The 57671-nt window shown below is 54.5% G+C and carries 48 protein-coding genes (1 of these 48 running past the window's edge); 23 read left to right on the top strand and 25 right to left on the bottom strand.

The window, feature by feature from the left end; all coding sequences use genetic code 11:
* Together hutI and hutG are read left to right on the top strand one after the other, a co-directional pair.
* Positions 1–565: the final stretch of an imidazolonepropionase gene (gene hutI, locus LC431_RS15920; RefSeq protein ID WP_223510076.1), read on the top strand. It extends 698 nt beyond the left edge of the window; only the last 565 of its 1263 coding nucleotides appear in the window; its start codon lies off the left edge, out of view; it ends in the stop codon at positions 563–565.
* A complete protein-coding gene (gene hutG / locus LC431_RS15915; protein ID WP_013575467.1) occupies positions 562–1398 on the top strand; it encodes an N-formylglutamate deformylase in 837 nt (278 codons plus the stop codon). The genes hutI and hutG overlap by 4 nt, the downstream gene beginning before the upstream one ends.
* Positions 1399–2021: 623 nt before the next feature.
* On the opposite strand, the gene LC431_RS15910 is transcribed toward hutG, so the two are convergent.
* The 5 genes from LC431_RS15910 to bcsR are packed head-to-tail and all read right to left on the bottom strand — an operon-like array spanning position 2022 to position 11210.
* On the bottom strand, positions 2022–5312 hold the full coding sequence (locus LC431_RS15910; RefSeq protein ID WP_223510075.1) for a cellulose biosynthesis protein BcsC: 3291 nt from the start codon (positions 5310–5312) through the stop codon (positions 2022–2024).
* Between the two features lie 4 nt (positions 5313–5316).
* Positions 5317–7656 (bottom strand): cellulose biosynthesis cyclic di-GMP-binding regulatory protein BcsB, encoded by a 2340-nt coding sequence (bcsB, locus tag LC431_RS15905; protein ID WP_223510074.1) that lies wholly within the window; start codon positions 7654–7656, stop codon positions 5317–5319.
* On the bottom strand, positions 7653–10268 hold the full coding sequence (gene bcsA / locus LC431_RS15900) for a UDP-forming cellulose synthase catalytic subunit (RefSeq protein WP_013575464.1): 2616 nt from the start codon (positions 10266–10268) through the stop codon (positions 7653–7655). Before bcsA ends, bcsB begins: the two co-directional genes overlap by 4 nt.
* Positions 10265–11008, bottom strand: a complete 744-nt coding sequence (gene bcsQ / locus LC431_RS15895; RefSeq protein ID WP_013575463.1) for a cellulose biosynthesis protein BcsQ — start codon at positions 11006–11008, stop codon at positions 10265–10267. The genes bcsA and bcsQ overlap by 4 nt, the downstream gene beginning before the upstream one ends.
* Before the next feature lies 1 nt (position 11009).
* A complete protein-coding gene (gene bcsR, locus LC431_RS15890; protein ID WP_013575462.1) occupies positions 11010–11210 on the bottom strand; it encodes a cellulose biosynthesis protein BcsR in 201 nt (66 codons plus the stop codon).
* A gap of 202 nt (positions 11211–11412) precedes the next feature.
* Here bcsR and bcsE point away from each other — a divergent pair, with 202 nt between their 5' ends.
* The 3 genes from bcsE to bcsG are packed head-to-tail and all read left to right on the top strand — an operon-like array spanning position 11413 to position 14893.
* Positions 11413–13011: a cellulose biosynthesis protein BcsE gene (gene bcsE / locus LC431_RS15885; protein WP_121019360.1), complete on the top strand. Its 1599-nt coding sequence runs from the start codon at positions 11413–11415 to the stop codon at positions 13009–13011.
* A 5-nt stretch (positions 13012–13016) separates the two neighbouring features.
* Entirely contained in the window at positions 13017–13250 is a 234-nt protein-coding gene (gene bcsF, locus LC431_RS15880; RefSeq protein WP_013575460.1) for a cellulose biosynthesis protein BcsF, read from the top strand.
* Positions 13247–14893 (top strand): cellulose biosynthesis protein BcsG, encoded by a 1647-nt coding sequence (bcsG, locus tag LC431_RS15875; RefSeq protein WP_013575459.1) that lies wholly within the window; start codon positions 13247–13249, stop codon positions 14891–14893. The genes bcsF and bcsG overlap by 4 nt, the downstream gene beginning before the upstream one ends.
* A gap of 174 nt (positions 14894–15067) precedes the next feature.
* On the opposite strand, the gene LC431_RS15870 is transcribed toward bcsG, so the two are convergent.
* Positions 15068–15766 (bottom strand): FadR/GntR family transcriptional regulator, encoded by a 699-nt coding sequence (locus LC431_RS15870; RefSeq protein WP_013575458.1) that lies wholly within the window; start codon positions 15764–15766, stop codon positions 15068–15070.
* Between the two features lie 197 nt (positions 15767–15963).
* Here LC431_RS15870 and uxuA point away from each other — a divergent pair, with 197 nt between their 5' ends.
* Positions 15964–17148, top strand: coding sequence for a mannonate dehydratase (uxuA, locus tag LC431_RS15865; RefSeq protein WP_013575457.1), 1185 nt, complete (start codon positions 15964–15966; stop codon positions 17146–17148).
* A 185-nt stretch (positions 17149–17333) separates the two neighbouring features.
* On the opposite strand, the gene araC is transcribed toward uxuA, so the two are convergent.
* The 4 genes from araC to LC431_RS15845 form a co-directional block, all read right to left on the bottom strand.
* A complete protein-coding gene (gene araC / locus LC431_RS15860; RefSeq protein WP_013575456.1) occupies positions 17334–18269 on the bottom strand; it encodes an arabinose operon transcriptional regulator AraC in 936 nt (311 codons plus the stop codon).
* A 176-nt stretch (positions 18270–18445) separates the two neighbouring features.
* The gene (araH, locus tag LC431_RS15855; RefSeq protein ID WP_013575455.1) at positions 18446–19450 is read right to left on the bottom strand and encodes an L-arabinose ABC transporter permease AraH; all 1005 of its coding nucleotides are present in this window, start codon (positions 19448–19450) and stop codon (positions 18446–18448) included.
* Positions 19451–19468: 18 nt separating this feature from the next.
* Positions 19469–21055 (bottom strand): L-arabinose ABC transporter ATP-binding protein AraG, encoded by a 1587-nt coding sequence (gene araG, locus LC431_RS15850; RefSeq protein ID WP_223510073.1) that lies wholly within the window; start codon positions 21053–21055, stop codon positions 19469–19471.
* A gap of 251 nt (positions 21056–21306) precedes the next feature.
* Positions 21307–22293 (bottom strand): arabinose ABC transporter substrate-binding protein, encoded by a 987-nt coding sequence (locus LC431_RS15845; RefSeq protein ID WP_013575452.1) that lies wholly within the window; start codon positions 22291–22293, stop codon positions 21307–21309.
* 416 nt (positions 22294–22709) lie between these two features.
* On the opposite strand from LC431_RS15845, the gene LC431_RS15840 reads away from it, so the two are divergent.
* The 5 genes from LC431_RS15840 (at position 22710) to LC431_RS15820 (ending at position 29704) form a co-directional block, all read left to right on the top strand.
* The gene (locus LC431_RS15840; protein ID WP_013575451.1) at positions 22710–24389 is read left to right on the top strand and encodes a ribulokinase; all 1680 of its coding nucleotides are present in this window, start codon (positions 22710–22712) and stop codon (positions 24387–24389) included.
* 36 nt (positions 24390–24425) lie between these two features.
* Positions 24426–25931, top strand: a complete 1506-nt coding sequence (gene araA / locus LC431_RS15835; protein ID WP_013575450.1) for an L-arabinose isomerase — start codon at positions 24426–24428, stop codon at positions 25929–25931.
* 296 nt (positions 25932–26227) lie between these two features.
* Positions 26228–26977 carry an ABC transporter ATP-binding protein gene (locus tag LC431_RS15830; RefSeq protein WP_112152228.1) on the top strand — a complete coding sequence of 250 codons (750 nt, stop codon included), beginning with the start codon at positions 26228–26230 and terminating at the stop codon, positions 26975–26977.
* 77 nt (positions 26978–27054) lie between these two features.
* Positions 27055–27996, top strand: coding sequence for an ABC transporter substrate-binding protein (locus LC431_RS15825; protein ID WP_173362096.1), 942 nt, complete (start codon positions 27055–27057; stop codon positions 27994–27996).
* A gap of 49 nt (positions 27997–28045) precedes the next feature.
* Entirely contained in the window at positions 28046–29704 is a 1659-nt protein-coding gene (locus LC431_RS15820) for an iron ABC transporter permease (protein WP_153375409.1), read from the top strand.
* Here LC431_RS15820 and LC431_RS15815 read toward each other — a convergent pair.
* The 5 genes from LC431_RS15815 to LC431_RS15795 form a co-directional block, all read right to left on the bottom strand.
* Positions 29701–31194, bottom strand: a complete 1494-nt coding sequence (locus LC431_RS15815; RefSeq protein WP_013575446.1) for an MDR family MFS transporter — start codon at positions 31192–31194, stop codon at positions 29701–29703. The two genes, LC431_RS15820 and LC431_RS15815, sit on opposite strands and share 4 nt — an antisense overlap.
* A 169-nt stretch (positions 31195–31363) precedes the next feature.
* The gene (locus LC431_RS15810) at positions 31364–31867 is read right to left on the bottom strand and encodes a hypothetical protein (protein ID WP_041673134.1); all 504 of its coding nucleotides are present in this window, start codon (positions 31865–31867) and stop codon (positions 31364–31366) included.
* A 39-nt stretch (positions 31868–31906) separates the two neighbouring features.
* Positions 31907–32593: a dethiobiotin synthase gene (bioD, locus tag LC431_RS15805; protein ID WP_013575444.1), complete on the bottom strand. Its 687-nt coding sequence runs from the start codon at positions 32591–32593 to the stop codon at positions 31907–31909.
* Positions 32594–32916: 323 nt separating this feature from the next.
* Positions 32917–34140 carry an ROK family transcriptional regulator gene (locus LC431_RS15800; RefSeq protein ID WP_223510072.1) on the bottom strand — a complete coding sequence of 408 codons (1224 nt, stop codon included), beginning with the start codon at positions 34138–34140 and terminating at the stop codon, positions 32917–32919.
* A 167-nt stretch (positions 34141–34307) separates the two neighbouring features.
* On the bottom strand, positions 34308–35207 hold the full coding sequence (locus LC431_RS15795) for a LysR family transcriptional regulator (RefSeq protein ID WP_223510071.1): 900 nt from the start codon (positions 35205–35207) through the stop codon (positions 34308–34310).
* Between the two features lie 140 nt (positions 35208–35347).
* On the opposite strand from LC431_RS15795, the gene LC431_RS15790 reads away from it, so the two are divergent.
* Positions 35348–36640, top strand: coding sequence for an MFS transporter (locus tag LC431_RS15790; RefSeq protein WP_013575441.1), 1293 nt, complete (start codon positions 35348–35350; stop codon positions 36638–36640).
* A gap of 46 nt (positions 36641–36686) precedes the next feature.
* On the opposite strand, the gene LC431_RS15785 is transcribed toward LC431_RS15790, so the two are convergent.
* The 6 genes from LC431_RS15785 to LC431_RS15760 all read right to left on the bottom strand — a co-directional run bounded on the left by LC431_RS15785 (position 36687) and on the right by LC431_RS15760 (position 42845).
* Entirely contained in the window at positions 36687–37781 is a 1095-nt protein-coding gene (locus LC431_RS15785) for an ABC transporter ATP-binding protein (protein ID WP_013575440.1), read from the bottom strand.
* A gap of 4 nt (positions 37782–37785) precedes the next feature.
* Positions 37786–38628: a carbohydrate ABC transporter permease gene (locus tag LC431_RS15780; RefSeq protein ID WP_013575439.1), complete on the bottom strand. Its 843-nt coding sequence runs from the start codon at positions 38626–38628 to the stop codon at positions 37786–37788.
* Positions 38629–38638: 10 nt separating this feature from the next.
* Positions 38639–39562: a carbohydrate ABC transporter permease gene (locus tag LC431_RS15775; RefSeq protein WP_013575438.1), complete on the bottom strand. Its 924-nt coding sequence runs from the start codon at positions 39560–39562 to the stop codon at positions 38639–38641.
* Positions 39563–39625: 63 nt separating this feature from the next.
* Positions 39626–40906 carry a sugar ABC transporter substrate-binding protein gene (locus LC431_RS15770; protein ID WP_013575437.1) on the bottom strand — a complete coding sequence of 427 codons (1281 nt, stop codon included), beginning with the start codon at positions 40904–40906 and terminating at the stop codon, positions 39626–39628.
* 60 nt (positions 40907–40966) lie between these two features.
* Positions 40967–42145 carry an aminotransferase class I/II-fold pyridoxal phosphate-dependent enzyme gene (locus tag LC431_RS15765; protein WP_013575436.1) on the bottom strand — a complete coding sequence of 393 codons (1179 nt, stop codon included), beginning with the start codon at positions 42143–42145 and terminating at the stop codon, positions 40967–40969.
* Positions 42132–42845, bottom strand: coding sequence for a FadR/GntR family transcriptional regulator (locus tag LC431_RS15760; RefSeq protein ID WP_223510070.1), 714 nt, complete (start codon positions 42843–42845; stop codon positions 42132–42134). Before LC431_RS15760 ends, LC431_RS15765 begins: the two co-directional genes overlap by 14 nt.
* 307 nt (positions 42846–43152) lie before the next feature.
* Here LC431_RS15760 and LC431_RS15755 point away from each other — a divergent pair, with 307 nt between their 5' ends.
* From LC431_RS15755 to nth, 10 genes are all read left to right on the top strand, one after another.
* Entirely contained in the window at positions 43153–44361 is a 1209-nt protein-coding gene (locus LC431_RS15755; RefSeq protein WP_223510069.1) for an FAD-dependent oxidoreductase, read from the top strand.
* 316 nt (positions 44362–44677) lie between these two features.
* On the top strand, positions 44678–46045 hold the full coding sequence (gene dcuC / locus LC431_RS15750) for an anaerobic C4-dicarboxylate transporter DcuC (RefSeq protein WP_223510068.1): 1368 nt from the start codon (positions 44678–44680) through the stop codon (positions 46043–46045).
* Between the two features lie 159 nt (positions 46046–46204).
* Positions 46205–46645: a DUF2569 domain-containing protein gene (locus tag LC431_RS15745; protein ID WP_013575432.1), complete on the top strand. Its 441-nt coding sequence runs from the start codon at positions 46205–46207 to the stop codon at positions 46643–46645.
* 40 nt (positions 46646–46685) lie between these two features.
* Positions 46686–47267 carry an electron transport complex subunit RsxA gene (rsxA, locus tag LC431_RS15740; protein ID WP_013575431.1) on the top strand — a complete coding sequence of 194 codons (582 nt, stop codon included), beginning with the start codon at positions 46686–46688 and terminating at the stop codon, positions 47265–47267.
* Positions 47267–47833, top strand: coding sequence for an electron transport complex subunit RsxB (rsxB, locus tag LC431_RS15735; RefSeq protein WP_013575430.1), 567 nt, complete (start codon positions 47267–47269; stop codon positions 47831–47833). Before rsxA ends, rsxB begins: the two co-directional genes overlap by 1 nt.
* Position 47834: 1 nt before the next feature.
* On the top strand, positions 47835–49940 hold the full coding sequence (rsxC, locus tag LC431_RS15730; protein WP_223510067.1) for an electron transport complex subunit RsxC: 2106 nt from the start codon (positions 47835–47837) through the stop codon (positions 49938–49940).
* Complete coding sequence (gene rsxD, locus LC431_RS15725; RefSeq protein WP_013575428.1) at positions 49941–50993, top strand: electron transport complex subunit RsxD; 1053 nt, start codon at positions 49941–49943, stop codon at positions 50991–50993.
* A 9-nt stretch (positions 50994–51002) separates the two neighbouring features.
* On the top strand, positions 51003–51635 hold the full coding sequence (gene rsxG, locus LC431_RS15720) for an electron transport complex subunit RsxG (RefSeq protein WP_013575427.1): 633 nt from the start codon (positions 51003–51005) through the stop codon (positions 51633–51635).
* On the top strand, positions 51628–52326 hold the full coding sequence (locus LC431_RS15715) for an electron transport complex subunit E (protein ID WP_013575426.1): 699 nt from the start codon (positions 51628–51630) through the stop codon (positions 52324–52326). The genes rsxG and LC431_RS15715 overlap by 8 nt, the downstream gene beginning before the upstream one ends.
* The gene (nth, locus tag LC431_RS15710; protein ID WP_013575425.1) at positions 52319–52957 is read left to right on the top strand and encodes an endonuclease III; all 639 of its coding nucleotides are present in this window, start codon (positions 52319–52321) and stop codon (positions 52955–52957) included. Before LC431_RS15715 ends, nth begins: the two co-directional genes overlap by 8 nt.
* Before the next feature lie 621 nt (positions 52958–53578).
* On the opposite strand, the gene LC431_RS15705 is transcribed toward nth, so the two are convergent.
* The 4 genes from LC431_RS15705 to LC431_RS15690 all read right to left on the bottom strand — a co-directional run bounded on the left by LC431_RS15705 (position 53579) and on the right by LC431_RS15690 (position 57105).
* Positions 53579–54076 carry a DUF2501 domain-containing protein gene (locus LC431_RS15705; protein WP_112152218.1) on the bottom strand — a complete coding sequence of 166 codons (498 nt, stop codon included), beginning with the start codon at positions 54074–54076 and terminating at the stop codon, positions 53579–53581.
* A gap of 89 nt (positions 54077–54165) precedes the next feature.
* Positions 54166–55095, bottom strand: a complete 930-nt coding sequence (locus LC431_RS15700) for a LysR family transcriptional regulator (protein WP_013575423.1) — start codon at positions 55093–55095, stop codon at positions 54166–54168.
* Positions 55096–55143: 48 nt separating this feature from the next.
* On the bottom strand, positions 55144–56124 hold the full coding sequence (locus LC431_RS15695; protein WP_223510066.1) for an alpha/beta hydrolase: 981 nt from the start codon (positions 56122–56124) through the stop codon (positions 55144–55146).
* Positions 56125–56229: 105 nt separating this feature from the next.
* Complete coding sequence (locus LC431_RS15690) at positions 56230–57105, bottom strand: nickel/cobalt efflux protein RcnA (protein ID WP_013575421.1); 876 nt, start codon at positions 57103–57105, stop codon at positions 56230–56232.
* A gap of 120 nt (positions 57106–57225) precedes the next feature.
* Here LC431_RS15690 and rcnR point away from each other — a divergent pair, with 120 nt between their 5' ends.
* Positions 57226–57498 (top strand): Ni(II)/Co(II)-binding transcriptional repressor RcnR, encoded by a 273-nt coding sequence (gene rcnR / locus LC431_RS15685; RefSeq protein WP_013575420.1) that lies wholly within the window; start codon positions 57226–57228, stop codon positions 57496–57498.
* The last annotated feature ends 173 nt before the right edge of the window (positions 57499–57671 follow it).

Raw genomic sequence — 57671 nt, 5'->3', positions numbered from 1 at the left:
ACAGGTTGAACGGGTGTTTAATGCCGCAAAAACCTTAGGTTTACCGGTTAAATTACACGCCGAACAACTGTCTTCCCTGCATGGTAGCGCCCTGGCTGCACGACATCATGCGCTGTCAGCCGACCATCTGGAATACGCCACAGCAGAAGATGCTCAGGCAATGGCCGCCAGCGGCACCGTCGCCGTATTACTGCCGGGGGCCTATTATTTGCTGCGCGAAACACAATGCCCGCCGGTGGATGAGTTCCGCAAACATCGGGTGCCGATGGCGCTGGCCAGTGATGCCAATCCGGGCACATCGCCTGCGCTTTCATTGCGTCTGATGCTGAACATGGGATGTACCTTGTTCCGCCTGACGCCTGAAGAAGCGCTGGCCGGGATCACCTGCCATGGTGCACGTGCGCTGGGTTTACAGGACACGCACGGCACGCTGGAAGCGGGCAAAGTCGCTGACTTTATACACTGGCCACTGTCGCGTCCTGCTGGGCTGGTTTACTGGCTGGGCGGTCAGTTGCCCTGCACTGTTGTTTTTCGTGGAGAAGTACGAGGAGAGTTCCGTTCATGAGCCTTTCAACTGCCAATGTTATCGCTGAACCGTACCATTTTATCCAGGGGACAGCGCCGTTACTGATCAGTATCCCTCACGCAGGTACACATCTGACGCCAGAAGTCGCCAGCAGTCTGAGCGAAGCCGCCCTGCCGCTTTCCGATACCGACTGGCATATCCCGCAACTGTACGATTTTGCGCGCTCATTGGGTGCCAGCATTCTGGTTGGCCAGTATTCACGATTCGTTATCGATCTCAACCGGCCTTCCGACGATAAACCGCTGTATACCACTGCCACCACGGGTTTGTATCCCGAGACGTTATTTGATGGTCGCGCGACCTTCAAACCAGGCATGACGCCGACAAATACCCAACGCCAGCAATATTTGGATCAAATCTGGCAACCGTATCACCAGAAAATCCAGTCAGAACTGGCGCGCATGAAACAGGAATTCGGTTATGCACTGCTGTTTGATGCGCATTCCATTGCATCGGTGATCCCGCGTCTTTTCGACGGCCAGTTACCGGATCTCAACCTCGGCACCAACAGCGGCGCAAGCTGTTCACCGGCGCTGAGTGAAATCCTTGAGAGAACCTGCCAGCAACAAACCCGCTTCAGCCATGTGCTTAATGGCCGTTTTAAGGGTGGATATATCACGAGGGCTTACGGCCAGCCTGATGTGGATATTCACGCTGTTCAGCTTGAGCTGGCGCAGGTGAATTACATGGAGGAGATGGAGCCATTTGCTTACTCGCCTGATAAGGCGGCTGAATTGCAGGTGTTATTGAAACAGTTGCTGGAAGGAATGGTGAGATGGGGGACGGACAGGTATAAACAAAGCGCTGTTTAATTTCGCTTTTCGCTGGCCGCTAAGGGTAAAACCTGGGTTGCCACCCAGACTAGGCTTAAGGTCAAGACCGTGGGCGTCGGCCCACACCGACCAGAGACCCGGTAACGCGCGGGCCTCTGGACTCCGCGCTTTTTCACTGCGCGCTATCGCTAGTAAATCATGTTTCAGGTATCACAGTGACAGGCTGGAAATCTTGCCGCTACGCGGTGCCTTCATTTCGGGATTGCAGCCTCAGGTCTGCAACCTCTCATTCAGCAAGCTTTCTGAAACGCCCGCACGATCTTAAATTCAAAGACAGCCTGTTTTTCGTCTTTTTAATAAGTTGATTGGCGTGCTCAAAAATGGCACCGAGTGAATGGTTCGAGACCCGAGGCTCGAAACCTGAAACTCGGGAATCGCGCAGCGATGACATTTTACGCCACTCACTGTTGCTAATGAACATGTCCGTCGTGCCCGCGATAGCGCGCAGTTTAAGACGTGGGAGATCCAAGAGGGGCCCGTCATGGCCCCTTTTGGTCGGTTTCGGCGATCAAAGCAGAGTGATAGCCGTTATTAATAAACCGAAATTGTCTCGATCAAGCCCTCGCTGCAAGCGAAAAACCGCCCTAATGCCCGGTCTGGCATTATTTAAAGTCCGCATACGGCACTAACGGTTCCGGCGGCATATCCAGATCCCCTTGCCAGCCGCTCATCGAATATCTCGCGTAGAGCAGAAAGTGGCTTGGCGTGTAATCCTTCGCCTGCTGAATATCAATCCCCCCGCCGACGGTCCAGTGAGAACTGACGCGCCGTTCGAGCAGTGCCTGCAATGTATAGCCAAAACCGGATCCACTGCTGCCGGTTTCGATAGCATTTTTATCCGGTAATGAATCCGGGATCAGATTCTGGATCGGATAGCGTTTCTGATCGCTGGTTGAGGAGCGCGACCAGGAGACCGAACCGCCAAGCTGCCATGACCAGTTCTCCGTGCGCTGGCGATAACTGACCGGTACGGAGAGTGAGAAGTATTGCTGCGGGCTGTAGTAACCGCCCTGTCCCAGAGTGTAACCGCTGAGATCTTTCTGGTAATGCCAGAGCATGGAGCTGAGCCCCACCGTGGCGCGGCGGTTATCTTCGTTAATGACTTTGTAGTAATAGCCCCCCATCAGGCGTTCGCGGGTGTTGTCTTCGACATTTTCACCGGTCAGCTGATGCGCGCTGAGATCAGCCCACACGCCGTTAGCCTGCCCCTGATCGTAACTTAATCCCAGGCTGGCACCGGTCGCGCGAACGCCGCCCCAGGTGGTGCCGGTACCCGGATCTTTTGCGCCCGCGAAAGAAAGTAACGAACTGGAAACCGGACGGCGCGACACCGTGGTCGTCCAGCCGATATCGCCCCAGTCACCGCTGTAAGCCAGCCCGCCGACCCAGTCTACAACCGGGAAACCCAGTGGCGTGGTGCCTAAATCGCCTTTCCACTTGTCATTTTCCCATCCTGCGCCAAGGCTGACGCCATTGGCGTTCTGGCTGCGGTAACGGCGGCAGTTTTGATCGCTACAGGTCCCGAAACTGGCTTCGTAATTACCGTCTTCGTTATCAAAGGTTCCGGCATCCATCCGCACCCAGTCGGCCCGCAGGAATCCGCGCCCCTGATAAACCGGCATATCCGCCTGCAACATGGTGGTGTTGGCCGTGAGATCAGATTTCCCCGGCGTGCCGCTTGATGTCCACGAATCGGTGTCCAGCGTGAAATTCACATCCTGCTGACGGTACAGATCATGCGCGTCTGAACGGATACCGCGTTTCAGCCAGTCATCCGTGGCATTGTTGCGGGTCAGGCGCGTATAGCTGTCGTTATCTTCTGGGACTTGACCGGTGATGCCGCTGGCGACCATCGCCTGTGCGTAATCCTGACGCGCCGTTTGTGGCTGTCCGAGTTGCTGCTCAAGGTTGGCGGCGTTGCGATAAATCAGCGCCTTGTCTTGTCCGTCCGGCTGCGAACGCGCAGCCGTTTTCAAGGGTTGTAACAGCGCCGCCGCTTTGGTGGTTTCACCGACATCACGCCAGGCCATGGCGACCTGTCGTTGCTGATTCAGGCTGAGTTCATGCAGATCAGCCTGCTGCAACTGCTGTTTCGCCTGCGAGGTATTACCGGCAGCAAGGGAAGTATCAATGGCGGTCAGGGTTTTACCGAGCTGAATGCGCTGCGCCATTTCGCGCATGTTGTCGTCCCATTTCGCCTGCGGCAAGGTATTAAGATGGCGCAGTGCGGCGTCGTCACGATCGGAACCGGACAGATACAACGCATAAGCGTAAACCTGTTGCGGATCCACCGGACGCTTCGCCGCAAGCTGTGCAAAAGTCGCATCCGCCTGCGCCGTTTCACCCGCCTCACGCAGGGCACTGGCATAATGGTAGGTCGTCCAGACATCGTCCGGATTGAGTTTCAGTACCTCGCCATAGCGGTTCGCAGCCTGATTCCAGTTGTGTTCGGCGGCATATTTTTGCGCCTGCGCAGTGACAACGTCACTTTGCAGTCCACGCTGTTTATCGCTGAGTTTCGCCTGCGATGCACCAGGCAATGAATTAATGTAATCCAGCGCTTTTTGCGGTGACTGACGCTGATAGAAATTCGCCAGCCCGCGCTGGGCGCTACTGTTATCGCGCTCCAGCTTCAGTGCGCGGCGGTAAGCCTGCTCCGCCTGCGTGTCATTTTTACGCTCAACCGCCACATCCCCAAGCCCGATCTGCGCCCACGGGTCGCGGGAGTCCAGACGTTGCGCCTGGTTGTAAGCCGCTTCGGCCTGATCAAGCAGCCCGGTTTTCAATGCCTTATCGCCCTGTTCGATTTTCAGCCAGTAGCTGTTGGACCGGATCAGGCTGTTCCATTTACCCGCGTTATAGCCATCTGTTTCGGCGGCTTTCGCCCGCTGAAACAAAGTCAGCGCCTGCTGGCGGTTACCGGCGCGGGAATAAGCCAGCCCCATCGCACCGAGGACTTCAGCATCGTCAGGTTGCGCCTGCAATGCCTGCTTCAGCGGTGCAATCGCGCCGGTGGAGCCACCATTATTAATCTGCGCCAGACCACGGAGTCGCGCCTGATAACGCGGATCGGCCAGTAACGCCTGCTGGCGCTGAAGCTCCTGCTGCGCGGCAATCACCTGCGGACCGGTGTCGAACGTGGCGATAAACTGTTGCAAGGCATCGACGCTCGGGTTGCCCACAGGCTGGTCTTTAATCTTCTGCAGCCATAAATCAGCGGCCGGAGAACGCCCTTCATTGGTGGCGGCGATTTGCTTAATCAGCCCGACAGCTTTGGCGTTATCCCCTTCGTCAAACGCCATCTGCGCCAGTTGCAGACGTAACTGCACATCACCCGGATACTGATTATTCAGCGCCTGAAGCTGTGCCTGCGCACGGGCTTTTTGCCCCGGCAGCCGCGCAATAAGTTGCCAGTATTCTACTGCCAGATCCAGCGTTGGCGGCTGGCCACCAAACAACTCATCATATTGCGCTTTGGCTTCATCGAGCCGCCCTGCCGTTGCCAGTAACCGCGTCTGCTGGAGTTTTTGCTGCATTTCCGGGGAGGCGATTTTCAGGCTCAGCTGCGCCTGCCGGTATTCATCCGAACCAGGCGAAACCTGTTTAATTTTTTCCAGTTGCTGCTGTGCCTTGGCCTGATCGCCTTCGCGGAGAAGCAAACGTAAACGGGCGGACATGACTTTCGGGTTTTGCGGATCCATTAATTCCAGGCGAAACAGGGACTGACGCACCAGATCGTCCTGATGACTGGCTTCACCGACCCGCACCTGTTCCAGTAACCATTGTTCCGGTGAAACAACGGGGGCTGCAACCGCAGGCGCAGCCAGCAAGGCCAGCCCTATCGTCAGGGCCAGTCTGCCGCGCAAAAACAGGTTTGTGCGCTGTGTGTTCACGGACTTATTCCTGGTCATCATCAGACAGACGACGACGGGCCAGAGAACGCAAACCGGTCCACAACAGGATTGCTGCCAGAATCACCACGATCACCGCCATAACCGCCAGCAATACCGGATGGTTCGCCAGGGCGTTCCATACCCGCTCCCACCACGGCAAATGGCCAGTATAATAGGTATCACCGACTTTCAGACTGCTGACGCCGGAATCACGCACCACCGCCACCGAGCCAAAGACCTGCGCCCTCTGTTTGCTATCCTGCATCGACTTGTTCAGCATTTCGAAGCCCTGCTGACCGTTTGCCATCAGCGCGACCACGCTGCGCTGATCAAAGTACGGCGACTGTAACCCGACAACCGCCGCAATCGGGCCTTGCGCACTGATTTGCGCGCTGGCATCCACCCGCGCATCGCTGGCCGGTGCCGTGTTATCCGGTAACGACGTCTGGCGGACTGGCGTATTCACCGCATCGCGCGCTGCCTCGATCAGTAAGCTGGCCTTTTTCTCATCGCGCATGCTGTCGTCACGCAAATCCGCAGGCAGATTGCCGATCACCAGCAGATCGGCGTCGGTGGATTTTGCTTTTGCCGCATCTTCGGTCAGCCCCACGCCAAGCGCCGGATAACCGGTGAGTGCGCCAATATTGCCCATCGTATCAAGCAGCGTAGTTAACTGAACCGGTTGCGGTTGCGGCTGAACCACAAGCAGCGTCTGGGATAAATCCGCCAGGCGGCTGAACGGGAAACCGGCGTTGGCGAAGGCGCGCAAGTCAGGCATCGCCATGAAATGGCGGTAACCGGAGAAGTCGATAGTGGAGCTGTCATCTATCACCACATGATTTGGCACGGTGTTATAGGTTTCACAGCGCCCTTCGGTGCCGCTCGCCAGCAGCGAGGTGTAGTCAAAATCGAAGCGCATCTGGTTAACCGCACCCAGTTTCAGCGCGGGAATATTCAGGTCTTTGCTGCCATCCAGCAGCCCCTGTAACAGGGACAGATGCAGTAATTGTGAATCTTCATCGTGTCCGGTTTTCAGGGTCAGATCCTGCACAAACTGGTTATTCAGGCTGATGCTCAGGCGAGAAGTGTTTTTCAGCTGTGGCGAGGTATAACGGTACTTCAGCCGCATATCGATACCGGAGCTGTTAATCAGGAACAGATCCGGCGGCAGATTAATGTTGAGCGTGATCGGATTCGGCTGGATGCCGTCAGACTGTAACTGTTCCGCATACTGTTTCAGTTCGCCAAAATTCATCGGGCGATCGGTACGCACCCAGTTTGGCGCGTCATACGGCTGGCGTGGCTGGATCCTGTCCACTTTATCGACGCCGATCGTTTCGCCACGAAACAGGATATTCCCCTGCGCAATGCCTTTTACTGCCGTCAGTAAGTCCTGATCATCACGACCGAGGATCAGCAGCATTTTGATGTACGGATTATCCGGGCGGCTGATCATCTGCACCACCGGCCCTTTCACCGGCGGCAATTCGTTGAGGAAATCAGGGCGTTTGCCATTGGTTGCAAACACCACCGCGTGGCTGTCCGGCAACTGGTTATACAACGTCGGGAAGGATTGCCCGCGCCACTGGGCTTTGGTGCCGAACCAGGAGGCCAGAATCGCCGCTGCCTGTTGCTGGCCGGCATCCGGAGACGTGGCAAAGACCATCGGCAGGCTCAGCGGACGACTGTCGCGCGCATCAAAGAACGGTACCGGGAAATGTGCCAGATCGTTGCTCAGCGGCAGTTTCTGATATTGCAGGCTAAGCGAACTGCCCTTGCCGATTTCCAGCCACAGGGTGGTGTTCGCCGGGTTTTCACAGACGTTCTGGTAGTGACCAATAAACTCCAGACGGATGCGGTTGAAGTCGGTGACATAGCGCGGGTCAATGGTCATCTGCAGGTGATTTTTCTTGCCGAGCTGGTCTTTATCAATCACTTCAACGCCCATCAGCTGGTCGTTGAGATACACCTTAAGATGCGACTGAACCGGGATCAGCGATGGCGACGGCGTGAACTCGAGATTCAGTGTGGCCTGTGTCACGACTTCGTCACTGCGCACACCGAACTCAATCTGTCCGTTCGGCTGAATACCGCGCAAGGTGATGGCACCCGGCCGCGGTGCCACATCGGCAAACGGTAATGTCACGCTGCGCACCGGCGCACCCGGAATAATCATCGGGTTTACCGCAGGCGCCACCATCGGCAGGGTCACTTCAGGCGCAGGCGTGGCGTTGCCCGGTACAACCGGTGCAGGCGTCTGTTCACTGAAGGCCGGAGCCACAGAACCCAACGCCAATGTCATCAAGGCAGATGCCATAAAAGTGGTTAACGGAAGTCTTTTCATTGTTTTGTCATCATCAGGTTGTATTCATCAGGCTGAACGGCAAGCGGCGGATTACGCGGAGCGAAAGACAGCAGCCAGCGGCCAAACGTTCGGGTTCCGGACGCCAGCGGACGGTAGCGTTGCGGGGCGATGTCCAGCATCCGCAGATAGCCACGGATCCCCAACCCCAGCACCTCACGCAGGCTTTCCATCGGTTTGTCTTCAGGGAAGTTGTCTTCGCGTAATACCCAACTGTCGGCCCGGGCAAACGTACATTGGATGAAATCGATATGTTGTTGGGTGGTTAATGGCAGTAACTGCATGCCGATGTTTTCACCAAACACGCGGCTTATCTGCATCGGGAAGGTATATTCCTGTTGTCCACGGTGAAGCAGTAACGTGACGTTGTCACCGGCATGAAACTGGCTTGCGCTCGGGGTTTCCAGTCCGACACCGTTGTCGGAGTAGTCCTGAATGGTGCAGACATAAATGTGTCCGTCGGGTTTTAACAGTGACGCGGGCATTCTGGCTTCTACACGATGTGCCTGACGCACCTGTTTGGATTCGAACGCCACGGCAATCGCCCCGCCCAGAATAATCATGTTGTAAATCACCCACGCCATACTCACCAGCACCGTCAGGATTTCATCCGGGCGGCCATAAACAATGCGGTAAGCACCGAAGAATAAACCGGCCAGATTGAGCAACATCAGGATCTGATACGGGCGGCTGATTTTCCAGTCAACGTAAGCGTGCTTATTCAGGCCGCCTTTGGCCGTGACGTTGAAAGCCCCGGCATGCGGATTAAACAACGCCACGGTGGTCGGCCTGGCGATATACCAGGCCAGCACGGTTTCGTAGATTTCATTCCAGAACGAATGGCGGTATTTGCCCTGTACGCGGGAGTTAGTCAGGCTGGCATGGATCATGTGCGGCAAGACATACAGTGCGATGGCAACGGCCGGTGCATAAATGATGTAAGCATGCAGCAGCAGAAACGCCAGGGGCGCTGTGAGGAAGATCAGGCGCGGAATACCGGCCAGAAAATGCAACATGGCGTTGGCGTAACACAACCGTTGCGCCAGCTTCAGCCCTTTACCAAACATCGGATTGTCGAGGCGGAATATCTGTACCATGCCGCGCGCCCAGCGGATCCGCTGGCTGATGTGAGCAGACAGGCTTTCTGTCGCCAGCCCCGCCGCCTGCGGAATACGAATATACGCCGACGTGTAACCGTGGCGGTGCATCCGCAGAGACGTGTGCGCATCTTCAGTGACCGTTTCTACGGCGATACCGCCGATTTCATCAAGCACATCGCGGCGCAATACGGCGCAGGATCCACAGAAGAAACTGGCATCCCACAGGTCGTTGCCGTCCTGCACCAGTCCGTAAAACAGTTCGCCTTCGTTTGGCGTGCGGCGCATACGGCCCAGATTACGTTCGAACGGATCGGGCGAGAAAAAGTGGTGCGGCGTTTGCAACATGCTGAGTTTTTTATCTTTAAAGAACCAGCCGACCGTCAGTTGCAGGAAAGAACGGGTCGGCACGTGGTCGCAGTCAAAAATCGCCACAAGCTGGCTTTTCGCCTGTTTCAGTGCGTTATTGATGTTGCCCGCTTTGGCATTTTCACGCGTTTCACGGGCGATGTATTTCACACCAATTTCATGGGCAAAATCGGCGAATTCCTGCCGGTTGCCGTCATCAAGCAGATAAATGGTCAGTTTGTCCCGGGGCCAGTCGAGACCCAGCGCGGCGTACAGCGTCGGTTTCACGACGCTGAGATCTTCGTTATACGTCGGGATCAGCAGATCCACCGTCGGCCACGTCGAGACATCCGCAGGCATCGGCACCGGTTTACGGTTGAGCGGCCAGAGGGTCTGGATATAGCCCAGCACCAGCACCGTCCAGGAATAGGTTTCGGCACCTAACAGAAGCAGGCCGCAAATCAGACTCAGCGGATCTTCCCAGTTCAGCGTTGAGGTGTAGCGCCACCATAAATAACGGCAGGAAATGGTCAGCGACAACACGATCATCATCAGCGCCGGGAAGCGGCCCGGAATACGGCGAATAATCATCGCAATGCTCCACAGCAGCACCACGAAGACGAACTGTGCGATGTAACTAAAAGGCTGAGAAATACAGAACATCGCCAGGGTGAGCGCCACCAGTGCGGTCATCCAGACCAGAATACGTTTACCGAGACGGCTCATTTTGCCGATACGGCGCGTGACCTTAATTTCCAGCGGACTGTGTGTGACCTGTTCAGGTAATAATTCGAGCCACAAATGGACTTTTTTGCGCAACTGCTGTGGCCAGCGGGTGTGAATCACACGCCCGCGCCGGCTTTCAGCAGGCAGGATGATCAGCAACCACAGGCTTTGCACGATATAGCGCAGCGGATCGGCCAGACGCGGGCGCGACGGCGAAATTTGCGGATACCAGCGGGTGCGTTGTGCTTTAACACGCTGCCAGACTGGGGATTCAAAACGCAAAAACAGCCAGCTAAGCGCCACGCAGAAAATCATTACGCCAGCGGCGGTCCGTGAGGAGTGGCTGGCGCGATAGTACCGGTAGCGGTTTTGTAATTCGAAAACTACCGGCGGCACCAGAAACAGGTTGAGCACGCGGTTCATTTTTCCGGACTCCGCCCCATTGTCTGGCTATGCACATCCCCTGAATGGCGCAAATGCAGCAGGAACCAGTTCGCCAGCGTGTTAATTTCGCGACTGATTTTACTGTTACTATTCCATTCCCCTGCCGGTTGTTTCGCCGCCAGTGACTCCGCCATGGCTTCGTCGCGGTGCAGAATTACCGGAATCAAAACGGGCAAAGTTTCCTGCCATAACAGCAAAATATCCTGCTGTAACTGACTGGAAGGAATGAACTGATTGAGCAGATAGCGCCCGTTGGCTGGCAGCACATACTGATGTAAACGGGTGTGTGACTGGGTATCGGCGTGGAGAAGCACTACCGTACTGTCGGCAATTTTTTGCGCGGTCAGCGGATCGGCTGCCGGAGAGTCGATCAGGATCCAGTCATATACGCCGGTATTTTTAAGCTGAGTGATCGCCTTTTGCCAGTCAAAATCCGGCTGACTGGCGTCGCCGGTCGTGGCATGCCCGTAAGGCAGGAAATCAAGATGAGAGTGGTAACGCAGTGCGGAGTTTTGCCACGGCTCTCCTGTATTGTGCGCATAGCGCCATCCGCGAGCCTGAGCGAAAGGCATACCAAAGTGCAATCGCAGTAAGTTTTCCGGTGAAAAGTCGATGACCAGAACCTTTTCATTTAATTGCGCAAGACCCCAGGCCAGCGCAGCCGTGACTGAAGTGGTGCCCGTACCGCCACGAATTCCCTGTAAGGCAATGACAGCCATATTATTTTTTCTCCGCGCCGCGTTCACCGTATTGCGCCAGCTCAGCCAGTAGCGGCCAGCGGGACATTAGTTGCGGAATCTTTTCTTTACGGGCTATATCGACATAATTTAATTCTGACAAAGAAAAAAGGTGACTCAGTGCAAAGAAATCATCATCTTTCGTCGGTTCGGATTCCTCCGGGTCTACAATATTGGCTCCCACCGATTCTTTCTCCCTGCTTCAATCTAAATACTGATACCACGACAGCCAAAATGCGCTTACCTGTCTGGGCTTTTTAGTATCAAACATTATTGTGAAGTATTATGATTATTTAATGTAGCAATGATAGAATTTATTATACTCACATTTCTCAGTGTGTCCCAAGCAGACTTTTAATCAAAAACGATACAAGCAGATTAACTATATGGCACTCTCCTTTTCATTGGGCATGAAGCAATTCTGGAATGGATTAGCCCGGATGCAGGCTCAGGGGCTTTACTGGGTTAACACCGAAAGTCAGGAAGCCGCTTATCATCTTTGCGGACAAACGGTTGAGGCTCAGCAAGGTGAAGTTCCGGTCAACGTTTTTTTCCCACAGCACAATTTAATTTGCACTGCACAAGAAAACAGGCTATCTGACGATGATATCCTTCTCACTTATTTAAAAAAATATCAGAAAAAAACGTTTTATTACCTGTTAGCGAATGGGAAGAAAGCATTTCTCTCTCTTGCAGCGGATATTAATCGTTTGCCTGCTCACTCAGCCTCATTAATGATTCTATTACTTCCGGTCAGTACCTGGCAGGCAGTAAATGATAAACAATGGGTCCGCTGGCTGAGTGAAATGAGCGCATGTGTCAATAATAAAGGTGCAACAATCCTTATTATCTGCTATGGAGCCGGTATTAATGCGGTTAAAACTCAGCTTCATTTATACCATCGCAATATATGCGGTCTTGCGGATTTGAAAACAGATGTTGAACCGAACCAGTGGGGCGTTTCCTGGTGGCATGACAATTTGGGGGCAGAAGCCAATACACTTTATCCACTGACGCGCCGCCTGACCGGCTGGGAAATTCAAAAGAACGCCTCTGCCGCTGTTTCCGAACAAACCGGCGATGATCAGTGGATGCTGCTGGCCGAACGCTCAGTGCTTGAAGGCGCTCCTGCGCTTTCAGAACGCTGGTTCCTGTTCGATGATAATGAGGCGCTGAGCGAGCGCGCGGCACATGCGCGATCGGCGACGGTCATTTTCGCCCTCACCGGTAATGACGAAGTGGAAGTGCTGGCCCGTCAGGTTCATCGTTTACGCATGCAGCGTGGCAATGGTTTAAAAATTGTCGTGCGCGAAATGAATTCTTCTTTGCGCTATGTCGATCAGCGTCTGCTCCAGGCCTGTGGTGCGAATCTGGTTGTGCCACAAGCAGCGCGCCTCTCCAACTTTCTGACCTTGCTCGATGACCTGCAAAATCTCACTTATACCCGCCATGTGCCGGATGATATCGGGCTGCTGCTCGACAGCCGCCTGCCCACGCATCATAAGGGTTATCTGCCACTGCCGGTTTTCTGCGAAGTCATGCACGATATCTGGAATCACGCCGCGCTGGCGACGGAATCCCGGGGCATTTTAATTTCGCTGCGCCCTGCCGCCGGGATCAGCCCGCAGCAGGCGATGTCTTTGTGTTCGCTGCGCCGCGACGGCGATATTCTGACCGTTACCGGACGTCATCTGTATCTTTTCCTGTCGAACTGTCAGGTCAGCGACGTCGAAAATGTGCTGGCGTTTCTGTTTAATCTGCCGGTCAAAGAAGTGTTCACCAGCCAGACGTTCTGGAGTCAGGAGCTGGATATCCGCACGGAAGTTTTGCGTCTGGCCGCCAGGCCGCCGATGGCAAATCCGGTGTCTGAAGCGCAGCCTTTTGTGGCGCATAAAACTGAACCTTTAAAACGTGCCCAGGTTCATCAGCCCGTTCCCATCACGCTGGCCGTGAGCGATACGCCAGTTATTCAGGCGCGGGAGTAAAAGAGATGGATATTCAGGATATTATCGAAATCTTTATTCTGGCGGCGGTGATTTTTATCCCGCTGGGATATGCCCTGCGTAGCCGTTTGCCGCGCTGGAAAAACCGCTTTGCGACGCGATTTCTGTCGCCGCGTTATTTAACCCCCATGACCATCAGCAGCATCAATAAGAACCGCAAACGCTCCGCTACTTTGCCTGAAACTTCTGCGGCTACAGGAAAATCCAAAACTTCACTATGAACGAATCGCAATCTTCTTCGCCGCGTTTGCGGATCTGGCAATCCTGGCGCGGCCTCGGTGCCTGGAACTATTATTTTTTACTCAAATTTGTTCTGCTTTCACAGGGTTATCTGAATTTTGATGCCCTGAGCAATGTCGTCTTTGCCGCCGTGTTGCTATTCCCGTTACGTTCGCTGCGCCTGCACCGCTGGAGACAGTGGATTGCCCTGCCTTTCGGGCTGGCGTTGCTGTATCACGATACCTGGCTGCCCGGCTGGCGTTCAATTGTCAATCAGGGGGCGGATGTAGCAGGCTTCAGTTTCAGTTATCTGCTCGAACTGGCCGATCGCTTTATCAACTGGCAGTGGATTGCCATCGGTTTCGCTTTGCTGGTCGGTTATCTGTTTATATCCCAGTGGATCCGGCTGACCACGTTTACCGTCATTGCGCTGCTGTGGCTTAACCTCAGCGGGCTGATCACACCGTTTTTCGCACATTCGCCGCCACCGGCTATCGCCCAAAATGCCGTAACGACACCAGTGACCGTTGCGCCATCAGCCACTGATAACACCGTGAACGGCCCGCCAACCAATGCCAACCTGAACGCTTATTTAGAGCAGTTCTACCAAAACGAACGGCGTAAGGCGACGAAGTTCCCCGACGCACTTCCTGCCGATGCACAGCCGTTTGACCTGCTGGTGATCAACATCTGTTCGCTGGCCTGGTCAGATCTGGACGCCGTGAATCTTTCGAATTCACCGCTGTGGTCGCGTTTTGATTTTGTGTTCAGCAATTTCAATTCAGCCACAGCCTACAGCGGCCCGGCATCCATCCGCCTGCTGCGCGCCAGTTGCGGTCAGACATCTCATCATGATTTGTATCAGCCAGCCGGTCAGCAGTGTTATCTGTTTGACGATCTCGCGCGTCTGGGCTTCACGCCTCAGCTGGCAATGGACCATACGGGTGTGTTCGGTAATTACATCGGTAACCTGCGTGATGATGCTGACATGAAAGTTCCGCTGATGTCCCAGGCCGGTCTGGGTTATGAGCTGACGTCCTTTGATGGCTCACCGATTTTCAACGACGGACAACTGTTCTCCCGCTGGCTGGAGAATCAGGAGAAAGCCGGTACCGCACGCACCGCAACCTTCTTTAACCTGATTCCGCTGCATGACGGCAACCGTTACGTGGGCAGCAATAAGGGCGCGGATTATCATAACCGTGCGCAAACTCTGCTGAATCAGCTGAATATCTTTATGGATCAGCTGGATAAATCCGGCCGCAAAGTGATGCTGGTGGTGGTGCCTGAACACGGCGCCGCGCTGGTGGGCGACAAGATGCAAATCTCGGGTCTGCGTGATATCCCGAGTCCGGGCATTACCCACATTCCTGTCGGGGTGAAATTCTTTGGGATGCAGGCACCGCACGCGCCATCACCAATGAAAATTGACGGCCAGAGCAGCTATCAGGCGATTTCAGAAATGGTCGCCCGCGCAGTCGATGGCAAAGTGTTTACCAGCCCGACGATGGACTGGAAAACCTTCGGTTCGAACCTGCCACAAACGCCGCTGGTATCTGAAAATGAGAACTCAGTGGTGATGGAATATCAGGGGAAAATCTATATTCGCCTGAATGGCGGGGGATGGGTGCCGTATCCGAGCTGAATGAAACCGGTAAGCAAGGTTTTGGTTTGCTCCTCCCCCTGCGAAGGGGGAGGACGGGAGGGGGTTTTAAGGGCTAGAACCGGGTAAGAGTAAACCTCAGGTTTAGATTTTGACCTTAATACCCCACCCCAACCCTCCCCTTCGCAGGGGAGGGAGTTGTCCGTCTTTCTGCATTTATTCCGCAAATAACTGGTCATACACATGCTGTAAATGCCGGCTCATTCTTGCCTTCGCCCCTGCGCCATCCTGCGCCAGAATCGCGTCTAAAATCCCCTGATGATCGGCATTCATTTCACGGGCAAAATCCACTTCGGTGTAATGACTCTCCAGACGCATAAACCGACGTGAACGACGTTTATCCCACAAATATCCCATCATATCGTGCAGCACTTCGTTGCCGGTCATTTCGCTGATCATCATATGGAAACGGCGGTCAGCTTCGAGAAAAGCGTCGTTATTGGCATTCAGTTCGTTTAATTCCCTGGCGATAGCTCTCAGTTTTTCACGCTGTTCGTCGGTGCCGTTAATCGCCGCCAGTTCTGCTGTCATCGATTCATAAACCTGACGCGCTTTCACCAGCGATTGCAGGCTGAATTCCTCTTCGGTACTTACTGTTTGCACCGCAGGTGTGGCCTGCGGCAACGGGTCGCTGACGTACACGCCGTTGCCGGTACGGATTTCCACCCAGCCGGTGATCTCCAGCGCAATCAATGCCTCACGGATAGATGAACGACTGACGCCAAGTTGTTTAGACAAATCCCGTTCAGACGGGATCATCGCGCCCGGGGCAAACTGTCCGGTATTAATGCAGTTAATCAATACATTAGAAATCTGGCGATACAGCCGTTCAACTTTAAGGGTGGGTAATGCCATTATTTTCTCCGTGTTCATGCTGAATCCCAGATCTGTTATCCCGGTCACATTAATGTTCGGTTTGATGCTGAATCATATGTCGGTCTGATGGCCTGACCAGCAGACCACCTGACCAGACCGCGCATTAAGATTGAACTTATCACCGGCCCTGCGTCAACTACATTCAGACAGTCAGTTAACAATTTTAAGGAAAACACATGGAACAGACATGGCGTTGGTACGGCCCGAACGATCCGGTTTCACTTGATGATGTGCGTCAGGCTGGCGCAACCGGCGTGGTTACCGCCCTGCACCATATTCCTAACGGTGAAGTCTGGCCGGTAGAAGAGATAAAGAAACGTAAGGCGATAATTGAAGCCAAAGGTCTGGTGTGGTCCGTAGTGGAAAGCATTCCGGTGCATGAGGAAATCAAAACCCGCAGCGGAGATGTTGAAAAGCACATTGCTAACTATCAGCAATCTATCCGTAATCTGGCGGAATGCGGCATCTATACGGTCTGCTATAACTTCATGCCGGTTCTCGACTGGACACGCACGGACCTCGGCTATCTGCTGCCGGACGGTTCACGCGCCCTGCGCTTTGACCATATCGCATTTGCGGCCTTTGAATTGCATCTGCTGAAACGCGAAGGCGCGACGTCTTATTACAGCGCGGATGAGCAAAAACAGGCAGCCGAATACTTTGCGGCGATGACGCAGGCGGAGAAAGATCAGCTGGTGTCTAACATCATTGCCGGTTTACCGGGTGCGGAAGAAGGCTACACGCTGGACCAGTTCCGTGCGCGTCTGGCGACTTACGACGGTATCGACAAAGCCAAACTGCGCGAAAACATGGCGCATTTCCTGCGCAGCATTGTGCCGGTTGCCGAGCAATGCGGTTTAAGTCTGGCAGTTCACCCGGACGATCCACCGCGCCCTATTCTCGGCCTGCCGCGTATTATCTCCACCATTGAAGATATGCAGTGGTTGAAAGAAACGGTCGACAGTATCCACAACGGTTTTTGCTTCTGCACCGGTTCTTACGGCGTGCGTGAAGATAATGACCTGGTGAAAATGATGACCACTTACGCCGACCGCGTGCACTTCATCCATCTGCGCGCCACCCAGCGCGAAGACGTGCCGGAAAGCTTCCATGAAGCCGATCATTTAGATGGTGATGTGGATATGGTGGCGGTTATCAAAGCGATTCTGACGGAAGAACAAACACGTCGCCGCGCTGGCAATCTGCGCGCTATCCCGATGCGTCCGGATCACGGCCATCAGATGCTGGATGATTTGCATAAGAAAACCAATCCGGGGTATTCGGCGATTGGACGTCTGCGGGGACTGGCAGAACTGCGGGGTGTGGAGCGGGCTTTGAAACAGAGTTTTTTTAATCAATAATTTTGCACCTCCCCCTGCGAAGGGGGAGGACGGGAGGGGGTTTTAAAGGCTAACACCTATACCAAAGCAAACTTCAACTTATTTATTTGACCTTAATACCCCACCCCAACCCTCCCCTTCGCAGGGGAGGGAGCAGTTCAGTGCTTTGACTTTCCCCTGCTATGGGAGAAGAGCAAGGCAAAAACTCAAAAATGATACGCCACGGCATTTTCATGCTCAGGCCACGGATGTGATTTATACGGCTTGGCCGGATAGTTAATCTCCACACTCCGGCGGCGGAAATCACTCGGGCTGACCCCCACCCGTTTACGGAAGACCCGCGAGAAATACAACTGATCGTCATATCCCACCACGCGGCCAATCGTCGCGATGGATTCCTGCGTCGTCTGTAATAAAAGTTTGGCGCGGATCACCCGCTGATCTTCGCGCCAGCGCAGGATGTTGATCCCGACCTGTTCGCGGAATAAATGCGCCAGCCGCGATGGTGAGAGGCAAACATGGCGCGCGACTTCATCGATACGCAGCTCACCCGCCAGATTGCCGGTAATAAACTGGCAGGCTTCGATGACACGTGGGTCCATGATTTTCTGCGGACTCTGCGGATCTTCTTCCATGGCTCGCAGCAACAGACGTTCCAGCAGATTCATCCCCAGCTCTTCGCAAAAACGTCGCCCCGATTTTTGCGTTTGTTCGATGTTGGCAAACAGACGGTCAAATTCCAGCAACAAGGTATTATTCGGTAAAGAAAGACGCCCGACATCGCGGGTTTTGGTGTGCCATTCCAGCCAGTCTGCCCAGTAGGCGCGCGGGCGGAAATACACCCAGCGATGATACCAGGAGTCGGCGTTGGCAGAACGACTGTAAAGATGGCGGGCTTTCGGTGGGAATAACAGCAGATCACCGGGATTGCAGTAGAACGTGTCTTCGCCGTCGAAGACTTTACCCTGCCCCTTCACCGTCAAATTAAGAATGTAGCCTTTCATTCCACCCGGACGGTCGATGGCGAAATCCAGTGGCCCGTCAGCAAGGATAGGTGTCATACCGGCGACCAGATAGGCATTGAAACTGTAACCCGGTAACAGCGGATTTTGCTGCTGATCCTGAATCATACGGTGATACATCGAACCTCCTGAAACTTCACTGGACTATGGACTTTTCATCTATTCTAATCGGCAGTGAAAACGCTGCCAGTAAAGGTTGCTAAATTGTGAACAACCACGCGTTTTTTCGGCATTTAACCCGTAATAGCGTTAAATGCCGCGTGATGATTGCGTGAAAGCGTTATCACAAAACCAGATTAAACGGTCTTTTTCGCTTTCTGTTTGTAGCGGTCGAAGATAACTGCCGCCAGCAGGATCAAGCCACGAACCACATATTGCGAGAACGGAGAAATGTTCAGCAGGTTCATGGCATTTTCCACGGTACCCAGAATGAGGATCCCGGACACCACATAGGAAATTTTACCGATACCGCCTTTCAGGGAAACGCCACCCAGTACGCAGGCAGAGATAACGATCAGCTCGAAGCCCAGTGAGGTCATCGGCTGGCCGCTGGTCATACGTGACGCCAGAATGATCCCCGCCGCCGCTGATACCAGCCCGGACAGCACGAAGATGATGATTTTCGTTCGCACCACCGGCACACCGGCCAGACGCGCCGCATCTTCATTACCGCCAATCGCCAGCGTGTTACGCCCGAAGGTAGTTTTGTTCAGCAACAGACCAAAGATGATCAGACAGCCGACCGTCAGCCAGATAGGTGCAGGCAGCCCCAGCCAGTTGGCATAACCGAGGGTGAAGAAACGTTCGTCTTCGATGCCCACCGCTTTACCGTCAGAAATGATGTACGCAAGACCGCGCACAATCTGCATAGTGGCAAGCGTGGTGATCAGCGCATTGATTTTCAGACGGGCGATAACAAAACCGTTGAGCAAACCGGTCAGCATCCCGAGCAGTAAACCGGCAGCAACGCCGATCCACAGGCTTTCGGTCATGTTGATCACCACGGCGGTGGTGACGCCCGCACAGGCAATCACCGATGCAACAGACAGATCGAAGTCACCGGAAGCCAGACAGAACAGCATCCCGCAGGCCACCATGCCGGACATCGAAATCGCCAGCCCCAACCCTTTCATGTTGATGAAAGAACTGAAGTTTGGCACGAAAATGGTACAGGCGATAAACAGCACGGCGAACACCACTAACATGCCGTAACTGTCCCAGATACGCATCAGACCCTGGCCGCCGCGTGAGGCTGCTGAAGGTTGATCCGGTTTGGCTGAATTGGTTGTCATACTCGACATAATATTTTTGCTCCTCAGTCAGGCAGCGTCATGGGCAGAATCAAGAACTGGCGTGCGCAACATAGCGAGCCCCAGCGCTTTTTCTTCGGTGGCGTCGTCATGCAACAGTTCGCCGGAGATTGCGCCTTCGCGCATCACCACCACCCTGTCGGCCAGACCCAGCACTTCCGGTAAATCACTGGACGCAAACAGCACCGCAATGCCTTGTTTTGCCAGTGAATAAATCACATTATAAATTTCATGCTTGGCGCCAACGTCGATACCCCGCGTTGGTTCATCCAGCAAAATGACTTTCATTTCTTCCGACAACCAGCGGCCCAGAATGGCTTTTTGCTGATTACCCCCTGAAAGGTTCATGATCAGTTGCTGGTCGCTGGGGGTTTTGATATTCAGCGCATCGATATGTTTACGCGCATTTTTCGCTTCCCAGGCGTTGTTGATCAGGCACCCTGCTTTCACCGTTTTGCGACGGGCGCTGATGTTGATGTTGTCGCGCACCGAGTGCACAGGAATAATGCCGTCAGCTTTGCGGTCTTCCGGGCACAACATGATGCCCTGGCGGATCGCATCTGCCGGTTTACGAATATTCAGCGCTACACCGTCCAGCCGGACGGTACCGCCGGTAATACGCGTACCACCAAATAATCCTTTCATCAGCTCACTGCGCCCTGCACCCACCAGCCCGAACAGGCCGACGATTTCGCCCTGACGTACCGTCAGGCTGACCGGCGTTCTCACGCCCGGTGCTTTCACCTCATCCAGTTCAAGGCGAATTTTGCCGTGCGGACGTGGCGCGTAACCGTAAATGTCATCGAGATTACGGCCAACCATCGCCTGCACCAGCTTGCTGTTATCCACCTGCGTCATGTCGTCAAAGGTGCGAACGTAACGTCCGTCTTTGAAAACGGTGACGGCGTCACTTAATGCAAAGATCTCTTCCATACGATGTGAGACATATAAAATCACACGCCCTTCCGCCCGTAACTCACGGATAACACGGAACAATTGTTCAATTTCGCGTGCAGAAAGCGAACTGGTAGGTTCATCGAATGCAATAATTTTGGCATTCCGCGCCAGCGCCTTGGCAATTTCCACCATCTGCCACTGGCCGATGGAGAGATATTTCAGCGGTGTATCGGGGTCGATATCCAGCCCGAGATGTTCAAGCTGAAGTTTGGCTTCGTAACGCAGCAATTTACGGTTTACAAAACCGTGTTTGCTCGGCAACTGCCCGAGATAAATGTTCTCTGCTACCGTCATTTCCGGCACCAGATGGAGTTCCTGATAAATGATCGCCACACCGGCATCGAGCGCATCCGTGGTATGGCTGAACGCGACCGGCTGGCCTTTGATATGAATATTGCCCTGGGAAGGCTGATAGTTCCCGCTGAGGATCTTCAGCAGGGTGGATTTCCCCGCTCCGTTTTCGCCCATCAGCGCATGAATTTGTCCGGCGTAACAATTGAATGAAATACCGTCCAGCGCTTTCACGCCCGGAAAAGTTTTGCCAATGTCATGGAATTCCAGATACGGCCTGGCCGCATCAAACTCCGTCAGTGACGGTGTCAGCAAAGGCGTCTTATTATCGAAAGATTGCTGAGTCATAGTGGCTACCTGGAAGTTGAGTAAGTATGGATGCACGCCACTGCAAAGCAGAAAACAGTTCAAACTATTTAAAACTGTCGTCCGTTCTGCAGCAGCGTCTCTCCCCTTCATACTTCAAGTCGCAGATGCGTTGGCTACGCTTACTCACCCGAATCACTTACTTATGTAAGCTCATCGGGACTCGCTCACTTGCCGCCTTCCTGCAACTCGAATTATTTAGGGGTATTGCTTGTTTCAACCACATCTGAAGATCACATAAGACCTTTCTTCTTCAGCTCTTCTTTGAAGTTGTCGCGGGTAATCAGGACAACATCCGTCACTTCGGTAAATTTCGGTGGTTCAACGCCTTTGGTAACCCATTCATTCAGCATCTGGATACTTTTGTAACCGTGGATATCCGGGCTAGGTAACAGGGAACCGTAGAAGCCAGTCTGGGCGCTTTTTGACAACTCATTCACTGCATCCACACCGTTGATGCCGATGCCGATCACGTTAGCCGCTTTAAAGCCCTGACCTTCGGTTGCACGCACGCCACCCAATACGGTGTTGTCGTTCATGCCGATGATCAGCCAGTTTTTCACTTCAGGATGTTGCACCAGCAGGGAGTTACCGGCATCCAGTGCGCCCGGGATGTCGTTAGATTTAGTCGGGACTTTGTAGATTTGTTTTTCCGGGAAACCGGCAGCTTTCAGTGCCTCCATTGAACCGGAGGTGCGGCGGCGCGCCGTATCGAGTTCATCGGCAGTAATGGCCATCACGCCGGTATCAGCGACTTTCCAGCCACGTTTTTGCATTTCTTTGTACAGTTCCTGCCCCTGACGTTCGCCGATTTTGGTCGCGGCCATCATGACTAATGGCACTTCTTCCATTGGCTTGCCTTTGGCATTCACAAACTGGTCATCCACCTGGATCACTTTCATGTCATAGCTGCGCGCTTTCGCCATGATGGCAGGGCCGAGACGCGGATCCGGCGTACAGATGACAAAACCTTTCGCGCCGTTGGCCGCCAGGCTGTCGATTGCATTCAACGTTTTTTCACCATCCGGCACGGCGATTTTAATGACGTCGAAGTGGAGATCCTTACCGGCTTTATCTGCGAACCGCCATTCAGTCTGGAACCACGGCTCTTCCGGTTGTTTAACCAGGAAGCCCAGCTTCGGATTCTCGGCTGCCATAGCTGAATGTGACATAAGGGCAGCTAACCCGACCGCCGCTAATGCCTTAGTGAATTTATGCATGATGTTCTCCGACTTTTATTGTTGTTTTTCACAATCACAGTCTTAAATCTGGTGGTTTGCCGCAATCGTGAAAACGTTATCAGTAGCGTAAAGAAACAAAGTGAAAGTGCGGCGAAGTCCAGTTTATAGAGGATTTGCGTCACACTCTCTTGTAAGACGGGTTAAGTTTTAGCGGTAATTTTGCAGCGGAATGTAGAGCGCTATCACACGGCGGGAAAACAGCAGGTTTGTGCATAGATATAGCGATTTTAGCCAAACGCTAACATTTGACCAACCTCACAGAAACATCATTGGGAGCAGATTTGTGCATACTTCCAGCTAACGCCTCCTCACTCACTTTTTTGCATCCTCCTACTGTTAGAGCAATTCGATTCGCCGCCGTAATGACTACGGCAAACCTGAAGGAGTGAGAAAGAATGACGCAAGGTGCGATTGCTCTTGGTCTTGATTTTGGCAGCGATTCCGTCCGTGCCCTGGCTGTGGATTGTCAGACCGGTGCCGAGATGGAAACCGATGTGGTTTATTATCCGCGCTGGAATGAAGGTCGCTATTGTGATGCGGCAATAAATCAGTTCCGCCATCACCCGCTCGACTATATAGAGGCAATGGAACAGGCGATTAAAAACGTAGTGCAACGGCTGGGCAGCGAGCGGGCTGCGCGCGTGGTGGGTATCGGCGTCGATTCCACCGGCTCAACCCCGGCCCCTGTCGATGAGGAAGGCAACATTCTGGCGCTGAAAGCGGAATTTGCCGAAAACCCGAATGCCATGTTTGTGCTCTGGAAAGATCACACGGCAATAGAAGAAGCGGAAGAGATCAACCGTCTGTGTCGCAGCGGCGATTTCCCCGACTATTCCCGCTATATCGGCGGCGTTTATTCCTCAGAATGGTTCTGGGCGAAAATCCTGCACGTTTCCCGTGCTGATGCTGCGGTTAAACAAGCAGCCGCGTCATGGGTTGAATTGTGCGACTGGGTGCCCGCCCTGCTTTCCGGCACCACCGCGCCGGATAAAGTGGTGCGCGGACGTTGCAGCGCCGGACACAAAATGCTCTGGCATCCGTCATGGGGCGGCCTGCCACCAAAAGCGTTCTTTGCCGCCCTCGATCCGCTGCTGGTTGAACATCTGCCCTATCCGCTGTTTACCGACACCGTCACCGCCGAACAGGCTGTTGGCACACTGACACCTGAATGGGCAGAACGTCTTGGCTTACCCGCCAGTGTGGTGCTTTCGGGCGGCGCATTCGACTGCCATATGGGGGCAGTCGGCGCGGGCGCACAGCCTTATACGCTGGTCAAAGTGATCGGCACCTCTACCTGCGACATCCTGATCGCCGATAAAGAACGCGTAAACGACCGTGCTATCGCCGGGATCTGCGGACAGGTGGAAGGCAGCGTCGTGCCGGACATGATCGGGATGGAAGCCGGACAATCCGCTTTCGGCGACATGTACGCCTGGTTCAGCCGTCTGCTGAGCTGGCCGCTGATTCAGGCCGCCAAAGCCCATCCGGAAATGGCACCGCAACTGACCAGCCTGCAAAAAAATCTGCTGACCGATCTCACTGTGGCCTGGGCCGCTCATCCGAAACTGGATCATCTGCCGCTGGTGCTCGACTGGTTTAACGGCCGCCGTACACCGTTTGCCAACCAGCGCCTGAAAGGTGTCATTACCGATATCAATCTGGGCACAGAAGCACCTGAACTGTTCGGCGGCTTTATCGCAGCGACCGCTTTTGGCGCGCGCGCCATCATGGAATGTTTCGAACAGCAGGATATTCCGGTGGAAAACGTGCTGACGCTCGGGGGCATCGCGCGTAAATCGCCGGTCATCATGCAGGTTTGCGCCGATGTGATGAACCGTCCGTTGCAAATTGTCGCTTCCGATCAGTGCTGCGCCCTGGGTGCCGCGATTTTCGCCGCCGTCGCTGCCGGGGAGTTCAAAGATGTTCCTGCCGCACAGGAAAAAATGGCCTGCAGCATCGAACGTACGCTGACGCCGGATCCGCAGCGCGTCGCGCAATATCAGCGCCTGTACGAACGTTATCAGCAATGGTGTGCCACGACTGAACCGCTGTTTGCAGCGAAACCGGCGCATTAACCCGTATTTCATCTATCCGATATTCAGGAGTAATAAATGGACGCGTTTAAACATCTCGAAGTGTGGTTCGCCATTGGCAGTCAGCATCTGTACGGTCCGCAGGCATTACGTCAGGTAAAAGAGAACGCCGAGAAGGTGGTCAGTAGCCTGAACAGCGAAGCCGGTTTGCCGATAAAACTGGTGCTCAAACCGCTGGTGACCACGCCGGACGAAATCACCGCATTGTGCCGTGAAGCCAACTATGACAACGCCTGCGTGGGCATCATCACCTGGCTGCATACCTTCTCGCCGGCCAAAATGTGGATTGCCGGGCTGAGCATCCTGCATAAGCCGCTGATGCAGTTCCATACGCAATTCAATGCTGAAATCCCATGGGAAACCATGGACATGGACTTCATGAACCTGAACCAGACCGCGCACGGTGGCCGTGAATTCGGCTTCATCGGTGCCCGTATGCGTCAGCAACACACCGTGGTAGCCGGTCACTGGCAGGACGGTGAATCTCACCGCCGTATCGCCCAGTGGATGCGCGTTGCTGCCGCCAAAAACGAAAGCCAGCACCTGAAAGTGGCACGTTTTGGCGATAATATGCGTGAAGTTGCTGTCACCGAAGGCGATAAAGTTGCCGCTCAAATCCAGTTCGGCTACAGCATCAGTGCCTACGGAATTGGTGATTTGGTCAGCGTAATCAACGAAGTCAGCAAAGGCGACATCGATACGCTGGTGGAAGAATATGAAGCCACCTATCGCCTGACGGATGCGGTAAAAATTAACGGCGAACGTCGTGAAAACCTGCTGGATGCTGCCAAAATTGAACTTGGTATGACCCGTTTCCTCGAACAAGGTAAATTCGGGGCATTCACGACCAACTTTGAAGATCTGCACGGCATGAAACAACTGCCCGGGCTGGCAGTCCAGCGTCTGATGCAGAAAGGCTACGGCTTTGGTGGCGAAGGTGACTGGAAAACGTCTGCCCTGCTGCGCATCATGAAAGTCATGGCCAGCGGTCTGAAAGGCGGCACTTCTTTCATGGAGGATTACACCTACCACTTCAAACCAGGCAGTGATCTGGTTGTGGGCTCGCACATGCTGGAAGTGTGTCCGTCGATTGCCAAAGAAGAGAAGCCGCTGCTCGATGCGCAATATCTCGGCATAGGCGGTAAAGCGGATCCGGCGCGTCTGATTTTCTCCACACCGGCAGGTCCGGCGGTCAATGCCAGCGTCATCGACATGGGCGACCGCTTCCGTCTGCTGGTCAATCTGGTGGATACCATCGAACAGCCACACCCGCTGCCAAAACTGCCGGTTGCGCGCGCTATCTGGAAAGCCCAGCCATCACTAGCAACAGCGGCAGAAGCGTGGATCCTCGGCGGCGGCGCGCACCATACCGTGTTCTCTCAGGCACTGGATATTGACGCGCTGCGGTTGTATGCAGAATTTTCCGGGATTGAATTGCTGGTGATCGATAACGACACGACGTTGCCGGACTTCAAGAATCAGATCCGGTGGAATGAAGTTTATTACAAACTTTGCAGTCGCTGATTTGTTTGCTCCTCCCACTTCAAAGAGCAGTTTTTTCTTTGCTCCTCCCCCTGCGAAGGGGGAGGCCGGGAGGGGGTTTTAAAGCCAAACACGCTGTCAAAGTACACTTCAAGTCTTTGATTTTTCCTTAATACCCCACCCCAACCCTCCCCTTCGCAGGGGAGGGAGTCGCCCCAGCCAGTCTTCACATTTCTTAAGCATCCCCGACAAGAACGAACAGAAACTGTCATCCGTCCGTCACATTCCCCCTTTACCCTCACCTGCACTAATAAGTCCCAAAGAGGATAGTACCAACCATGATCATTCCAGCTACAGCCAGCGGGAATGCGCCTTCGCGCATGTCTTCTCCCCCCGCGATCTCTGTCCATCAGGTGTCCCATTTCTTTGGGAGCAACCCGGTACTCAATCACGTCAATTTATCCGTGCCGGAAGGCACGATCCTCGCCCTGCTTGGCCCTTCCGGCTGCGGAAAAAGTACTCTGCTGAAAATGCTGGCGGGATTACTCCATCCTGCGTCAGGACAAATCAGCTTTGATGGTGTCACTGTCGCCAGCGGGAAAATCAGTCTGCCACCGGAAAAACGCAATCTCGGCATGGCCTTTCAGGATTATGCCCTGTGGCCGCACATGACCGTGCGCCAGAACGTCGCGTTTCCGTTGCAGATGCGCGGCATCCGCGGTGCGATACAGCAGGAGAAAGTGATGGCGGCGCTGGAGCGCGTCGGACTGGCGGATTTTGTCTCCCGCCGCCCTGCCGAACTTTCCGGCGGTCAGCAACAGCGTGTGGCCCTCGCCCGCGCCATTGTGGCTGAGCCACGCATTTTGCTGTTCGACGAGCCGCTGTCGAATCTTGACCGCGACCTGCGGGAAAGCCTGTGCGAGGAAATGGCAACATTGTTGCGCCAGCTCGGCACCACGGCGGTGTATGTCACCCACGATCAGCACGAGGCTCACGCACTCGCTCACCGCATTGCGCGCATGGACAAAGGCGCGATCGCCAGCATTGACCAGATTGACCCTTCCGTTGTTTCACCTTTTGTTGCTTAACCTTTGATGGAATGAAAATGATGACCCGCACACACAACAAAACCTCCAAAACGTTTTCCCGTACCAAAACAGGCGTAATGACAGCAATGACTCTTTCTCTCGCAATGGCGGCAGGCAACGCTCAGGCACTGACGCTCTACACCGCCGGGCCGGGCTCGCTGGCAAAAAAACTGGCGGCAGGCTATGAAAAACAAACCGGCGTAAAAGTCGATGTGTTCCAGGCAACAACCGGCAAAGTGATGGCTCGCCTGGAAGCCGAACAGGCCAACCCGCGGGCCGATATACTTATCTCAGCATCCTGGGATACCGCAACCGATCTCGAACAACGTGGCTGGTTGCTTGAATACCAAAGCCCCAATGCGGCACAGGTTCCCGCGCAGTTTAAAACCCCCTATTACGTCGCTCAGGGTATTTCCGCACTGGGCATCGTCTGGAACACAAAAAGTGGGACGACCGAGCCTAAAGACTGGGGCGATTTAGCCAAACCGGAATTCAAAGACAAAGTGACCACGCCGGATCCGTCTCTCTCCGGGGCGTCTCTGGATTTGCTGATCGGTCTACAAAATGCCCACGCGCAACAGGCCTGGAAACTGTTTGAGGATCTGAAAGCCAACGGCATGATTATCGCCGGACCCAACGCACAGGCGCTGACGCCGGTCTTACAGGGCGCGAAAGCTGCGGTATTTGGCGCGGTTGATTATGTGTCTTACGCCAGTATGCAGGACGGTGAATCGGTCAAAGTGATTTTCCCGAGCAGCGGAACGGTTATCGCCCCGCGCCCGATGATGATCCTCAAATCCAGCCAGCAGCCCAAAGAAGCCAAAGCCTTTATCGATTACGCGCTGTCGCCTGAAGGCCAGAAACTGGTCGCCGATGCCTGGCTGATGCCGGCCCGTACGGATATCGACGCCAAACGCCCGCTGTTTAAATCGCTGAAATTATTACCGGAAGCATCACAGGCTTCCGCATCACGTAAAGACGTTCTCGACCGCTTCGCGAAACTGTTCGGACAGCAATAATCCCTTCCCGGGCTGTTTGAAAAAGCAGCCCGCTTCTGAGATTTAATCAATGAATAGAAATGCTTTCCTGCCGGGCATGACGGGCATTGCGCTGTTACTGCTGGTCGCGGTGCCGGTCAGTTTTGTGATTTTACAGGCGGTCTTTCCGCATCTGGATGCCGGCAGTTATTCGGCACCGTTCAGTGCATTTTATCGTGTTTTCCAAGAACCTCAGTTACGTGAACTGTTCGCGACAACATTAAAAGTCGGTCTGGGCGTGGCGATATGCAGCGGCCTGATTGGCATTCCATTAGGTGCCTTGCGCGGCCTGTTCGTGCTACCCGCCGCCGCGCTGTGGGACATCCTGTTTCTGGTGCCCTTCCTTTTACCGCCGTATATTGCCGCGCTGTCATGGATGATGGCGTTACAGACCCACGGTTATGTCCAGCAACTGCTGCCGTGGCTGCATCTGAATGATTTTTTGTTTTCGCTGCCGGGCATGGTGATGGTGATGACGCTGAATGTGTTTCCGGTCGTGTATTTCGCGGTATCGCGCAGCATGGCCGCCAGCGGCAGTCGTCTGGCAGATGTTGCGCGTATTCATGGTGCGGGTCCGTGGCGGGCATTTTTGCGCATCACTTTACCCATGGCGTTACCGGCAATGGCCTCCAGTTTGTTACTGGCGTTTACGCTGTCGATTGAAGAATACGGCGTGCCCGGCGCGCTGGGTTCGCGCAGCGGCATTCTGATGCTCACCACCGGCATCGAACAGCGCCTTGCCGACTGGCCGATCGACCTGCCCGGCGCGGCAGTGCTGTCGCTGATGCTGGTAGCAATTGCGCTTTGTGCGTACAGCGTTCAGCGTGCAGTGCTGGCGGGCAAGAATGTGGAAAGCGTGACCGGCAAACCGGCGGACGTGAAACAAAAAACGCCGGGAGTCTGGACAATTCCGGTGCTGATGTTGTTTACAGCGGTGGCAGTGATTGCCGTCGCACTGCCGATTGTCTCCACGCTGGCCACGGCGTTTTCCCGCACGTTGTCCGGCGGGCTGTCGTGGCAGAATCTGACCTTCCGCCACTTCAGTAATCTGTTTGCCGCGCACGGCGACGCGCTGAGTGCGCTGTCGACCAGCCTCAGTCTGGCGCTGGGTACCGCGCTGATCGCCGGGGCGACCGGCTTTCTTGCCTCGTGGCTGGTAGTGGCACGAAAAATTCGCGGTGCGGCGGTTATCGACGGTTTATCGCTGTTACCGGCAGCATTGCCGGGGATTGTGGTGGGTGTCGGTCTGATTCTGGCCTGGAACCGCAGTTTCTGGCCGGTGACGCCGTACAACACCTGGGGAATTCTGCTGCTGGCTTACTGCTGCCTGTTGCTGCCTTATCCGGTGCGTTATGTCAGCGCCGCGTTGAAGCAGATTGGCGGCAATCTGGACGCCGCCGCACGGGTGCACGGTGCCACGGCGGCGCAGACATTGCGTCTGATCCTGCTGCCGCTGGTATTTCCGAGCCTGCTGGCATCAATGATGATGGTTTTTGCCGTGGCGTCACGGGAACTGGTGACGTCCCTGCTGCTTTCACCGGCGGGCGTACAGACCGTATCGGTGTATGTCTGGCGTCAGTTTGAACAGGGTTCGGTGGGCGACGGGATGGCGATGGCGTCGGTTGCAGTGCTGCTGAGCCTGACGCTGATGTTGATTGCGGTCAGGCTGCAACAACGGCCCCCGGCTTAGCTTTCCCGCTGCGGTTCAGCGTGCGGGCGGTCACCGGAGGGGATCAGCAAACCGGCGGCGACTGCCAGTAGCGAAATCACTGCAGACACCACAAATACCCAGTGCAGCGACGCCGCCACGCTGTCGGTCAGAGCACCCAGTTGCTGGCTATCCATTGCGCTGCGGGTGGCTTTCTCCATCAACAGCTGTACCGGATCGTTTACCTGCGGCAGACGATATTGCAGATTCAGATTCAACGTTGCGCCAAGCACCGCGGTGCCAATGGCGGAACCCAGCATACGGGTAAAGAGTGTTGAGGCCGTCGCGATGCCGCGGATAGCCGGTTCAACGCTGTTTTGCACCGAGACAATAAAGGTGGTATTACACAACCCCATGCCCGCGCCAATCGAAAATGCCGCCAGACGCGCCATCCACAAACCGGACGATGGCGAAAGCAGCAACAGCGCCAGACTTCCGCCGACCAGCAATAATCCGCCAATGACCGCCGTTGCACGGTATGAAGTCGCCTGCATCAGACGGCTGCTGAACATGCTCGCCAGCGGCCAGCCAATCGACATCAGCGCCAGCGTGGTGCCCGCCTGTAACGGCGTTCCGCCGAGTACGCCCTGCACATAGGTTGGCAAAAATGCGCTGATACCCATCATGGTGGCGCCAATGATCAACCCGCCAACATTTCCGGCAATAATCACTTTGCTTTGCCACAGCGCCAGCGGGAACAAAGGCTCCGGCGTTTTACGCTCCTGGCGGATAAGCAGCCATGCGCTGCAAACGGCTAATGCCATCAGTGCCAACGCCCAGTAACCCAGCACTTCAGCCTGCAACAGCGCCAGGAGTAAGGCCGCGACAGAAAGGGTCAGATAACCGGTACCGGCCAGATCCAGCTTATGTGGTTTACGCTGTCCGTCCGGCGGCAGGTATTTCACCAGAATGATCATCGCCACCAGGCCGACAGGCACGTTCACCCAAAACACCACCGCCCACGGGAAATGGGAAACAATAAACGCTCCCATCAGCGGGCCGACAATCGCCGAAACGCCCCATACGCTGGACAAATATCCCTGCGCTTTTGCCCTTTCCTGCGGGCCGTACACATTGGCAATCAGCGTGGTGGCTATCGGCGTGATTGCCCCTGCACCCAGTCCCTGCAGGGCACGAAAGCCGATCATCCAGCCAAGCGAAGGGGCGAATCCGCACAGAACAGAGCCGATCAGAAACAGCGTGGTACCGATGAAAAACATTTTCCGGCAACCATACAAATCCGCCAGCCGCCCGTAGATGGGTACGCTGATCGCCTGCGTCAGCAGATAGACGGCGAACACCCAACCGAGCAGCGAGAACCCACCCAGATCGCCAATAATGGTTGGCATCGCCGTCGCGACAATGGTCACTTCTACGGCGGCCATAAACATCGACAACATGCAGGCGGCAAGGATTAGAGGTCGGTGAGAAGATTTAACAGCAGACTTTACTTCAGGATGATTGACGGCCATGTTCTTTGTTTTCTTTAGCATTGTTTTGATGAGTGCACGCAGGCAGATACCAAATTATAGACAAAAAAGAGGCGCCGGGTTTGCACACAGCGCCTGTTAAGGACAGTTTAATTATGACAACATCAGTTATAAGTGTTGACTAAAAAAAGATGATTTATTGAGAAAGCGATTATGCGTCCTCTGGCCTGAATAAATGGATGGGTAAAGTGAGGCGTACGGGGGCTAATAAGTTGGAAAAAGCCAATGACCGGGAGGGAGCAAAATGTCCACTACCATTAGTCCAGCGCGTCAGTCGCCCGGCACTAAATACGAGCTCACCAGCGAAATAAACTCCGCGTTCCCTTTCTATTATCACTCCCCCCTTTTTATGTTCACAGATACCCGTAAGAGAAGTATGTCCATGGACATTTTGATAATCTGCCTTGCCGCAAATAACAGCCCCCGGAGCATCATCCATGATAGCAAACACCCAGCCACCTCCATTTGGTACAAGGGTGCGTTGAGGATCCATTATATTAACAAGTTTATAATTTCCCGCCGCCTGACGGATAACTTCATAAACATATAACGGATTAGCGGGTTCCTGATCGACACATTTAGGGTCGATCACTTTCATCATTTTGCGTTTAAGCAACATGCTGTTCAATTTTGAATATTGCTGTTTTTCAGGCACTTAATTCCATCCATGATAAATTTTAAAAAACCGTCAGCCTCATACTTTAATCACCATTTCCAGGTTAAAGCTGGACAGGTCGATAAACTTCGCCATATCGCGGCTTTCCGCACGAGGTAAATACGGAATTTCACCGAGCAGCGGTGCGGAAATATTGACGCTGAGCGCATCAATCGTTTCCTGGTAGTGAGCCAGACAGGGATTAATGCGGTTCGCCACCCAACCAAGCAGTGGTAAACCATCCGCAATAATCGCCTGCGCGGTTAATAACGCATGGCTGACACAACCTTCCTGAATACCTACCACTAATACTACCGGCATATTTTGCTGGCGGACCCAGTCCGAATATAAAAGATGCGGTGTGATCAATGTTCTCCAGCCGTCGCACCCTTCCACTACAACGGAGTCAGCCTCCTTACGCATGAAATTAAGACCGTTAGTCATTATTTCAAAAACATTTTCAGGGACCTGGCTGGCATAAATATCTTCATCAGCTAATGCCAGCGGAGTTATTTTATTAAAAGGATAAGAAATTGAAGATGACTGCTGGAGCGTTACCGCATCTTTATTTCGAACCCCGTCGGCCAGCTCCTGGCTGCCTGTTGCAATAGGTTTATAGCCTAAAACGCAGCGATCCTGCGCGGCTAAAGCCTGAAGCAAGGCACGTGTGACAATGGTTTTACCTACACGGGCATCCGTACCCGTGACGAAAAAGTGCGTTAACATGGAATTCAGGCTCCGGGATCTCTCCGTCTTATTGAAAGATAGTCTCCGGTAAGAACACACCGCCAGAGACAAAGTCACGACAGAAAGTCTAGGCGATGCGGGATGAGAGCGGTTTGCGTTAGCGCAATGTTTTGTTGACTGTCCATGCAGTTAATGCCGAGGGCTTATATTTTTTTATTTACGAACACAGGTTAATGATATATCCCAATTAATGGAAATTACGACAGGGCGGCAAGGAAGAAAGTCCCGATGCGCTGACGAAGATCAAGGATTCGGGCGAACAAATGCAGCCAATGCAGAAGTAACTTCAATTTTGCAGGATATTAGCCTTGCAGTAATTTAATTAACAGGGATCCGCTATATAACGCATCTTTCACTAACGCCGCGCCGGGCATCGTTCCCTGATTATAGAATTGTGTCGATTCAAGTTTGATATTTTCGCTATAGGCGGGAAGCGATTGCTGCTGAATACAGGACATTATCGCGGGATGGAGAATATCCTGAGATAAATTCAGCGGTGAGCCGATCAGCACTTTCTCCGGATTAAACAGATTGACCATGATCGCCAGAATGCGTCCAACGCTTTGTCCGACGCTGATGATCACATCACGCGCTAGCTGATCGCCACGGTTTGCTGCATCACACACGGCCTCGATAGTCAGCGACACACCATGCAGTAAGCTGGCCGGAACCGGGACCTTTAACCGCTGACGAACCAGATCAAGAATGCTGTCAGTGCTGGCGACAGTTTCAAGGCAACCGTGATTGCCGCAATAACAGCGCTTGCCGTAAGGATCGACCTGCGTATGGCCGATTTCCGCCACACTGCTGCTGCCCGCGTGCAACACGCGCCCGCCCGTGATCACCCCGGCTCCGACGTTGTGATCAATCACCACCTGTACCACATTTTTACAGCCCCGGGAGGCACCGTATAGCAACTCGGCCAGCGTCCAGGCACCGATATCGTGCTGCACATACACCGGCAAACCGGTGTGCTCAGACAGCGTGTCGCCCAGCGGCATATCAAACACGTCATGATAAAACGGCATGCGGTGCACAATGCCACGCCGTGCGTCGATCATGCCCGGTAAGGTAATGGCGATGGCGGTGAGACGTTCGAGTTTGCGCTGATGACGGATAAAAAACTGATCGATTTCCGAAATAATACGTTTAAGCAGAGGTTGCGACGCCTGTTCCGGCAGCGGGAGGACTTCTTCTACCACCAGTTTACTGCTGAGATCACGCAGACCCAGGGTAATGGAACCGAGGCTGATACGTGCTGAAAGATAATGCCAGGCCTGCGTATCGAGCGCTAAACCAATGGCCGGACGCCCGCGGCTACCGGGATCCTGAAATTCAGTTTCCAGCACCAGATGCGCCTGGATTAACTCACGAACTATCTTGGTGATACTGGCAGGAGCCAGTTGTGCTTTTTTTGACAATTCAATGCGCGAAATAGGACCAAACTGATCTATCAGGCGGTACACAGCACCGACATTGGTTTGTTTTATCTGATCTATATGTCCTGGTTGCCCGTCGGGGATCACTCAAGGAACTCCTGTTATTTTCGCGCTTCAAAATAAAGATTAGGGCTATGTTGGAGTTTTTGTTATATGTCGTCAACTATTTGATTCGTTATGTGATTTGGTGCACAAATTGCGCGAAAACACGCTCAGAATTGACTGGAAATACAGCATCTTCTGACTTCGCCTCCTTATTCTTCGTGTAACAACAAATCCATAAATGCCCGGGCTGCGGCAGTCGCAGGACGCCGTGCGTGATTCACCAGCCAAAGCTCTGTCGTGCCCTGCAGTGTGCCAAATCGCAAATACCTCACCCCTTCAACCTGAATACGCAGATAAGAAGCGGGCAAAATTGACACCCCGAGACCGGCCGCGACCAGGCCGATAATGGTCAGCGGTTCGCCGACTTCCTGAGTGATATACGGCGTGATCCCCTGCACTTTGAGCTGGCCGAGTATATCGTCGTAAAGCGACGTGCCGACATCTTTGGAGAAAAACACAAAAGGCTGATCGGCAAGGTGCTGAAAAGTCAGTTCACCCTCTTTAAGCTCATTCAGCGGATGGTCTTTGTGCACCACAGCAATCAGCGGCTCGGACAGCACAAGATGGTGTTCCAGCTCCTCCGGTAACTCGCCATTACGCATAATGCCCAGATCCAGTTTTCCCTCCAGTAACGGTTCGATCTGCTGTTTGCTGTTGAGCTGCTCAATGCGAATATTGACATCCGGATAGGTCAGACGAAAACGGTGCAAGGTGCGGGAAACACGACGTAAAAACGGTGCCGAAGAGGTCAGCCCGAGGGTCAGATTGCCAGACTCGCCGCGATGAATGCGTGCCGCCTGAGCGGACGCCTCACCGACACGCTGCAAAATCTGCCGGGCTTCCGGCAGAAACGCCTGTCCCGCCTGCGTCAGCCGCACGCTGCGGTTGTTGCGGTAAAACAGCGCGGCGCCGAGATGGGTTTCCAGCGCCTGAATTTGCTGGCTCAGCGGCGGCTGGGACATGTGCAGACGTTCCGCTGCCCGGCCAAAATGCAGTTCCTCGGCAACAGCGATGAAATAACGTAAATGACGCAGTTCGATGTGGTTCATGATGTGGATTAATTCGCCCGATTGATACTTTAAACATATCGTTTTTGACTGATTAATATATTAGACAATAAACCTCGCAGCGTTAAAATTCTTATACATTTTAAAATTAAGTTTTACAGCCCCCGTATTAAGGACTTCCAGTGAAAACCTCCCGGCGGATTTCCGCTGCACCAGCCAGTGATTCAGTTAACGACGACGAGTTAAATCCTGAAACCCCCGTCGCCCGCTCCGGACTTAAAACTCCTTTTATCAAACGTGGTACGCCGCAATTTATCCGCGTCACCCTTGCGCTGTTTTCAGCGGGTCTGGCGACGTTTGCCCTGCTGTATTGCGTCCAGCCAATTCTGCCGGTGTTGTCGCATGATTTCGGCGTTTCACCGGCCACCAGCAGCCTGTCGTTGTCGTTGTCCACCGGTTTAATGGCGATTGGCCTGCTGTTCACCGGGCCAGTTTCTGATGCCGTCGGGCGTAAATCAGTAATGGTGGTGGCGTTATTTCTCGCTGCGGGCTGCACGCTGGTCTGTTCCTTTATGCAAAGCTGGGATGGCATTCTCATCATGCGTGCGCTGATCGGCCTGTCGCTGAGCGGCGTGGCGGCAGTCGCCATGACTTATCTCAGTGAGGAAATCCACCCGAGCGTGGTCGCTTTCTCGATGGGCTTATACATCAGCGGAAATTCTATCGGCGGCATGAGCGGACGTTTAGTCAGCGGCGTGCTGACGGATTTCTTCTCCTGGCGTATCGCCGTTGCCGTCGTTGGTTTCTTCGCTTTCGCGGCGGCAATTATGTTCTGGCGCATTCTGCCGCCGTCAAAACATTTCCGGGCAAGCTCGCTGAAACCACGCAAGCTGCTGATTAACTTCAAGCTGCACTGGCGCGACAGCGGCTTGCCGCTACTTTTCGCCGAAGGTTTCCTGCTGATGGGGAGTTTCGTGACCATGTTTAACTACATCGGTTACCGTCTGCTTTCATCGCCCTACAATCTGAGCCAGGCGATTGTCGGCATTATCTCTGTGGTCTATCTGATGGGCACCTACAGCTCGCCGAAAGCCGGTGCGCTGACCGGTGTTTATGGCCGCGGCCCGGTGCTGATCGGCGCAACAGCGCTCATGCTGCTGGGGATTTTGATCACCGCCTTCTCGCCGGTCTGGCTGATTTTCATCGGTATGATCCTGGTTACCGGCGGGTTCTTCGCCGCCCACTCCGTCGCCAGCGGCTGGATCGGGCGTCGTGCACGCCGCGCAAAAGGACAGGCTTCCTCGTTATACCTTTTCAGTTATTACGCAGGGTCGAGCGTCGCCGGGACATCAGGCGGATTCTTCTGGCACTCATTTGGCTGGTACGGGATTACCGGGTTTATCAGTTTGATGCTGATTGCCGGTGTCGGTGTCGGCTTTAAGCTGATGAGCTTATCTGAGGCGAAAGCGGTTTAACTGGTTTGCTCCTCACCCTTCGCAGGGGGAGGAGCAAACCCAAAATCTACTCCCCTAATTTCCCCATCCGCCGCTGGCTATCTCCCTCAAACAACTGCATTCGTGCAGTATCAATCTGTACCCACACGCGATCCCCTGGCGCGGCACCCGATCTCACCATGCTGTAAACACTCAGGCTTTCACGGCCAAATTTACCGTGGATCAGTTCGCTCAGACCGGTCGGTTCAATCAGCGTGATGTCCAGCGGCACGGCGCCCGGCGCACCCTCTTCGCACAGCACAATGGCTTCAGGGCGGACGCCATAAATCACCTCTGAACCACTTTGCAGATTCATGATTGAAGGATCCACCGGCAGCGTTAATTCCGGCGTAATCCGTAACTGCGGTGCAGAATCACCCAGTTCCAGTGTGCCGTTGATGAAATTCATTGAAGGCGACCCGATAAAGCTGGCAACGAATTTATTGGCCGGTGTGTCGTACAGTTCCAGCGGCGTGCCGACCTGCTGGATCAGGCCATGATTAAGCACCACGATACGGTCGGCGAGCGTCATGGCTTCGACCTGATCGTGCGTCACATAAACAATGGTGTTTTTCATTCTCTGATGCAGGCTTTTGATTTCAATCCTCATCTGCCCGCGTAACTGCGCATCCAGGTTGGAAAGCGGTTCATCGAACAAAAACACCTGCGGTTCGCGCACGATTGCCCTGCCCATTGCCACCCGCTGACGCTGCCCGCCGGAAAGCTCTTTCGGGCGGCGATGCAGCAGCGCAGTCAGCCCGAGGATATCGGCAGCTTTATTTACCGCAGCCTCAATCTCCGCTTTCGGGCGTTTTTGCACTTCGAGGCTGAAGCCCATGTTGCGCGCCACGGTCATGTGCGGATACAACGCATAACTCTGGAATACCATTGAAATGTCACGGTCTTTCGGCGCCACCTGATTCATCAGACGCGAACCAATATGAATGTCCCCCGCCGTCGCCAGTTCCAGCCCGGCGATGGTGCGCAGCAGGGTCGATTTACCGCAACCGGACGGCCCGACCAGCACCACAAACTCGCCGTCTTTAATGGTCAGGTTGATATGTCGCAACACTTCGACATTTTCGTAACGTTTTTGAAGATCGGAAATCGTAATCTGAGCCATAAAATTATCCTTTAACCGCACCCGCAGTCAGCCCCTGAACCAGGTAACGCTGAATGAACGCAAAGAACAGACAGGCAGGAATGAGCGCCAGCACGGCCGCCGCCATCATGTCGCCCCATGAAACCGCGAATTTCGACACAAAACTGAGTAAGCCAACCGGGAACGTCATCACCTCGTTTTTGTTGATGAGCATCAGCGAGAACAACAATTCGCTCCACGCGGCGGTAAACACGAAACCTAACGTTGCCGCCATGCCCGGTAACGTCAGCGGGATGATGACTTTGCGCAGCGCCATAAAGCGGCTGCACCCTTCCAGCATCGCGGACTCTTCCAGATCCTTCGGAATGCTGTCGAAAAACGACTGCATCAGGAACGTGGCAAAAGGGACGTTAAAGGCGGTGTAAATCAGCACCAGCCCCAGCAGGCTGTTGGTCAGGCCGAGCGGTGCCATTACTTTGTAAATTGGCGCGAGGATCATCACCAGCGGGAACATCTGCGTAAACAGCAGCAGCGCGGCCATCACCGTTTTGCCGCGAAAACTGAAACGGGAAAACGCAAAGCCGGCACCGGCAGCAATGATCGTGGTCAGAAATGCCGTGCCGAATGACACAATCAGACTGTTGAAGAAATACAGTGGAAACTGGCTTTCCGTAAACACCCGCTGAAAATGTGTCAGCGTCATCTCACCCGGCCACATCCGCACGCCTTCGCTGTAGAGCAGTTTGTCCGGTGTGATTGAGATTTTGATCAGCCAGTAAATCGGGAACAGCGCGAACACCAGGTAAAACAAAATCCCCAGCCGGTGTCCGCCCTTGCGCAGCCACGCGTTGAATGACAATGCGTTCATATGAGCCTCCTTATTTCAGCAACTGATGGCGGATGCGCAGTAAAACCAGCGCGTAAAGCGTCATCAGCACCAGCAGGAACACCGCCATCGCCGACGCATAACCAAAGTCGAGTTTGCGGTACGCAGTGGTGAAGATGAAACTCGACAGAATCGAGGTGGAATTCGCAGGGCCGCCGTCAGTCATCACCACAATCAGGTCGGCGAAATTCGCAATCCAGATGGTGCGCAGCATCACCGTGATGGCAATCATCGGTGCCAGAAACGGCAGTGTAACTTTGCGAAACTGCTGCCAGCCGGTCGCCCCGTCCATTGCCGCCGCTTCGTACAAATCTTTCGGAATCGACTGCAACGCCGCCAGCAACGTTATGGCGAAAAACGGAATGCCGAACCAGACGTTGGCCACCACCGGGCCGTACAGCGCCAGTTGCGGATCAGACAGAATATTGTACGGCTCGGAAATGATATGCAGATCAGCCAGCCAGTAAGGCAGTACGCCAATCACCGGATTGAGCAACCACGCCCAGGTCAGGCCGGAGAGAAACGCCGGAACCGCCCACGGCAGAAACACCAGCGCCTGCACCCAGCGGCGGCCGGGAAACTCACGGTTGAGCAATAAGGCTAACCCCAGCCCCAGCGCGAACTGCAACACCAGTGAAGTCAGTGTCCAGTTGAAGGTATGGCGCAGCGCAGCATAGAAATGCCGGTCATCAAACATGGTGCGGAAGTTATCCAGCCCGACCCAGCCGGTATCGAAAGGGTTAAGCAACTGGATGTTCTGAAAAGCATAGGAAATGCCGATGGCCATCGGAACAAAGATAAACAGGCCGATCAGCACCAGCGTCGGGCTGAGATAAACCCAGGGTTCCAGCAGCGCCCGCAAACGCGGGAAGCGCGGCACGGCAGCGGTGTCTGGCGGTGAAACTTCCAACATCATGACGCGTCTCCGTTGAGAAGAATATCGAACTCCGGCAGCAGATTCGCGCCGGAGTTATCCGGTTTACTTTTGCGCAGCCAGCCAGGCTTTCTGTTCTTTGGTCAGGTATTTCGCCCAGTCTTTCACCATGCTTTCGGTGTCGTTCTGGCCGAGCAGCGTTTCCTGCGAACTGTCTTTCACAATCACCGAGTTGAAATAGCCCCAGCCTTTGAGGTGCGTTGGCATAGTCAGCGGGATGTAATCCGGGCTGTTCAGCTCGGCAAACCAGCCTGCAAACTGAGGCGCGTGGTAATACGCATCCTGCTCTGCGCCCTTATAAATCGGTAAGGTGCCGACAAATTTCGACCAGGTGAGGTTGTTTTCTTTGTTACTGAGGAAGGAAATCAGATCCCAGCTTTGATCCTGATGTTTGCCCTGTTTGAACATCGACCAGCCGGTATAACCGATGGTCGGATAGGCTTTGCCGTTCGGCCCGAGCGGCATTGGCGCGACCGAGAAATCGTCAGGATTCATGCTGTTTTTGATGGCGATCAGCGCGTCCGGATCCTGATCGAGCATTGCGCATTTACCGGAATAGAATCCGGAGACGATTTCGTTAAAGCCCCAGTTGACGCTGTCTTTTGGCGCATAACCCTTCTGGTACATATCCACCAGGAATTGCGCACCTTTAATCGCACCAGGTTTGGTCAGCGTGCTGTTGCCCTCTTTGTCGAAGAAGTCCGGCGAGCCGTTCATCGCCGCCATAAACATCATCCAGGCATTCGTGCCGCCGACGCCGCCGCGCATGCAATAACCGCTGATGCCGTTACCCAGCGCGCTGATTTTCTTCGCATCCGCCATAAACTCGTCCATGGTTTTCGGCGCCTCGGTCAGACCCGCCTGCTGGAAGAGTTTTTTGTTCCAGAACATCGCCCGCAGATAAAAACCGTACGGGATCATGGTGGCGGTGCCGCCGGAAGAACGCGCCATGGTCAGTGTTTTGTCAGTCAGATCCGGCGTGCCCGACCAGCCTTTCAGCCGCGGTTCGAGATCAGCCAGCATGCCGTTACTGGCATACAGCCCTTGCCAGGTGTCCGGCATTTCCACCACATCCGGGTATTGTCCGCTCTGGATCATGGTGCCAAGCTTTTCAAACGCCTGTCCCCACGGCAGCGACACCACGTCGATCTCGACATCAGGGTGCTGCGTTTTGTAAGCGGTTAACATTTTTTGCAGCATTTCAGTACGCGCAGGGCTGGTGATCACTTCCACCAGCGTCAGTTTGGTGGCGGCAAAACTGGCGCAGGAAAACAGGCTGACGCTGAGCGCCAGCAGGCTGAGCACATGACGTTTCGGGTGTCGCATAATCTTGATTCTCCACGGTGAAAAAAGTCGGAACACAGGAACGGTCTTTGAACAAAGGCCTCAGGAACAGGCGCTTTCGATGGCGTTTTTCAGGTCACGCCATAAATCTTCGGTCTCTTCCAGCCCGATAGAAATGCGGATCACGCGGGGCGACACACCGAAATCTATTGCCGAGTTGAATTCGCCCGCCTGATTCAGCACAGAAATGGCTGGCATCACCAGACTTTCGAAACCGCCCCAACTGACCCCCATACGGAACAGATTCAGCGCGTTACAGAACGTCGGAATATCGATGCCTTCGCTCAGCTCAAAGGAGAACAGACCGCTGTAGCCGGTCAGCGTGGAAGTCGGCAACGGGTCAAGTCCCGGATGATTCACCTGCGTGATGCGCGAATAGCCCTGCAACCGGCGCGCCAGTTCCAGCGCACTTTCGTGATGCTGGCGCATACGCAGCGGCAGCGTGCGCAGGCCGCGCAGCAGCAGCCAGGCTTCATTGGCAGAAAGTTTGCCGCCTAAAAACGGGCTGATATAACGACTGATGGCGCTGATGCGTTCCTGGCTGGAAATCACCAGCCCGGCGACCACGTCGCTGTGCCCGCTGATGTATTTCGACGCGGAATGAATGACCAGATCGATGCCCGCAGCCAGTGGCTTCTGGAAAATCGGCGACGCCCAGCTATTGTCGATCATCGTTATTACGCCGTATTTTTTCGCCAGTTCCGCGATGGCCCGCAGATTTTGTTCGCCCATCACCCAACTGTTCGGGCTTTCGAGATACAGCAGTTTCGCGCCCTGCATCGCCTCTTCCAGCGCGGGCAGTGAACCGCCATCGACAAACTGTGATTCAATCTGAAAACGGGTGCAGAAACCGCGCAGGAAACGGTAGGTGTCCGGGTAGACGTGATTCACGCACACCACTTTATCGCCGGGACCGGCCACGCTGAGAATGGCGTTACTGATCGCCGCCATGCCGCTGCCGAACGCCAGACAAGCTTCGCCGCCTTCGAGTTGCGCCACTTTTTTCTGCAATTCGACGACGGTCGGGTTATCAACGCGGGAATACAAAGCATGGTCGCTGTCGCCGCGAAAACGGGCAATCATGCTGTCATAATCAGTGAAACTGAATAACGAAGACTGATAGATGGGCGGCGAAATCGCTCCGCGATCGTGGCGGGCGTCGTGCACTAAACGGGTGTTTTCCCCTAACTCAACAGGCTGGCTCTTATCATCTTGCTGCATTGATCACTTCCTTCATGTCACGTTCAGTTATGTTCAGAATGTCGTTGCTTAGCCTGCGCGCGTTTTCCGGTTCACGGCGCGCAATGGCTTCAAATAACATGCGATGCAGCGGAAAAGAGTCGCTGAACAGCGCCTGCTCAGGCGGCGATTCAAAAAAGGCATGCAGCAGGTCATAAATGCCGCCGACCATTTGCAGCAGCAGCGGATTGTGCGCCGCGCTGTAGATTGCCGCGTGAAACTGCCAGTCTTCTGCCCCGGCGGAACCGACGCTCAGATGGACTTTTTCCATCACATCCAGCTTCTGTTCGATAAACAGCAAATCGCTTTCCGTCGCACGTACCGCCGCCAGCGCGGAAGCCTCGCATTCAATGATCCGGCGCACTTCCAGTGCATGAAGCATGGTGGCTGAGTCATTCTTAAAGCGCAGGGACAGAAAGCTGTCGTTGGCGGTAATTTCAGACTGCAAAAACGTGCCGCTGCCTTTTTTGCGCACGATAATCCCCAGCGCTTCCCAGCGTTTCAGCGCCTCGCGTACGGTGTTACGGCTCACCGCCAGCCCTTCGGCCAGCACGCGCTCGGGCGGCAATTTCTCGCCGATACGGGTGCCGGACTGCGCCACATAGCGGGTCAGTGCATCGAGCACCAGCGTGTCGCTTTGTTGTGGCGCAATCGGATGCAATAAATTTATTTCGCCGTTCATTGGCTTCTCCGCACTTTGGCTTGTGCAAACATCGGCCCTAATTGGCCCAACAACTCAACCTGTGGACCACTTTGCAATTTGTCTGCCAGTTTTAAAAACAACCGTTAAGCGAATGATTTACAGACACAATGAGTAAACTTAATCCCAAACGGGAAAGCAGCGACAAGATCGCGGTGGTGCAAAAACATGGAGTTTTGTTACGACGCTGTGCAGGAAATGTTCTGTGATGTAGCACGGGATGAATTGACGCCCATCCGTGCAAATGATAACTGTTATCATGTAAATTCATCCCCTCAGGCAGGTTGGAATGACACCGAACACTGAATCCTCCGCAGCAGCGTCCTGCTGCATCGTCGGCGGTGGCCCCGCAGGATTAATGCTGGGATACCTTCTGGCGCGAAAGGGAATTGACGTCACCGTGCTGGAAAAGCACAGCGACTTTTTACGCGATTTTCGCGGCGATACCATTCATCCGTCTACACTGGACATCATCTGGCAACTGGGTTTTCTCGACGAGTTCCTCGCCCTGCCGCATCAGCGCGCTGAAAAGCTTTATGGCGAGATCAACGGCCAGGAAACCACGCTGGCGGATTTCAGTCATCTGCCGACGCAGTGCAAATTTATCGCTTTTATGCCGCAGTGGGATTTTCTCAACTTCATCGCCAGCAAGGCTGCGCAACTGCCCAATTTCCGGCTGATTCATAACGCGCAGGTCCTGTCATTGCTGGAGGATAAATGCCAGGTATCCGGCGTTCTTGCTGAAGTGAATGGCGAAACGCAGCATTTTGATGCGGATCTGGTCGTCGGTTGCGACGGGCGTAATTCCATCGTGCGCGAACAGGCCGGGATGGAAATCCGCCGTTATGGCGCGCCACGTGACGTGTTATGGCTGAAAATTCCCAAACGTCCGGATGATCCTCAGTGGTCGATGGGGCATCGCGGGCCAAAGAAAAACTTCATCATGATCGACCGGGGTGATTACTGGCAGTGTGGGTATTCGATCCCGAAAGACAGCCTGGATGCGCTCAAAGCACAGGGTATCGCGCCTTTTCTCGACCTGCTGGCGGAAGTGTCGCCGTTTGAGCGCCAGCGCTTAGCCGACGATATTCTCAGCTGGGAAAACGTACGCTTGCTGGTGATCCGCATCGACCGTCTCAAAGAATGGGCTAAACCGGGTCTGCTGTGCATCGGCGACGCGGCACATGCAATGTCACCGATTGGCGGCGTCGGCGTGAATCTGGCGATTCAGGATGCGGTGGCGACAGCGAATATCATCACTGAACCGCTGAAGGCCGGACGCCTGACGCTGCGACACTTAAAACGTATCCAGCGCCGCCGCGCGTTCCCGACGTGGGCGACGCAGGCATTACAGATTATGATCAGTAAAGCAGGACAGAAACAAAGGAAGCGTGCCCCTTCACGGCTGGAAGCGTGGCTGCGCGGGCGGAAATTTATACCATTCCTTTTTGGACGCCTCATCGGCGTCGGGTTTTATCGGGAAATCCCGAAGCTTTGATTTTTCAGGCAAACGTATTGATGTGCACGGTCAACTCCCTCCCCTGCGAAGGGGAGGGTTGGGGTGGGGTATTAAAGCGAAATTAATAAGTTGAAGTTTGCTCAAACGCGGTGTAAGCCCGTAAAACCCCCTCCCGCCTCCCCCTTCGCAGGGGGAGGAGCCGTACCGAATCCTCTTCTGAACAGGCATCACAAATTTAAATATTCCCCGCTTTTTCATCACCCATAATTGATAAGCGTCATAACGCCCGGTGAACTATTTCGGCAAAGTGCCCGCCTTTCACTTGGATCCAAATTTAATCTCGGGGAATACAATAATGCTGGAATTACTGATCGGGCTGGTAGTCGCCGTCTTTGTCGGCCGCTATATCATTAAAGGCTATTCACCCACCGGCGTTCTGATGGTCGGCGGCTTATTATTGCTGATTATCAGCGCCATCATGGGTCACAGCATCCTGCCGGAAGGCACCAAAAGTACCGGCTGGAATGCGACAGATATCGTTGAGTACGTCAAAATTCTGCTGATGAGCCGCGGTGGCGATCTGGGGATGATGATCATGATGCTGTGCGGTTTCGCAGCCTACATGACCCATATTGGTGCCAACGATGTGGTCGTCAAACTGGCGTCGCGCCCGTTACAGATGATCAATTCACCGTACATTCTGATGGTTGCGGCGTATATTCTGGCGTGTCTGATGTCCCTGGCCGTGTCTTCGGCGACCGGTCTGGGCGTGTTACTGATGGCAACGTTGTTCCCGATTATGGTTAACGTCGGCATCAGCCGGGGCGCGGCGGCGGCGATTTGTGCGTCTCCTGCGGCGATCATTCTTTCCCCTACCTCAGGTGATGTGGTGCTGGCGGCGCAGGCGGCGAATATGCCGCTGGTGGATTTTGCCTTTAAAGTCACCCTGCCGATTTCGATTGCTGCCATCGCGGCGATGGCGGTCGCGCACTTCTTCTGGCAACGCTATCTGGATAAACGCGATACCTCCGTACTGGCAGATGCTGTCGATTCCAATGCTGACGATGTCATTGAAACCAATGCTCCGGCTTTCTACGCTATTTTGCCTTTCACGCCGATTATCGGTGTGCTGATTTTTGACGGTAAATGGGGACCCAATCTGCATATCATCACCATTCTGGTGATTTGTATGTTACTGACCGCCCTGATTGAAACCGTGCGTAACCGTAACGGCAAAGCGGTATTCGCCGGACTGGACGTGGCTTATCGCGGCATGGCGGATGCATTCGCCAACGTGGTGATGCTGCTGGTCGCGGCGGGCGTGTTTGCTCAGGGGCTGAGCACCGTCGGGTTCATCAGCAGCCTGATAGGACTGGCGCAAAACTTTGGCTCCGGCAGCATCGTCATGATGCTGATGCTGGTGGTGATCACCGTGCTCGCCGCCATGACCACCGGCTCCGGTAATGCTTCGTTTTACGCCTTCGTCGAACTTATCCCAAAACTGGCCGCGAAAATGGGCATCAACCCGGAATATCTGGTCATCCCGATGTTGCAGGCATCGAACCTGGGTCGCACTATTTCCCCTGTTTCGGGCGTCATAGTGGCCGTGGCCGGTATGGCAAAAATATCGCCTTTCGAAGTCGTCAAACGCACGTCCGTTCCCGTGCTGGTTGGCCTGATTGTGGTAATTGTCGCCACCGAAATTCTGGTGCCGGTGCATTAAAGCCTTTCTATTTAAATCCCCTTCCTGAGCGAAGGGGATCATTGATCACATAAATACGATAACGAGAATGCCTCTCACAGGTTAAGCTACTGCGCCTTGAAGGTCGGGGAAGTTTCCCTGTGCTGATTTGATAGCAAAACCAGCGTGAGAAAAGCTTTTATGTTGAATAATCCGGGTTATAAACGTATTGGCGGGTGGCTACTGGCCCCGATGGCGTATCTGATTGTGACGCTGCTGAGCGTGGTATTAATGCTGTTTCTGTTTTCAATGGCGTTATTTATGCCGGAATCGCGCGAATATCTCATCACCAACTCCCAGGCATTTACCCTGCAATGGTATTTCTCGGTGGTGACCACGTTAGCGATGGGGTTATTTACCGTCGCGGTATTGCTGCAATTCTGTAAGCGCGCCAGCGTGTTACCCAAAATGTATATTATCTGGTTATTGTGCACAGTACTTCTGGCGGTAAAAGCCTTTGCATTCTCACCGGTTACCGATGATTTGGCCGTGCGTAACTTATTGTTACCTTTATTGGCCGCCGCCGTCTTTGTGCCTTATTTCAAGCGCTCACTGCGGGTAAAAGAAACCTTCACGGAATAACCCTGAGGTTTTTAATGTTTATTATGTCCGGGCAATTGTCATGACCTCTTATTTATTACTTTTTGTCGGCACTGTGCTGGTAAATAACTTCGTACTGGTTAAGTTTCTTGGCCTGTGCCCATTTATGGGCGTTTCCAAAAAACTGGAATCCGCTATCGGTATGGGTCTCGCCACCACATTTGTGATCACCCTGTCGAATATCTGCTCGTGGATCGTCAACACTTTCGTTCTGATGCCGCTGGGGCTGGTCTATCTGCGCACTATGGCCTTTATTCTGGTGATTGCGGTTGTTGTACAGTTCACCGAAATGGTGGTGCGCAAAACCAGCCCGTCTCTGTACCGCCTGCTGGGCATCTTCCTGCCGCTTATCACCACCAACTGCGCTGTGCTCGGCGTGGCGCTGCTGAACATCAACCAGCAATTCAACTTTATGCAATCTGCGCTGTACGGTTTCGCCGCGTCACTGGGCTTCTCGCTGGTGATGGTGCTGTTTGCCGCTATCCGTGAACGTCTGGTGGTGGCTGACGTCCCGGCACCGTTCAAAGGTTCTTCGATTGCGCTGGTCACGGCTGGCCTGATGTCATTAGCCTTTATGGGCTTCACAGGTCTGGTGAAATTCTAATGTTTGAATTATGGGTAGCGATTGGCGCGCTGACCGCTCTGGCGCTGGTTTTTGGCCTGCTGCTGGGTTACGCCTCGCGCCGCTTTGCCGTGGAAGGCAACCCGGTTGTCGATCAGATTGACGATATCCTGCCGCAAAGCCAGTGTGCGCAATGTGGCTATCCCGGCTGCAAGCCTTACGCCGAAGCGGTCGCCAATGGTGACAACATCAATAAATGCGTGCCGGGCGGCGAAGCCGTCATGCTCAAGCTGGCGACCTTGCTTAACGTTGAGCCGCAGCCGATGGGTGAAGACGCCGCGGCTGCTGTACCGGTGCGTAAAGTCGCCTATATCGACGAGAGCAATTGCATCGGCTGCACCAAGTGTATTCAGGCCTGTCCGGTGGATGCCATCGTGGGTGCCACCCGCGCCGTACACACCGTGATTACTGATTTATGTACCGGCTGTGACCTGTGCGTCGCGCCGTGCCCGACGGACTGCATCGAAATGCTGCCAGTAAAAACTACCACCGCAAACTGGAAGTGGGATTTGAAATCCATTCCGGTTCAGGTCATCCATGCGGAGTAACATGTTTAATCTGTTTGCGGCGCTCAAAAAAGACAAAGTCTGGGACTTCGACGGCGGTATTCATCCGCCGGAAATGAAGACTCAGTCGAGCCACGTTCCGCTGCGCAACGTGCCGCTGCCTGAGCGCTTTATCATCCCCCTTCAGCAACACCTTGGCCCTGAAGGCGAGCTGTGTGTGAAAGCCGGCGACCCTGTGTTAAAAGGTCAGCCGCTGACCACTGGCCGTGGCCGTACCGTGCCGGTTCACGCGCCGACGTCGGGCGTGATCACGGCCATCGAACCGCACATCACCGCGCACCCTTCCGGTCTGAAAGAACTCTGTGTGCTGATTGAAGCCGACGGCCTTGATACCTGGTGCGAACGCGAATTCATTGCCGATTACCGCCAGCTTTCTGCTGATGAACTGAATCAGCGCATCAGTCAGGCCGGTATTGCCGGGCTGGGTGGCGCAGGCTTCCCGACCGCCAGCAAATTAGCCGGTGGCCTGACATCGACCCGCACACTGATCCTCAACGCGGCCGAATGTGAGCCTTACATCACTGCCGATGACCGGCTGATGCAGGAACATGCCATGGAAATTCTCCAGGGCACGCGCATCCTCTGCCACATGTTGCATCCTGAACGGGTGCTGATCGGCATCGAAGACAACAAACCTGAAGCGATTGCCGCGCTTAAAGCCGCGATCAGCGCTGAAATCTCCGACGGAGTGCGTTTCGAACTGCGGGTCATTCCGACCAAATACCCGTCCGGCGGTGCCAAACAGCTGACCAAAATCCTGACCGGCCTCGAAGTGCCGAAAGGCCATCACTCGTCGTCCATCGGCGTACTGATGCAAAACGTCGGCACCGTGTTTGCCATTAAACGCGCAATCATTGACGGCGAACCGTTGATCGAACGCGTGGTCACGCTGACCGGCGAAGCGATGGCAAAACCGGGTAACGTCTGGGCGCGTCTGGGCACGCCGATTGAACACCTGATGCAGGAAGGCCAGTTACAACCGCAGGGCGATAAAAAGATGGTGATTATGGGCGGCCCGCTGATGGGCTTCACCCTGCCATCGCTCAATGTGCCTGTGGTCAAAATTTCCAACTGTCTGCTCGCGCCGTCTGACGCCGAACTGGGTCAGCCGGAGCCGGAAGAAGCCTGTATCCGTTGCAGCCTGTGCGCGGAATCCTGTCCGGCCGGTTTACTGCCTCAGCAACTTTACTGGTTCAGTAAAGGTGAAGAACACGAAAAAGCGCGCAAGCATAATCTGTTCGACTGCATCGAATGCGGCGCCTGTGCGTATGTCTGTCCGAGCAATATTCCGCTGGTGCAATATTACCGTCAGGAAAAGGCCGAAATCCGCGCCATCGATGCAGAGACTGCCCGGGCCACCGAAGCCAAAGCCCGTTTCGAAGCCAAACAGGCGCGTATGGAACGTGAGAAATTAGCGCGTGAAGAGAAACATCAGAAAGCGGCAGTGAAGCTGGACGACGTCGCAGCAAAAGAAGTACCTGTCGCTGAAAAGGCCACGGAACAACAGGCCGAAGCCGATCCGCGCAAAGCGGCGCTGGCCGCTGCCATTGCCCGTGCGAAAGCGAAGAAAGCCGCCGCTGAGCAGGAAATCCCGGTGGCTTCTGAGCCGGTGCCTGAAACGCCGCCATCTGCAGAAGACGATCGTAAGGCCGCCGTGGCAGCCGCTCTTGCCCGCGTGAAAGCGAAGAAAGCCGGTAATAACGGCGTTGTCGTGGAAGCCAAAGAAAGCGAACTGAACGTTGCACCACAGCCCTCCGCTGACGACGATCGCAAAGCTGCTGTCGCCGCCGCCATTGCCCGCGTGAAAGCCAAAAAGGCCGCTGCTGCGCAACCTGCGGGCACTGAAGAAAACGTGACAACGTCACCTGCACAGCCTTCCGCAGACGACAAACGCAAGGCGGCGGTGGCGGCTGCCATCGCGCGTGCCAAAGCCAAAAAAGCCGCTGCGCTGAGTGAAGCGCAGGACGCTGAACCGGAAGAAAAAGAAACATCACAACAAGAAAGCGATCCACGCAAAGCCGCTGTAGCGGCTGCGATCGCCCGAGTTAAGGCCCGTAAAGCCGCTCAGACAATGTCGAACGAGGAATAGATGGCCTTCAGGATTGCAAGTTCACCTTTTACGCATAATCGCCAGAACACCAGTACCATCATGATGATGGTGATTCTGGCGTGTATTCCCGGCCTGCTCGCTCAGGTCTGGTTCTTCGGTTACGGCACGCTGATTCAGCTGACGCTGGCTATCGTCATTGCCCTGCTGGCAGAAGGCGCGGTGTTACAGTTGCGCAAACTGCCAGTGAAAAAACGCCTGGGCGATAACAGTGCCCTGCTGACAGCCGTTTTGCTGGGTATCAGCCTGCCGCCGCTGGGCCCGTGGTGGATGGTGGTGCTCGGCACGATTTTCGCCATCATCATCGCCAAACAACTTTACGGGGGTCTTGGTCAGAATCCGTTTAACCCGGCCATGGTAGGTTATGTGGTGCTGCTGATTTCTTTCCCGGTTCAGATGACAACCTGGCTGCCGCCGGATGTTTTACAGCATCATCACGTCGGATTCACCGACACGCTGCTGACCATTTTCACCGGCCATAACAGTCAGGATCTGACCGCGTATCAGTTGAACATGAACGTGGATGGCGTGACGCAGGCGACACCACTGGATGCATTTAAAACCGGTTTGCGCTCCGGCCATACCGCCGATCAGATCCTCGGGACGCCGCTGTTTAGCGGCACACTGGCCGGTCTCGGCTGGCAGTGGATTAACCTCGGATTCCTGGCCGGTGGTCTGTTCCTGATGTGGCGCAAAATCATCAGCTGGCATATTCCGGCCGCCATGTTAGGCATGCTGGTCATTTGCGCGGGTATCGCGTGGGGTCTGGCACCGGAAAACTATCCTTCACCGCTGATCGGACTGTTCTCCGGCGCGACGATGCTGGGCGCGTTCTTTATTGCCACGGATCCGGTGACAGCATCCACCACCCCGAAAGGCCGCCTGATTTTTGGGGGACTGATTGGTTTACTGGTGTGGCTGATCCGCAGTTACGGCGGTTATCCGGATGGTGTCGCTTTTGCCGTTTTACTGGCCAATATCACCGTGCCGCTGATTGATCACTACACACAACCACGTGTTTACGGGCATCGCTGAGGAAGAATTATGTTAGCTACAATGCGACGCCACGGCCTGATTCTGGCTTTCTTTGGCGCACTGATGACCGGTATGACGGCACTGGTCAACCTGATGACCAAGCCGACCATTGAACATCAGGCGCTGTTACAGCAAAAAACGCTGTTTGATCAGGTGATCCCGGCCAGCGTGTACGACAACGACATGCAAAACGAATGTTACAACGTCACTGACGAGTCACTTGGCAGCATGGCACCGCACCGTCTGTATCTGGCGCGCAAAAATGGTCAGCCGGTGGCTGCCGTGGTTGAAACCACCGCGCCTGACGGCTATTCCGGTGCGATTCAGTTGCTGGTGGCGGCTGATTTTCATGGCAAAGTTTACGGTTCCCGCGTGCTGGAACAGCACGAAACGCCGGGGCTGGGTGACAAAATTGAAGTGCGCATTTCCGACTGGATCAAACATTTCGCCAATCAGACCGTCAATGGTGCAAGCGATGAGCGCTGGGCGGTGAAGAAAGACGGCGGTATGTTTGATCAGTTTACCGGTGCGACCATTACACCGCGCGCCGTCGTCCGCTCGGTAAAACGTACGGCGCTGTTTATCGGGACGGTACCGTCTCAGCTTTCCCACCTCACCCCTTGTGGAGCCCGTGATGAGTGAAGCCAAAAAGATAATCGTTCAGGGTCTGTGGACCAATAACTCCTCGCTGGTGCAGTTGCTGGGGCTTTGTCCGCTGCTGGCCGTGACGTCGACTGCCACCAATGCCCTCGGTTTAGGGCTGGCGACCACGCTGGTGCTGACCTGTACCAACGCCATGATTTCCGCATTCCGTAAGTGGATCCCGGATGAAATCCGCATCCCGATTTACGTGCTGATTATCGCCTCGGTGGTCAGTACCGTGCAGATGCTGATCAACGCCTACGCGTTCGGTCTGTATCAGGCGCTGGGGATTTTTATTCCGCTGATTGTGACCAACTGTATTGTGGTCGGACGTGCCGAAGCCTGTGCCGCCAGCAGCCCGATCCATCTGGCCGCCCTCGACGGTGCCATGACCGGTCTCGGGGCAACCTGCGCAATGTTTGTGCTGGGTTCAATGCGTGAAATTCTCGGCAGCGGCGTGCTGTTCAATGGCGCTGATTTGTTGCTCGGCAGTTGGGCGAAAGTGCTGCGCGTCGAAGTGCTGCATCTGGATAACCCGTTCCTGCTGGCGATGTTACCGCCGGGCGCATTTATCGGCCTCGGTCTGCTGCTGGCCGGCAAATATCTGATTGATCAGCGTATGAAAGCACGGCAAGCGGCACAGCACGTTGTGGCGGAAGAAAGTCTGCCAAAGGGAAGCGTTCATGAATAAGGAAAAACGCACCGAAATTCTCAGCCGTTTGCGCGATAACAATCCGCATCCCACTACCGAACTGGTGTACACCACCCCGTTCGAACTGCTGATTTCGGTATTACTTTCTGCGCAGGCTACCGATGTCAGCGTGAACAAGGCGACAGCAAAGCTGTATCCGGTCGCCAACACGCCGGAATCGGTTCTGGCGCTTGGCGTGGACGGCGTAAAGGAATACATCAAAACCATTGGCCTGTTTAATGCCAAAGCGGAGAACGTGATTAAAACCTGCCGTATTTTGCTGGAAAAACACCATGGTGAAGTGCCGGAAGACCGCGCCGCGCTTGAAGCGCTGCCTGGCGTTGGCCGCAAAACCGCCAACGTAGTGCTCAATACCGCCTTCGGCTGGCCGACCATTGCCGTGGATACGCATATTTTCCGCGTCTGTAACCGCACGAAGTTCGCGCCGGGTAAAACCGTGGATGACGTCGAAGAGAAATTGCTGAAAGTGGTTCCGGCCGAGTTCAAGCTCGACTGCCACCACTGGCTGATCCTGCATGGCCGCTATACCTGCATTGCACGTAAGCCGCGGTGCGGGTCATGTTTGATCGAAGATTTGTGCGAGAGTAAAGAGAAGGTTTATGCGGAGTGAAAGGGGATTCCCTTTGGATCCCTTTAAATGGCTTTAAATGGCTTTAAAAGCTTTAAATAGAATTGAGTAAATTTCGGTTTCTCAATAACGGTTATCACACGGCCTTTCGTGCCGAAACCGACCAGAGGGGAAAGGCTTTTCCCCTCTGAACTCCCCTCGCTTTTTCAAACATGTGATCCGCGCGCTGGCTATGTTTCAGCAACCGCAGCGACAGGCTGGAAATCTTGCCGCTGCGCGGTTCCTTCGTTTCGGGATTGCAGCCTATGGTCTGCAACCTCTCATTCAGCAAGCTTTCTGAATCGCCCGCAGGATCTTAAATTCAAAAAACAAAATTACTCTGTTTTAGAGAGTTCAATGGCGTGCTCAAAATCCAGCTGAACGGAGCGGCTTCGAGACCTGTGGCTCGAAGACCGAGAGAAGGTAGTGCGCAGCACCTGGATTTGCGCCACTCATCAATACAGCAGAACATGTCCCTTGCGCCAGCGGAGCGCGCAGTGAAAAAGCGCGGAGTCCAGAGGCCCGCGCGTTACCGGGTCTCTGGTCGGTGTGGGCCGATGCCCACGGTGTTGACCTTGAATTTGAATTTGAAGTTAAAAGCCGCCATTGCAGCGGCCTCTGCAATCAAATAAACGATTTCGCCTGCTTCAGCACCACATCACAGGCTTTGGTTTTCACTTTCTCTTTCACCTGCGTCAGCCCGCTCCCCAGATTATTCAGATCCACACTTTGATCTTTACCGGTTTTCAGCAAACCACCCAGCCCCTGCTGATAATCCTGGCTTTCAGCACCCGCTGCCGTCTGGATGCCCAGCTTGCTCAGCAACTGATCTTTCACATTCTCAGTGCTGGCTTTGGAAAGTACGTTGTTCTTCACGCAGTACTGCAACACACCTGCGACGTTGTTCGCGCTGGTCGACGTCAGGGCACTGTCGCCGCCACTGAGCAGCGAGGTCAGCGAAGATGTGGTACCGGCAGAACCGGTTTTGCTGCTGGTGCCATTCAGTCCTTCGTTGGCGGCCTGCTGCAGTTGTCCCAGAAGATTATTCGAGGCCTGTGCACCTGCTGAAAGCAAAATACCCGCAGAGGCCAACGCCAGAACAACGGCTTTCAATGTTTTCATGTCTTACTCCATCCATTTCACATAAGTATTGCGGCAAAGCTTGGGCTGAAAGTTTCATTACATCAATAGGAATACCGGACAGAACGTCTTTATTGCGCCACATTTGACGACTTGTTAAGCGCCTGCTGCGCCAGCCAAAGCCCGGCGGCGGTGAAGAAATGCTGCGCCAGCGGCGTTGCCCTGCCCGCTTCGGCGACGACCAGCGCGGCGTGACGACTCATCGGCGTGATATCCAGCGGGCAACGTTTCAGTGCAGGATGCATTTCATCAATCAGATGTCCACGCGGCACCAGCGCACAGCCAATTCCGACAAACACGCCCTGCATCAGCTGGAAAATAGACGTGCTTTCCAGCCGCGGATGCAGCTCAAGTCCGGCCTGGCGGAAGAAATTATCCAGATACCGGCGGAAATAGCGGCTCGGTTCAGACAGACACAACGGCAGCGCGGCAACCTGTTCGGCGGTTATCCGTTCAATGCCCTGTAACTGCGGAAAATGATCCGGGTGATACACCACATCAACTCCGCCGTCATCGAGCGGCACCAATTGGAAGCGCAGCTCATTGAGCGTCGAGAACTCAAAGAAACCGATACCGACATCCACCGAATGGCTGCTCAGCGCTTCAATCAACTGATCAGCACTGACTTCTGCCACGCGGTAATCCAGTCCCGGATGCGCTTCGCTGACCGCCTTAATCAGTTGTGCCAGCGACACGCTGCATTGCGGCATCACGCCGATACGCAAGGTCCCGCTCATGCCCTGTTTCAGCGATTCGACTTCCAGTTTCAGGCCTTCATAGACAGCCACGATTTCCCGCGCCCAGCTCAGCACCCGCAGACCTTCTGCGGTAAAACCTTCGAAGTTATTACCGCGATTGATCAGATTCAGGTCGAGCTCTTTTTCGAGGTTTTTGAGACGCATCGACAGCGTCGGCTGGCTGACAAAGCTGGCTTCCGCCGCCCTGCCAAAATGCCGTTCGCGTTCGAGGTTACAGAGATAGATAAGTTGTTTGATATCCAATTTATTTTCTAATTCAGCCGGTTGTTATGCCTTATCGATTGCTGCTGATTATAAGCCAAAGTCATGATAATGACGCAGCGGATTAAAACCGGCTAAGGCATCCTGACGTTGTTTGCGGGCGCGACGGGCCAGTGCATAGGCCGGATCGCCGTTGAAACCGTGGAATCCGCCCGGATAGATGCTGAATTCCACCGGCACGCCAGCGCGGATTAACCGGCGGGCATAGTCGATGTTTTCATCGAGGAACAAATCAATTGAGCCGACGCCAATCCAGGCCGGTGGTAATCCGCTCAGATCCTCTGCGCGGGCAGCCGCAGCGTAGCAGGAAATATCCGGCAAACCGGCTTCGTGACCGAGGTAGGCGTGCCAGCCGAAACGGTTGTCCTCGCGCGTCCAGGAGAATTCGCCGGTCACCGGATTCGGGTTGGGATCGGTCACAGTGCGGTCGTCGAGCATCGGATACATCAGGTTTTGAAACGCCAGTGTCGGACCGCCCCGATCGCGGGTCAGCAGCGCCAGAGAGGCCGCCAGCCCGGCACCGGCGCTGTCACCCATCACACCGATATGTGCAGGGTCAATACCCAACGCCTCTGCCTGTGCAGTCATCCAGATCAGCGCCGCATAACAATCTTCCAGCGGGCCGGGGAATGGCGTTTCCGGCGCGAGACGGTAATCCACCGATACAATGACGCAGTCGTGCTGTGCCGTCGTCGGGCGGGTCAGCGGCATCGACTGTTCAGGGCTGCCCAGCACATAACCGCCACCGTGAATATGCAGAATACCCATCCGGCCTTTCCGTTCATGCTGCGGCGAAATCACCACGACACGCACCGCTGGCGCATTTTCGCCACCTGAAATGTGATGCTGACTAACCGTTACCGGCAACCCGTCATCCTGTAACAGACTTTCCAGCGCCGCCGTCTGACGTTGCTCGCGCATGGCAGGCAGAACGGAGGCTGCAAGCACGCGTTCTGGCATCAGATCCAGTAACGGGCGCAGTTCGGGGTCAACAAGGTGGGCAGTTTTCATGGCGGGATCCATTTATCCGTTTATCATCCCGTCATTTATAACGCCTTGAGCCGGTTTTAAAAAGTCTGAATTGTTATTGCTTATGACTGATTACGTTAAGATTTTTTAGGAGGTTAAGCCCATAACCCCGTGAATACCCATATAAATCCCCACCAGCGCGATCAGCACACTGGAAAAATAAGGCGCCCGGCGCGCCAGCGTGTTTAAACCGCTCCAGCGTTTAGCCGCCTGGCGGACACTGACGGCAGCCGCCACGCCTACAGTTACCAGCGTCAGCGCCAGTCCGATGCTGAAACACACTACCATCGTCGCTCCCAGCGCCAGTTGTTTAAGCTGGATGCAGATCAGCAGCACGGTAATGGCGGCCGGGCACGGGATCAGCCCGCCGGTCAGACCGAAAAATAAAATCTGCCCGTTAGTCACTTCCGTGCTGGCAAAGCGCCGCTCAATATCGCTGGCGTGCGCCAGTTCATGGGCGTCCTGATATTCCTGCGGCGACAGGCTGATACGCTTCATGCCGCGCAGGTTATTAAGTCCCCGGGGCTGAACGTGACGCTGAACATTCGCATGCGTGCGGGAATGTCCGTGATGATGGTCATGATCAGCATGATGCCCGTGCGCGTGCTCCTTCTTCCAGAGTTGTTCACCACGAAATGTACGCCAGAACATCCATGCCGCCGTGCCCAGGATGATGACCGCAGACACCAGTTGCAACCACGGCTCGACAGCCTCTGCGGTGAACCGGTTGCTGAGATACATGCCGCCAAACGCGATGATCCAGACAATCGCAGTATGCGAAACCGTGGCCGCCAGCCCCAGTAAAATAGCCTGCCGGACAGTGCCTTTAATCGCAATGATAAAGGCGGCCATCATGGTTTTCGAATGGCCGGGCTCAAGCCCGTGCAAAATCCCCAGCAATATGGCGCTGGGTATAAAGATCCACGCATTTCCCTGCTGTAAAAGGGTAGAAAAGTCATTCATGTTAATGATTCCCGATAAGGTAGGCGCTGGGATTCTACTCCCCCCCAGTATTAAATACACCCCCCCAGTATCCACAAAATGATATGATCGCGCCGTCATTGGTGTCACGGAGGAAGTGAGATGTCCCATACCATTCGCGATAAACAGAAGCTGAAAGCCCGTACCAGCAAAATTCAGGGTCAGGTGGCGGCGTTAAATAAAATGCTGGATGAGCCCCATGAATGCGCGGCTGTTCTGCAACAAATTGCCGCGATCCGCGGCGCGGTGAATGGCCTGATGCGGGAAGTGATTAAAGGCCATCTGACTGAGCATATTGTTCATGAAGAAGATGTTGTGAAACGTGAGGCCGATCTGGACGTCGTACTGAGCGTGCTGAATTCTTACGTGAAATAACCTCCTGTGCCGCAGGTCTGATCACGCCAAAAGGGGCCGAAGCCCCTAATGCCGATCGTTTAAGGATCAGTTGACCGATCCGGTGGCTCGTGTAAAAAGGGTTCATGCTCATCATGGACCCTTTTTAAATGGAACTTTCACAAGCTCTCGGTATTATCAATCTCACTGCCCCC

This window comes from Rahnella sp. GSA61A (assembly GCF_019969905.1).
GTDB classification, from domain to species: domain Bacteria; phylum Pseudomonadota; class Gammaproteobacteria; order Enterobacterales; family Enterobacteriaceae; genus Rahnella; species Rahnella aceris.
Note: the sequence above shows the minus strand (reverse complement) of the source record. Positions and strands in the feature narration are given on the sequence as shown.

Excerpts from the sequence above, each read along its gene's own strand:
- LC431_RS15770 (WP_013575437.1), bottom strand. The coding sequence starts at position 40,906 with ATGCGACACCCGAAACGTCATGTGCTCAGCCTGCTGGCGCTCAGCGTC.
- araG (WP_223510073.1), bottom strand. The coding sequence starts at position 21,055 with ATGACTCAGCAATCTTTCGATAATAAGACGCCTTTGCTGACACCGTCA.
- LC431_RS15765 (WP_013575436.1), bottom strand. The coding sequence starts at position 42,145 with ATGCAGCAAGATGATAAGAGCCAGCCTGTTGAGTTAGGGGAAAACACC.
- LC431_RS15745 (WP_013575432.1), top strand. The coding sequence starts at position 46,205 with ATGTTGAATAATCCGGGTTATAAACGTATTGGCGGGTGGCTACTGGCC.
- araC (WP_013575456.1), bottom strand. The coding sequence starts at position 18,269 with ATGTATCACCGTATGATTCAGGATCAGCAGCAAAATCCGCTGTTACCG.
- bcsA (WP_013575464.1), bottom strand. The coding sequence starts at position 10,268 with ATGAACCGCGTGCTCAACCTGTTTCTGGTGCCGCCGGTAGTTTTCGAA.
- LC431_RS15775 (WP_013575438.1), bottom strand. The coding sequence starts at position 39,562 with ATGATGTTGGAAGTTTCACCGCCAGACACCGCTGCCGTGCCGCGCTTC.
- bcsB (WP_223510074.1), bottom strand. The coding sequence starts at position 7,656 with ATGAAAAGACTTCCGTTAACCACTTTTATGGCATCTGCCTTGATGACA.
- LC431_RS15715 (WP_013575426.1), top strand. The coding sequence starts at position 51,628 with ATGAGTGAAGCCAAAAAGATAATCGTTCAGGGTCTGTGGACCAATAAC.
- LC431_RS15840 (WP_013575451.1), top strand. The coding sequence starts at position 22,710 with ATGACGCAAGGTGCGATTGCTCTTGGTCTTGATTTTGGCAGCGATTCC.
- uxuA (WP_013575457.1), top strand. The coding sequence starts at position 15,964 with ATGGAACAGACATGGCGTTGGTACGGCCCGAACGATCCGGTTTCACTT.
- LC431_RS15695 (WP_223510066.1), bottom strand. The coding sequence starts at position 56,124 with ATGAAAACTGCCCACCTTGTTGACCCCGAACTGCGCCCGTTACTGGAT.
- rsxB (WP_013575430.1), top strand. The coding sequence starts at position 47,267 with ATGTTTGAATTATGGGTAGCGATTGGCGCGCTGACCGCTCTGGCGCTG.
- bioD (WP_013575444.1), bottom strand. The coding sequence starts at position 32,593 with ATGTTAACGCACTTTTTCGTCACGGGTACGGATGCCCGTGTAGGTAAA.
- rsxD (WP_013575428.1), top strand. The coding sequence starts at position 49,941 with ATGGCCTTCAGGATTGCAAGTTCACCTTTTACGCATAATCGCCAGAAC.
- bcsE (WP_121019360.1), top strand. The coding sequence starts at position 11,413 with ATGGCACTCTCCTTTTCATTGGGCATGAAGCAATTCTGGAATGGATTA.
- LC431_RS15690 (WP_013575421.1), bottom strand. The coding sequence starts at position 57,105 with ATGAATGACTTTTCTACCCTTTTACAGCAGGGAAATGCGTGGATCTTT.
- dcuC (WP_223510068.1), top strand. The coding sequence starts at position 44,678 with ATGCTGGAATTACTGATCGGGCTGGTAGTCGCCGTCTTTGTCGGCCGC.
- araA (WP_013575450.1), top strand. The coding sequence starts at position 24,426 with ATGGACGCGTTTAAACATCTCGAAGTGTGGTTCGCCATTGGCAGTCAG.
- LC431_RS15830 (WP_112152228.1), top strand. The coding sequence starts at position 26,228 with ATGATCATTCCAGCTACAGCCAGCGGGAATGCGCCTTCGCGCATGTCT.
- LC431_RS15820 (WP_153375409.1), top strand. The coding sequence starts at position 28,046 with ATGAATAGAAATGCTTTCCTGCCGGGCATGACGGGCATTGCGCTGTTA.
- LC431_RS15815 (WP_013575446.1), bottom strand. The coding sequence starts at position 31,194 with ATGGCCGTCAATCATCCTGAAGTAAAGTCTGCTGTTAAATCTTCTCAC.
- araH (WP_013575455.1), bottom strand. The coding sequence starts at position 19,450 with ATGTCGAGTATGACAACCAATTCAGCCAAACCGGATCAACCTTCAGCA.
- LC431_RS15825 (WP_173362096.1), top strand. The coding sequence starts at position 27,055 with ATGACAGCAATGACTCTTTCTCTCGCAATGGCGGCAGGCAACGCTCAG.
- LC431_RS15755 (WP_223510069.1), top strand. The coding sequence starts at position 43,153 with ATGACACCGAACACTGAATCCTCCGCAGCAGCGTCCTGCTGCATCGTC.
- LC431_RS15760 (WP_223510070.1), bottom strand. The coding sequence starts at position 42,845 with ATGAACGGCGAAATAAATTTATTGCATCCGATTGCGCCACAACAAAGC.
- LC431_RS15785 (WP_013575440.1), bottom strand. The coding sequence starts at position 37,781 with ATGGCTCAGATTACGATTTCCGATCTTCAAAAACGTTACGAAAATGTC.
- nth (WP_013575425.1), top strand. The coding sequence starts at position 52,319 with ATGAATAAGGAAAAACGCACCGAAATTCTCAGCCGTTTGCGCGATAAC.
- bcsQ (WP_013575463.1), bottom strand. The coding sequence starts at position 11,008 with ATGGCTGTCATTGCCTTACAGGGAATTCGTGGCGGTACGGGCACCACT.
- LC431_RS15780 (WP_013575439.1), bottom strand. The coding sequence starts at position 38,628 with ATGAACGCATTGTCATTCAACGCGTGGCTGCGCAAGGGCGGACACCGG.
- bcsG (WP_013575459.1), top strand. The coding sequence starts at position 13,247 with ATGAACGAATCGCAATCTTCTTCGCCGCGTTTGCGGATCTGGCAATCC.
- rsxA (WP_013575431.1), top strand. The coding sequence starts at position 46,686 with ATGACCTCTTATTTATTACTTTTTGTCGGCACTGTGCTGGTAAATAAC.
- bcsF (WP_013575460.1), top strand. The coding sequence starts at position 13,017 with ATGGATATTCAGGATATTATCGAAATCTTTATTCTGGCGGCGGTGATT.
- rsxG (WP_013575427.1), top strand. The coding sequence starts at position 51,003 with ATGTTAGCTACAATGCGACGCCACGGCCTGATTCTGGCTTTCTTTGGC.
- rsxC (WP_223510067.1), top strand. The coding sequence starts at position 47,835 with ATGTTTAATCTGTTTGCGGCGCTCAAAAAAGACAAAGTCTGGGACTTC.
- LC431_RS15795 (WP_223510071.1), bottom strand. The coding sequence starts at position 35,207 with ATGAACCACATCGAACTGCGTCATTTACGTTATTTCATCGCTGTTGCC.
- hutG (WP_013575467.1), top strand. The coding sequence starts at position 562 with ATGAGCCTTTCAACTGCCAATGTTATCGCTGAACCGTACCATTTTATC.
- LC431_RS15705 (WP_112152218.1), bottom strand. The coding sequence starts at position 54,076 with ATGAAAACATTGAAAGCCGTTGTTCTGGCGTTGGCCTCTGCGGGTATT.
- rcnR (WP_013575420.1), top strand. The coding sequence starts at position 57,226 with ATGTCCCATACCATTCGCGATAAACAGAAGCTGAAAGCCCGTACCAGC.
- LC431_RS15870 (WP_013575458.1), bottom strand. The coding sequence starts at position 15,766 with ATGGCATTACCCACCCTTAAAGTTGAACGGCTGTATCGCCAGATTTCT.
- LC431_RS15845 (WP_013575452.1), bottom strand. The coding sequence starts at position 22,293 with ATGCATAAATTCACTAAGGCATTAGCGGCGGTCGGGTTAGCTGCCCTT.